Raw genomic sequence first — 57,671 nt, forward strand, 5'->3', positions numbered from 1 at the left:
TGATATTATCCCCTTTAGGTAGACAGTGTAAAAAAGACCATGTATACAGATGGATGTTACACTATTACTTGGAGGGGATTTTTTATGGTAAAAAAAGGTACAACATTTAATACATACTCAAATGAGATAAAGTTATCAGCTGTTCAAAGTTATTTAAATGGTGAAGGCAGCTACGATATGATAGCGGAGAAATATGAGATTAGAAGCTCTACACAACTTAAAAATTGGGTGAAAAAATATAAAGAATGTGGTGAAATTACAGATACTCGCGGGGAAAATAATAAAATGAAAGGTATACCGAACCCTTTAAAAGGCAAACGGATTCATTTTAAAACTGTTGAAGAAGAGCGTGATTACTATAAGGCTCAGGTTGAATATTTAAAAAAGCAGTATCCAAATCTGTAAATGGGGGCGTACTAAAATATAAAGAACGATATCATATCATTGAATTACTAAAGAGAAAATATCCCGTTATATGGCTTACTAAATTTGCGGGTGTACATCGCTCAAGTTACTATAAGTGGGTTCATACAAAAAGTATGAACAACATGCGACTAGAATCCGATAAACGATTAAAAAAGGTAATTCAATCTATTCACGTAAAGCACAAAGAATATGGATATCCACGTATGAAAATCGCTTTAGAAGAAGAGGGGTATTTTATAAATCGCAAAAAGGTATATCGATTAATGAGTGAGCTTAACATTCAGTCTATTATTCGGAAGAAGCGTCGCTTCTTTAAAGGGAATTATTCTAATACTTTTCCAAATGTTTTAAACCGTGAATTCAAAGATCGCCAACAAAATGAAGCGCTTGTTACAGACATTACCTACCTACGATTTCAAGAGGGCTTCCGCTATCTTTCTGTTGTACAAGATATTTATAATAACGAAGTTGTTTCTTGGAAAATTTCCAAGCGTAATGATAATGAACTTGTATTAGATACAATTGAAATGTTGGCACAAAAAAGAGATGTGCGTGGAACCATTCTCCATTCAGATCAGGGGTTCCAGTACACATCTCATGCCTACAACAAACGACTTTTAGATTTAGGGATCATTGGCAGCCACTCTCGCAAAGGAAACTGCCATGATAATGCCTGTATCGAGTCATTTTTCTCCCATTTTAAATCGGAGATGTTGTATTTGAATCATTTTAAAACAGAAGCGGATTTAATACAAGCAATCGAAGAATATATTTACTTTTATAACTATAAACGTTTCCAAAAACGACTCAACCATCGAGCTCCGATAGAATATCGAATCTCGATGGCTGCTTAGTCTTTTTAATACTGTCTACTTGACAGGGATAAGACCAGAAACTAGGCTCTTTCTTCATTTTCTCATTACAAGATTGTAAGAATCATGTAATGAAAATCGATAGGGGGAATGTCATATTTTCGGTACACTGTGTATATCGAAATGTACGAGAGCAGGTGAGAATCAAATGGATTTTTTGGAAGTATCGAAGCGAAGTATAAAGAGGAATATTCGTGATTATTTACTATATTTTATATCTTTAGTAGGTAGCATTGTTATTTATTTTACATTTGTCTCAATTAAACAAAATGAAAGTGTAACCGCACTTCTAAAAGAATCAGATAAGATCGAAACGACATTTACGTTTGCACAAATTTTGTTAATGATTTTTTTAACGATTTTTATCTTTTATTGTAACGGATTCTTTTTACGAAAGAAGAAAAAGGAAATTGTTTTATATAGTTTGTTGGGAATCCGAAATAAAGAAATCGCTCAGTTATTATTTTATGAAACGTTGTTACTTGGTATAGGTGCTAGTATTGTAGGAATTATAATTGGTGTTTTTGTTGCAAATATTTGCGCTGGGCTACTTGTGAAATTAATGGGAAGTGCTTTTACGTTTACATTTTCAGTATCATTTTTATCTATAGTAGAAGTTCTTGTAACATTAGGTGTTATTTTTGTTATTGCATCATGGAAGAGTAAAAAACTCATTTATCAACACCGTTTAGTTGAATTACTATATGGTGAAAATCAAGAAGAAGAGGCACCGACCTTTACAAATAAGAAAGCAAAACAAGCAATTGTATTCCTTGCAGCAGGTTATGTGGTGGCATTATTAACGCAGCTGTTTGGATTTAGTGCCGTTTTTATAACAGGACTTATCATTTTTGTATTGATCGTAAAAGGGACATTTTTATTATTTGAACAATATACAGTTCAATCTCTGCACAAAATAAAAGAAGATAAAGGAAAGTATTGGAACGGAACAAACATTTTATCGATTTCATCTTTGGTTTTCCGTATAAAAGGAAATGTAAAAATGCTTGCGCTTTTATCTCTCTTAAGTGCAGTGACGCTATGTACGATTGGAATGAGCTCTAGTATGTATTACGGCGCGAAGAAAACAGCAGCAACGATGAATCCGGTCAGTTATGAATATATAACAGATAGTAAGGATTTAAATGAGAAAGTAAAAACGACAATTCAAAAATCTCACTATGATATAAAAGGAGAAACGTCTGTATCATTACTTTCAGTGAAAGGGAGTATAGATGGATCATCAGTTTTGACAGGTTATCAAGTCGGTGATGGAAATATACAAGTTATAAAGGAATCGGATTATAATAGAGCGTCTGCCCAATTAAAAAATGACGCAGTTACACTTCGTTCTGAAAAAGATGCTGTTTTATTAGATCCGTATCAATCATATAACTTGGAAAATACATCTTTTAAAGGAAGAACAGCATCGATTAATAATGAAACAGTGACATTTGTTGATCATAGAGAAGAGACGGTTGTGAGTGCAAAATTAGCTCCAATTGGAATTGTTGTTAAGGATTCATTGTTCAAGAAAGTCCAGCAAGGAAAGGCAGTATCACGCGTAAATGGATTTATCGTGGATGGAAATGGGGATGCAAAGTTAACGGAAATGTTAATAAATATTATCCCAAAGGAAGCAAAACTCCAGTCATTTGAACAGGCCAGTCAATCTGAACTACAAGATGGAGCGGTACTGTTATTCGCAAGTGTATTTTTAGGAATCGTATTTATCTTAGCAACAGGTTGTATCCTATACTTTAAGCAAATAACAGAAGCAATGGCAGAGCGTCCTGCATATGACATGTTAAAGAAAATCGGATTAACAAAACAAGAAGCAACGCAATCTGTAAGAAAACAAGTCGGGGCTATGTTCTTTGCACCGTTACTATTAGCAATTTGTCACATGTTCTTTGCCTTTTTAGGTTTAATGGGTTTCAGAGGTATGTTTGAATATATGGTGCCAATTGCAGGAAGTATGCTGGCATATGGTGTCATTTACTTCTGCTACTACATGTTAACAGCTTGCTCTTATACAAACATTGTATGGAGTGATAGAAAATAAAAAGAAGCAAGCATTTTTAAATGCTTGCTTCTTTCGTTATTTCGTAGAAACTTCGCCTTCTGTTTGTGTTTGCGGAATTAAGTATCCGACAATACCTCCAATAATTGCTGGGACGATCCAACCAATTCCTAATTTGTAAAAAGGAATTGTGCTTGCGATCGATGTAATGGCATATGGCATCATTCCCACATTATCAAGTGCGTGAATACAGCTAATGATGAATGCAGCGATCATGGCACCGATGTAGACAGATGGTTTCCGCTTCGTATATTTATCAATAAATGATACAAAAATTAAGATGATTGTAACTGGATACAGAATGATTAACACAGGTAACGTAATTTTGATTAATAAGCTGAGTCCTAAGTTTGAAATGATAAAGCTAAAAATACAAACATATAATACAAGCTTTTTATAAGAAACGTTTGTTAATACATTTGTGAAATAGTTGGCAAACGCGCTAACTACGCCAATCGCTGTTGTTAAGCACGCAAATATAATGGCGATGCTTAGCAAAATATTACCGCTTGTCCCAAATAATTGGTACATAACAGTTGCTAATAGCTGTCCACCATTTTCAAATTGTCCTAAGTTTCCATTTGATGCTCCGATATAGCCAAGTAAGAAGTAAACGATTGTTAAAAAGAAAGCAGCAATGCTTCCACAAATAATTGTGTATTTTGCGATAGAAGTTTTTTCGGTTACACCGTTTTGACGAATCGCATTTACGACAATTGTCGACAAAACGAGAGCGCCAATCGCATCTAATGTTAAAAATCCTTCTAAAAACCCTTTGAAAAACGGAATCTCTTTATAGTCCCCGACAGGAGTCGCAAATGAGCCTGTTGGAGAAAGAATTGCTTTTGTTGCCATAACCGCAATAATTCCAAGTAAGATCGGTGTTAATATTTTTCCAATATGATCAACTAATTTGGATGGGTTTAATGATAAGAAGTAAACAACCGTAAAGAAAATAAAACTAAATAGTAACATGGAATACCATTGATCTTTAAAAAGTGGCGCGATTCCAATCTCATAAGAAACAGATCCAGTCCGTGGAATAACAAATAGTGGGCCGATGGAAAGATAGATAATGATAGCTAATACTGCTGCGAATTTGGGATGAACACGGCTCGCTAAGTTTTTAAAACTACCACCTGCAAGGGCGACAGCAACGATTGCTAATAATGATAAACCTACATCTGTAATGATAAATCCTGAAATAGAAACCCACATGTTTTCTCCTGAAGAAAGTCCAAGAAGAGGTGGGAAAATCATATTACCAGCGCCGAAAAATACTGCAAATAGCAATAAGCTAATGGAGAGAATTTGCGATGGCTTTAAAGTTGTACGCATATATGGAAAATCCTCCTATTGATATTTTTGTCGAAAATTCAAATAATTTGTCGAGTAACTGTTATAATTTTAATAGTCTGATGACTAGAAAGCAACAGGAAATTTTAAATAATTTTAAAAATAATGCGTTAAGTTGGATAATTATACGTTTATACTTTTCAAATCTATGGTGGCATACTACAAGTAAAGGTGTTTTGGATTGAGAAAGTAAAGAATCCTTTTCTTAAATCATGAGGTGAAGGTCTTACTGACTGTGGATAGCGAGATAAAAATGTGTGAAGTAGAGAAAGGTGAAATAGTATGGATTATGTAGAAATTTTTATTGAACTGCTCTTTGGATATGCTATGTTGTTTTTAGTCGTTAAAATCCTGGGGAAAACACAAATGAATCAAATTACACCATTTGATTTTATTTCAGCACTCGTTTTAGGAAATTTTTTAGGGAATGCTGTTTATAATAAAGAGGCTCATATAGGAAGGATGGTTTTTGTAGTTATTGTGTGGGGAGCTTTTATACTCATTACAGAAATTATCACCCAAAAATGGAGAAAAGCACGTTTATTTCTTGAAGGAAAACCAGCTATTTTAATTGCAAATGGAAAGCTAGATTGGAACGAAATGAAGAAAAACCGTTTAGATGTTGATCAGCTTCAGCATTTGCTTCGTGCAAAGGATATATTTTCTCTGCAAGATGTAGAATTTGCAATTTTAGAAAATGATGGGTCGATAAGCGTGATGAGAAAATATGATGTAGATATACCAACAAGAAAAGATTTGAAAATAAAGGGAAAGGAAAATGTATTGCCGGTTGTTCTTATTAGCGATGGGGAGTTTATTACATACAATTTAAAAAAGTTTGGATTACAGGAAGTATGGTTGCGTAAAGAGCTAAAGAAGCAGAGAACAGAATTGAAAGAAGTATGTTATGCGGAGTGGAGTAAAGGAGGGAGCCTTTTTATTCAAAAATATTAGTATGAAACGTGCACATACCGTTTCGGTATGTGCACGAAATAGTTAAAAGTATATTTTTCGATCGCGTTCTTCTTTTAAAATTTCAACAGCTTCTCGGAAGCGTTGGGAATGAACGATTTCACGCTCGCGTAAAAAGCGTAGACTATCATTTATATCAGGATCATCTGATAGATCAATTAACCACTGGTAAGTTGCTCTTGCTTTTTCTTCAGCAGCAATGTCTTCATATAAATCTGCAATTGGATCACCTTTTGCTTGTATGTATGTGGCTGTAAATGGAACACCGCCTGCATTGTGATAAAATAGTGCACTATCGTGATTGGCGTAATGAGCATCTAGTCCAGCTGCTTTCATTTGTTCAGGTGTTGCATCTTTTGTTAATTTATACACCATTGTGGCAATCATCTCAAGATGTGCAAATTCTTCTGTACCGATATCTGTTAATAAACCGACTACTTTATCAGGAATGGTGTAGCGCTGGTTTAAATAGCGGAGAGCCGCGGCCAATTCGCCATCTGCCCCACCATACTGCTCTATTAATAATTTAGCAAGTGCTGGATTACAAGTACTTACTTTCACAGGATACTGCAATTTTTTTTCATAGATCCACATATTTTATCTCCTTTATCCCGTTATTTGCGGGTAGTCATACTCCGACTTAAAAAAGTAAAGAAGTTAGGTGGGGGTTGATTATTAGCTAGGGATGCAGCCCCACTGATTCAAGTTTTACTTTATATTTGCCATGGCCAAGGACCTTTGCTCCATTCCCACGGAGCCTTAGAGTAACTATTTCCAAACTGCTGGAGTGGACCATATTTTTCTTCGATTTTTTGCTTTTGCAATCTTCTTTTATAGGAAAAATCATTAAATTGATTGATAGCTGCAACATCATCTGGATGAGTATCTAAATAAAGCGTGAGTTCGACTAATACAAAATCGAGTTCTTGCAATTCTTCTAGCCACTTATAATATTCATCTGGCAATGTTTGAGCCACGGATTTCCTCACCTTCCTTTCTTATAGGGGTTTTCATAAAAATCATAAAAAGCAGGCCATAAAGTGCCTTTTCTTAATGCTTCGTTAGGCGGAAATTGAGGCAAGTTTGGTGGTTGGAATCCCATAAATAAGTGAGGAGGAGTTGAATAGAATTTCTTTCCAATCGGCGGACAAGGATCATTTGGGCCATGGTAAGGTGTGTAGGATCTCATAAATTTGTCCATAACATAAGCCTCCTTTACAAGTGAAACATTCATCACTACGTATTGTATTCAGACATAATTGTCATTTATGACTCATATAGAAAAACTAGTAGGGTCAAGGAGGAAATATATGTGGAGACGATTACAAATAGCCTTGTATTAGAAGTAAGGAATTTAAAGGACACATTATACTTTTATGAAGGGATTTTAGGAATTAAGCCGAGCAAACATCGACCACAATTACATGTGCCTGGTGTTTGGTATGATGTTGGATCAACGAGAATTTGCTTCGTTTTAAATCGGGACAAATGTAAGGGTGTCAGTGGGGCATTATCTTCTTATATAAACTTAAATTTTTCATTTTGTGAGATAGAAAAAATACGAAAAAAATTAGAATTCTATCATGTATCATTTAAAGAATTAAAGGGCTATAAAACGGAGAAAAGGGGTATTGTTGTGCATGATCCTGACCAGTATAGAATTCTAATTGAGGCGAGAGAGTAGTTGAGACTATATAAGGGGGAGTTAATCGGATGAATAGCACATATCAAGAAAGCGCATTGTTTGAACATAAATTTTGGCTCAGGGTTCTTGGGGATCATGCCCAGTTTCTTTTAGATGCTTTAGCTCCAAGTGAAAAAGAAGATATTCAAAAAGCGATGTATTTTGTTCAAATATTTGATAGATTTCTCAATAATATTGATACAGTAAATTTGATTACATTTGCGAAAGATGCACATGAAGCCGCAGAGGGAATTAGAAAATTTAAGTTAAGTATTATAAGAAAGCAGCTAGAAGGAAAAATTAAAATTCATTTTACACCAACTTTTCTTAACCATATGGTGAACGAAGTGGAAGAGTATATAACGGTGTTAGAGTATTTAATGAAAGGGGAAGTGCCACCTATTTTCCATGAGTTACATTATCATCTTGTTTGGCTAACGGATGCAGCAGGGCATGCAGGTTCTATTTCAGGTGGACTAGATCTTGTCGAAAAACGACTGAAAGAGAAGTGTGAGGAATATGAAAAGCACTTTGAACAATTTTACTTGAAAGCTGTGGAAATGACGGGTTACTTACGAACGGAACTGCACTCTTTTCCAGCTCTGAAGAAATTTACAAAAGATGTTTCATTAGAACTAACACTATTTTCACGCTTTCTTCACGAACTAGAGGAATTAGAACTATCTGATCAAATATTAACCATCATCTCTGCAAGAATGGCAGATCATATGGCAAGGGAAGAATGTTATTATTTATTGAAATTAGCACAAGCTTCTGGATTAGAAATGCCAAAGTGTAATCCGCTTTAAGAGCGGATAAAAAGCCACAATCATGTGGCTTTTTGTTTGTTTATTTCTTCTTTTTTCTTTTCTTTTTGTCGTTCTATTTGTTCAATGCTAGCATTTAATGTTTCCATAATATTTATGATGTTGGTGCTAGAAGATATAGGTTCATTTTTTTCCTGGTGCTCAATTTTTTCTTCTATAAGATCAGCAAGAGCTTCTCTATATTCATCTGTATATTCTTCAGGTTTAAATGGATGTGTAAGATGGTGAATTAAATTCATTGCGGTAGTTAATTCTTGTTTTTGTATTGGATGTTCTTCGGTGCTAGGAAGATTCGGCGTATGCTTTATATTTCGAATTTCATTAGGGTAATGAATGGTTTGTAAAATAAGTCCATCTTGAAAACTACGGATAATAGCTAAATGTTGTTTTTTACGGATAGAAATATGAATGAGACCAAGCTTATTTGTTCGTTCTAGTGATTCTTTTAATAATAAATACGGTTTTTCGTTACCGGGAGTAGGGCCTATAAAATAGGAGCGTTCGAAGAGAATAGAATCTATCTCATCATTTTGAACAAAGGAAGAAATGCGAATGATCCGTGGTTCATATGCTTTTTGTAATTCGACTAATTCTTTGTCCTCAATAAGAATATATTTATGAGGGGCGTATTCATAAGCTTTTACAATTTCGTCATCATTCACTTCATTATCCGTACAATCAGGAGCAATCTTTTTATATTTAATAGGCGTTAGACATTCTCTATGAAGACTTAAAAACTTAATATCTTTTTCTTCTATAGCGCTATATAGCTTAATCCCAATGTTTAATAATCCGAGTGAAAGAGTGCCTTTCCATACTGTATGCATACTAATTTCCTCCTTTAATGAAAAGAAGATGAATAGGTATATTATGAGGTGTTGAGAAAACTTGTATACACTCTTTTATTTTTTATGTTTTAGGAGAAGCTAAACAGACGATTAGAAAGGAGGAATTATACATGCAATTAGCGACACATGAATTACGAGATTTAAGTGAACTAATAGCTGGATGCTTATAATACGATTAATACAATGTCTACATATATACAGCAAGCACAGGACCCAGAGTTAAAACAAATGTTGCAGGAACATCTGCCTCTTCATGTGCAAGATTATAATTTGAAGATAGAATTTATACAAAGTGAATTGGCTCCAAATATTTCAAAGTTTCAGCAGTCTATATTAAAGCCAATATTAGCTTCTTATACAGAGGCGCCTTCACAAAAGTATGTACCCGTTACACCAAGTGTCACTGGACAAGCGCCTACTGATCGAGCGATTGCAACTGGATATTTACTCAATCAAAAGTCTTCTGCATTAAACTATGCTGGCTCCCTATTAGAGTGTGGAAACCCGGCTTAAGAACTTTTTTAGAAAATGCCTTTTTAAATAGCAGCCGCCATGCTTATGATGTTTGGCAGTATATGGTGAAGAAAGGATATTATCAGCTATCGCCAGCACCGGTTTCTGAAATACAAGCGATAGCCAGTATGTATAAGCCACTTCAACAATAGAAAAGGATTGACAAGTTCTATCAAATATTTTAAGGTGATTTTATAAGATTGCGTATACAAAGGGGAGTAACTTGTCACAATAAAGTCGTCATTACAGGGAGAAACCCTCGGCTTTATTGGCAACAGTTTTGTTGTTAGTGAGACCTTTACCAGCAATGGTAAAGGCCCCTTATTGTCTTTTTTAGGACCTTTACTATATTTGGTAAAGGTCCTTTTTGTATGCAGAAAAAAGGAGAGATAAAAAGTGAAAAAGTTTATAAGTCGATTTCGATTGATGCTGCATTTTCGTCGATTTGGTCCATTCCTATATGACTTTTTTACGTCGAAAGAAGTCGCTATGCAAAAAAAAGTACTGTCTATTGTTTTTTTAATCGGATATGTTGTATTTCCGTTTGATCTTATCCCTGATTTTCTAATGTTTTTTGGGGTATTAGATGATGTTGCTGTTGTTCTATTCATTTTGCAGCGAATTGTGAAAATGGCACCGAAGCACTTACAAGAAAAATATAATTTAAATAAGGGATAGGAGTGAACAAATGGAGCAGTTTATTTTAGATGTAATTGATTATTTAAAGCAGTTTTCTTATTTCGGTGTCATTCTAGCATTAACATTCGAGTTTATCCCAGCAGAAATCGTTTTACCCCTTGTTGGCTATTGGGTATATGAGGGAGATATGAACTTTTGGCTTGCGGTATTAGCTGGGACAATCGGAGGGACAACGGGGCCATTGACTTTATATGCACTCGGTTATTATGGAGGGCGTCCATTATTATTGAAATATGGAAAATACTTTTTTATAAAAGAAGAACAGATTCAAAAAGCTGATGACTTCTTTGAAAAATATGGACCAGCAGTGGCGTTTCTTGGACGCTTTATTCCAGGGGTTCGTACACTTATTTCAGTTCCGTGTGGAATGGCGAAAATGAATATTTGGCAATTTAGCATATACACATTTGTGGCGATGTTACCGCTCACGGCGCTATATGTATATATCGGATTGAAGCTAGGGCCTCATTGGAAAAAGGCAGGTGCAATTGTCGAACAATATACGTTACCGATATTAGGAGTTGTTTGTTTAATTGTAGTAGGAATATTCATTTTCAAGTTTGTGAAAAAGAAAAATAAAGTGGAGTCGATGTGAAAACGCCTATAAAGGCGTTTTTGCGTTGGAAAAGATGATGTGGAACTTTACATGAAACTCACTGTACCTTTACAAAGATGTAATATATTTCATGGTTCATTTAAACGAGATTAATATGTGTTAGCTACAATAATCCTTGTACGAAAATCAAACATACGAGGAGGATTTACGTGAGCAGGAACATGTTTCAGAAAGTAAGAGGTCTTATAGGTTTATTAGCAGTTTTTATTTTAGCATTTGTATCATTTCCGTGGAACACTTCTGTACAAGCAGAAGAGCAGAAAGAAGAGAGAAAGCCGGAGGAGAAAAAACTTGTCTTTCCGGTTGTAAGTGACGTACATATTAAAAATAGTGGAACGGATGATACGTTTCGTTGGAAGAGAGCGATTGAACAGTTTAATACACTTGCACCAAAGCAAGATGCATTTGTTATCGTTGGTGATTTTACAGATTCAGGTTCGAATCAGCAATATGATCGTTTTATGCAAGTGTATAATCAATACGCCAATAAAGATGCAGTGAGAATGAATTCACTTGGAAATCATGATTACTGGAATGGTTTATCAGTAGAAGGTGCACAAAAACGTTTCTTAGAAAAGACAGGCATGGAATCTATTTATTATCATAAGGTAGTGAAAGGATACCACTTCCTTGTTATGTCACCAGAAGATGGGACGACACATGGATATTATTCTGATAAGCAAATTAATTGGTTGAAAGAAGAAATTGCAAAGGCAGAAGCTGATGATCCAGAAAAACCAATTTTCGTATTCTTACATCAGCACATTAAAGAAACTGTGTATGGTAGTCATGAGTGGGGAACGAAGGATAGTGCCAAAATTAATGAAGTATTAAAAGATTACCCACAAGCCATTACATTCTCTGGTCATTCGCATTATCCATTAGATGATCCAAGATCGATTCATCAAAAAGACTTTACATCTGTTGGAACATCTTCAGTAAGTTATATGGAAGTAGAGGGCGGGAAAGTGCAAGGGAATATTCCGCCAGGTGCAAGCGAATTAAGCCAAGGTTTATTAGTAGAAGTCGATGATAAAGAAGTAACAATTAACCGTCGTGATTTCCATACAAATTCTTGGACAGGTGAACCATGGAAGATTCAGTTGCCAGCTAAAAAAGAATCGTTTAAACATGTGGAAAACCGAGATAAAGAAAAACCATCTTTCGAGAAAAATACAAAGTTAAAGGTTTCAAATGTAACTGAGAGCTCAGTAACAGCGACTTTCCCACAAGCGAAAGATAATTTACTTGTTCATTCTTATCGCCTACAAGCACGAGATAAAGAAACAGGAGAAATCAAAAATAAGCTGTTAGCATTCTCAGAATTTTATCGTGATCCAGTGCCGAAAGAACTTACGTTTACATTAGCTGGGCTAGATAGTGGAAAAACATATACGCTAGAAGCAGTCGCTATTGACTCATTTGGTAACGAAAGCGAACAGCCATTACAAGCAGAAGTAACAACGAAAAAAGAAATTATTGATCCAAATGTAAAAGTACCAAAAGCGGATGTGTTTGATGTTAATTTCTTAGATGGTACGTTTAAAGACAATTCACCATTTGAAAGTAAAGGTGATGTAAAAGGAAATGTATCAATTGAATATGATAAAGCATTGAAAAAACATGTAATGAAATTAAATGGCGGGGCAAATACATTTGGTTATATTCCATTCTCTGCAGCACAAAAAGCAAAAGTAGTGGATACATTTACATTAGAAGCAGCATTTTCTATGAATGAAATTCGCGGTCAAGCTATTATGGAAAATACAGAGAGCGGCGGAATTGGATTCGAATCTACTGGAGATGGATATGTGGAGTTATGGGCTCATATTGGTGGTAGCTATAAACGTATAGGTACACAATTAGAAGCAAATAAAACATATCATCTAACAGGAACATATAACGGGAATGAATTAGCAATTTATGTAGATGGAAAAAAAGTAAATAGTCAGCCAGTGACAGGTAAAGTGTATCATCCGAATGTACCATTTGCGATTGGGGCAGATCCAACAAGTAACGGTAACGGTGGAGTTCCACTGAATGGACAAGTAGCACTTGCGAAATTATATAGTAAAGCACTTACTTCATCTGAAGTATTAGCGGCATATAACGAATTTTCAAATCGTACAAAATTAGAAGAGCTAAACGCTTTATATGAAGAAATCGGTAAAGCGAAAGAAACATTAGCAGGTTCATATGAATTTGGTGAAAAGCCAGGTCAATATTCGCAAGTTGCATTTACAGAATTACAAAAGAGCTATAACGGAGCAAAAGCAGCATTTGAAAATATGGCAACTACAGGAGAACAAACAGTTCAAACATACCATAGTTTAAAAACAGCGCATCAAGCATTTTTACAATCAAAAGTAACAGAGCAAGAAACACCAAAAGAAAAATTACAAAAAACAATTGATGAAGCAAAAGCTTTGTTAGCGAAAGTTCAAGCAGGAGAAGATGGGCCGGTTAAAGCATTAGAGAAAAAAATTAAAGTAGCAGAAGCTGTAGTAAAAGATAACAAAGTGAAAGATCAGTATGTAGAAACAATGAATCGTACATTAGAATATGCGATGCAACTTGTTGAAAAGAGTATCAATAAGTAAGGATAGGGAGAAGCTTGCCTTGGGCAAGCTTCTTTTTGTAGTAAGAATTCGTGTCGATATATTGAAATAATCGCCTATATATAGTGATTTCGCCGATATATTATTTCATGTTAAAATAAAAGTAGATGAAACATAAAGGGGCGAATTTTGTGGAAGAGAAAAAGCTAAAAAGAATTCTTGAATACGTATGGATTGCAGTTGTGCTCCTTGTTGGATATTATTTTTTGAAAGACAAAAGCATATGGATTCTATTTTTAATGACCTTTTTATTAGCGGGACTTGGCACGCTATTTATTAACTTTTTCTTTGATAGTCTAGCTGTATGGAGAAAGAAGAAGAAGGAAACCAAATAATAAAGGTGGCTGGACTTGGTCAATCTTGCATCGGTGTATTTCTCATTCTCCAAACGTTAACGGAGAAACAAACTCGAACGTAAAACAGCTCGCTAATATAGCGAGCTGTTTTTTCATGATTCTTTTTGTTCATCATTATTTTTTTCAGTCAGTAAGTGGCTATTGCGTCTAGAGTAAAAGAAATATACACATAGACCAATGATTAGCCAAACCGCAAAGCTTTTCCAAGTTGTTGCAGAAAGGTTAATCATTAAATAGAGACAACAACAAATTGCAACGATTGGTAATATAGGGACGAATGGAGCACGGAAGCCCCTTTTTAAATTTGGATGTGTTTTACGTAAGATAAGTACAGCGCAGCAAACAAATACAAAGGCTGTTAATGTACCGATGTTCACTAAGTTTGCAAGTAGATGTAAGTCTAGTAATCCTGCTAATAAAGCTGCTGCGATTCCCGTAATCCATGTGTTTAATAAAGGGATTTTTACCCTTTGATTGACGCGAGATAACGCTTTTGGAAGTAGACCGTCACGGCTCATTGCATAAGAAACGCGAACTTGTCCGTACATAACAACTAAAAGAACAGTCGTCATTCCTGTCATTGCTCCGACGGCTAATAAGCCAGCGACTGTATCTTCACCAACGAAATGAAGTGCAAAAGCAACTGGATCAGAAACATCTAGTTGTGTGTAAGGTACCATTCCTGTTAACACAAAGGATACAATCATATAGAGTGCCGTACAAATGAGAAGGGAACCGATGATTCCGATTGGTAAATCGCGCTGTGGTTTCTTCGTTTCCTCCGCGGCTGTTGCGATTGCATCAAACCCTAAGAAAGCAAAGAATACAGTTGCTGCACCTGTAATAATCCCATCATATCCAAATGGTAAAAATGGTGTCCAGTTTTCCGGTTTAACGTACTTTGCACCGGCTACGATAAAGGCGATAATAACTGCTAATTTAATTAATACCATAACATTATTAATGCGAGCACTTTCTCGTACACCAAAGCTAAGAAGAGCTGTAATTAAAAGTAAAATACATACAGCGGGTAAATCAATGATTCCGCCTTTTCCCATCCCAGGGGCTGAGGCGATGATGGCGGGCAGGTGAATATTAAATCCCGAAAGTAAGGATTGTAAATATCCAGACCATCCAACAGCTACTGCTGCAACGGCTAACAAGTACTCTAGCATTAAACACCAACCAACGATGAAGGCAACGACTTCTCCAACAGTCATATAGGCATAGGTGTAAACGCTTCCTGACATAGGGATCGAAGAAGCAAATTCTGCGTAACAAAAGGCAACACATGCACAGGTAAATGCGGCAATAAGAAAAGATAACATAATACCAGGACCAGAATGTTTGGCCGCAACAATACCTGTTAAGACGAAAATGCCTGTCCCAATGACAGCACCGATGCCTAAAAAGGTTAAATCTAATGCGGTTAATGTTTTTTGTAATTGTCGTGGTGATTCAGTCGTAAGTGGTTTCTTTCGTAATAAAGACTTCACTTGGACTCTCCTCTCATTCTTCAATTTTCACAACTGCCAAAATAGTATGAGCCCATTGTAAAAGAGTATGTAAGTGAATAGAGGTACAGTTGTGTGAGTATAAAACATATAGAATTGCTGTAGTAATTTTATTATAATTCAGAATATTTTGTCAAATAAAAATGTGACAAATAAAATCGTATATGTAAGGAAAAACTATCATCAGAAATAGATGTATTTTATAAAGTAGGAGAAGATATTATGCTGTTTTATTTTGAACTTGTCGTGATTTTACTTTGTACAAAGTTGGCTGGCGATATTAGTGTTCGGCTCGGCCAGCCATCGGTACTAGGTAAATTAATTGTTGGAATTATTATTGGTCCAGCTGTTTTTGGAATTATTAATAGTTCTGAACTGATTGATGAACTTAGTGAGATCGGTGTTTTATTACTTATGTTTATGGCAGGGTTAGAAACAGATTTAGAAGAATTAAATCGTAATTTAAAATCTTCATTCGCAGTAGCAATGGGAGGTATCATTTTTCCTTTTCTCGGCGGATATTTGGCAGGGCTCGCATTTGGAATGTTGCAATCACATGCCATCTTTCTAGGATTGTTACTCTGCGCAACATCGGTGAGTATTTCTGTTCAAACATTACGTGACTTAGGGAAAATGAATACAAGAGAAAGTACAACAATCTTAGGGGCTGCTGTGTTTGATGACGTTATTGTAGTCATTTTGTTAGCCTTTGTAATGAGCTTTTTAGGTACACAAGATGTAAGCATTACACTTGTTATCGCGAAGAAACTTATCTTTTTTGCAAGTATCGTTTTCATTGGCTGGAAAGTTGTACCGTGGATTATGAAAATGTTGGCACCACTCCGTGTGTCAGAGGCGTTAATTAGTGCAGCACTTATTATTTGTTTTTCATTTGCGTACTATAGTGAGCAGATGGGGATTGCGGGTATCATTGGTGCATTTGCTGCAGGGATTGCGATTTCACAAACAACATATAAACATGAGGTGGAACATAAAATAGAGCCGATTGCGTATGCGATTTTTGTGCCGGTCTTTTTTGTAAGTATCGGGATGGAGATTACGTTTCAAGGGATTGGGAATCAAATTTGGTTTATTGTTATCATGACAATCATTGCTATCCTTACGAAATTAGTCGGATCTGGATTAGGTGCAAGGTTAACAGGGTTTAATTTGAAATCCTCGATTAGTATTGGTGCTGGGATGGTATCGCGCGGAGAGGTAGCGCTTATCATTGCAGCAAATGGACTCACAGCGAATTTATTGGCGAAAGAAAATTTCACTGCGATTGTGATTGTTGTTATCCTTACGACGATTATTACGCCGCCGTTATTGAAGAAGTATTTTGTGTAAAGAGGAAGAGTTTATCCTTTGTGGGTAGACTCTTTTTTATATTCATAAAAAAGAGTGCTAGTGTAGCGTGGTGAAGTAATAATTGTGTTAAAATTTATGTGTAATCTAGTATTAGAAGGAGAAAAATGAATGAAGATTACATGGGAAAAAGTCATATGTATAGTTGTACTTCTTTTAATATGCTTACCATTTACATTAGGAAAAGAATCAAAAGTCAAAGATTTTCCTGTTTCTGTTTTCTCTTCTTATATTGCAGGAGATGATTCGAAAGGATATAGATATACTTCCTTTTTGCCTGATGCTGCAATTTGGATAAAGGGCTGGGAAAAGAAGTGGTCGGAAGGAGAAAGGACGGTCTATCAAAAAGGGGATCGAACCGTAAATGTTTTTCATCCTCCTGGTGAAGATGCCTTTTATCTTTATGACTCGCAGGATATGAAAAATAAAAGCAACCGGAAAGAATGGAGGTTGAATGGTGAAACCCTCAACGCTACTATCTAAAATAGAAAATCATATGAATCAATTTTCACCAGCTGAAAAAAAGGTTGCCGAGTATATCATGAATCATGCAGAGATCGTTCCTAATTTAACGACAAAAGAAGTTTCTAATCATGCAGGATCCAGTGAAGCGAGTGTCGTTCGTTTTTGTAAAACAATTGGAATTGGAAGTTTTAAAGCGTTTAAGTTGGCACTCGTTAGAGAATTAACAATTGCCGACTATAATATTAACGATTTTTCGGTGATGAATACAGAGGATGGACCGTTTGATTTATTTAATAAAGTTACATATGTAAATAAGGCCGCGATTGAAGCGAGCATTACTGCGATTGATAAAAAAGAGTTAGAAAAAGCAGCAGATGCCATTTTAGGGGCAAAAAAACTATTATTTTATGGAGTGGGTGGATCAGCAGCGCCAGCGATGGACGGAGCGTATAAGTTTACTCGTTTAGGCTTTACGGCGATGATGCTATCTGATTTCCACATGATGTTGCCTCTTGTAACGAATTTAGAAGAAGGGGATATTTTTGTCGCCATTTCCACTTCTGGCCGGACGAAAGATGTGCTAGAGATGGCGCAGTATGCCAAGCGGCAAGGGGCAACAGTTATCGCGATTACAACGCTCGATCAATCATCTCCATTATATAAAGAATCACACATCCGTCTTTGTATGCCAGATGTAGAACAAGATCATCGTATTGCGAGTATTGCTTCAAGAATGACGCAGCTTAATATCATCGATGCGTTGTATGTGATTACCTTTAATAGAATAGGAAACCAAGTATTGGATAAATTTACAACGACGAGACAAGAAGCAATTCGATTGCGAAAATTAAAGTAAGTAGAAAGAAGACACATTTTATGTGTCTTCTTTGGTAGATTTTAGTAATAGATTGGAGTAGAATTAAAATAACATTTTCTACCTAGTTATAGTCTATTTAGTAGAAAAAGGAGCGGATAACATGCATTTGAAGTATGGAAAACAAATGAATTATCTAGCTATTTTGTTTCTTTTATCATTTTAACCGAGAAGACCCCCTCCTCTAAACGAAGTGAAGGTGGGGGATGAATCGGTTTTTTCTTTTTAAAGAAAACGTCTCTTTTTTATAAAACATATGTTCGTTTTGGTGTATAATAATCTTATCAAATAAAAGGAGGTGAGAACAGGTGAAGAAAGCGTATTTTTCGAAACGGATCTACAAGATAGATTTACCCCATGGGGTGGTAGCTGCAGTTACACAAACAATTGAAACATGTAATCGGGCGAAACGATTTGCATTTCAAACGATGGTTCGAGAAAAACGTTGGAACCGTAAGATGCATACAGATAGTCTTCATCTCGTTCTCAAGCGGAAATATCAATTGAATGATTATTATGCAAACAGTGCGGCGCAAGAAGCAAAGGCGTTGTTTACAGGTTTAATGGCGTTACAAAAACGATATGAGAAACAAACGCAAGAGAAGTTTAAGAAGCTCAAGAAAAAGTTGAAACAAGAACGGACAAAACTAACAAATCTTCGCAAAATCAAACAAAGTTGTGTGAAAGGAACGCTGACGTTTCCGAAAAACACCCGCTTCGCGAAGCACAACAACCTCATCTCCTTATCTCGTAAAAAAGACACCTTAATTTGGCTAAATGAATATCTGTTTGAACATCAATACTTAGATGTGCAAATCAAAAGAATTCAGGCGAAAATTGGTTATCTCACCCACAGACAATCCCGTTTAACGCAAAAACTTTCATCCGATCAAACGAATATTTCAAGCGCAGTATTTGGAAGCAAAAAACTGTTTCGCTCGCAATTTACCATCCGCGAGTTTGTACGTAACCATGACAAATGGAAAACATCATTTTCTCGTGCTCGAAATAAACAACTAATCCTATCTGGTCGGAAAGATGCCAAACATGGCAATTTTGTATTTCAGTATGTGCCGGAGACAAAAGACTTATGGATGACGACAAGTTCTGGGAAAACACTTATGTTTCCAGCTGTTACGTTCCCATATGGACAAGAAGCCATTGAAGAAGTAATCACAACTCAATTACAGTGTAAGAATAAGAAAAAACATGGCAAACCGATTGCATGGTCTGTGGAAGACTATGGTTCCTATTATATTGTGAAATGTTTAGTCGATGTACCGGAAAATCCACACACGAATTACAGCACATCAGATGGTGTCATCGGTGTAGATTGTAATCTTGAGCATTTTGCTTGGGCAAATGTAACGAAGGATGGAAATTACAAAGGAAGTGGTTCCCTTCGTTTTTCTATCATGGGGAAATCTACAGGACAAATCACAAAAATCATCGAAGTGGAAGCAATTCGCTTGGTGGACTTAGCGGATCGGTATAACAAGCCGATTGTCATCGAGAAGTTAGATACAACCCAATCGAAAACAGGGAATCGATATGGAAATAAACATGTGAATCGGATGAAGAGTATGTTTGCATATGAGAAGATGACAAGTGCCATTCTGAATCGTGCAGATAAAAGAGGCGTGGCTGTCTTTCAAGTGAATCCCGCTTATACTTCAATCTCCGGAAAGATGAAATACATGCGAAAATTCGGTATCTCTATTCATCAATCCGCTGCTTTTACGATTGGGCGTCGTGGATTAGGATATAAAGAAAAAGTGCCTCGGGTTCTGAAATCTTATATTCCAAAGAAAGAAGCGCACCACTGGAGTCATTGGCATCAATTAAACAATCGATTGGATATTCGCACACATCAGTTCTATCAGCTATACGATGTAGATCAGCCGACAGAAGCTTTACAAATCGAGCGGTTACACTTATTTGAAAATGAAAAGAAAAAACTAGCAAAACTATTTGCATGATAAAAAAGAACACTTTGTCCCAGATTTTTACGCCTATTACCAGAGCAGATAATAAGTCTAGGAACTGGATGCATGACAAAGTGTTCTAGCCTCGATATAAGAAAAAGTAGTTGTACCTGTTTTGTTTTCCACGGGAGATAGGATAGGTTGTCTTAGGGACATTACCGAACTTCTATATCGTTGTATCTTCTTTGTTGAACGAGGGGAACTGTTTTTGTGAGTACAGAGACAGGAGAATCCCCCACCTCAAGCTCGTTTAGAGGTAGGTGGGGTAGTTCAATTTGCATGAATAGACACAAAGTTGTTATAAAAGGAAATTATATTTCATAAAATAGGATTTAAATATTGATTTTAAATTTCACTTATATATAATGAAGGTGTGAAATAAAATTTCAAAGAGGGTGAGAATATGCTAGAAAATTTATCAACAGAACACCGAAATGAAAATACGATGAACTTAGATGACATGAGCATAAAAGAAATTTTACAAACAATGAATCGAGAAGATCGTAAAGTCGCTGTAGCGGTCGAAAATGAAATCGAGCAAATTGAAAAAATTGTTCAAAGTGTTATTTCCTCTTTTCAAAATGGCGGACGATTAATTTATATTGGCGCTGGTACGAGCGGGCGTTTAGGAATTTTAGATGCTGTTGAATGTCCACCGACATTCGGAACAGATGAGACAAAGGTACAAGGATTTATCGCAGGTGGATTGAAAGCGTTTACGAAAGCCGTGGAAGGTGCTGAAGATCGAGAGGATCTTGCCGTAGCGGATTTAAAGGCTATTGGGTTAAATGATAAGGACACTGTCATTGGAATTGCTGCAAGTGGCAGAACACCTTATGTTATAGGTGGATTAAAGTATGCAAATGCTGCCGGAGCAAGTACAGCTAGCATTTCATGTAATAAGGGCGCTGAAATAAGTAAATTTGCAAAAATTAGCGTAGAAGTAGAAACAGGTGCAGAGGTGTTAACAGGTTCTACACGCTTAAAGGCTGGAACGGCGCAGAAATTAGTGCTGAATATGATTTCAACTGCTTCTATGATTGGCGTAGGAAAGGTTTATAAAAATTTAATGGTTGATGTGCAATCAACAAATGAAAAGTTAGTTGAGCGCTCTAAGCGAATTATTATGGAAGCGACAGGTGCAGAGTACAAAGAAGCAGAGACATATTACGAGAAAGCAAATCGTAATGTGAAAGCTGCAATTGTCATGATATTACTGCAGTGCGAATATGGGGAAGCACTTGAAAAATTAACAGATGCGAAAGGATTTGTGAAAAAGGCATTGTAAAAAAATAGGGAGGGGGATTTTGCAATGAAGAAAGAACAAAGGATGGCCAATGAAATTACGGAGCAACTTGGGGGTATAAAAAATATTCTTGGTATTGCTCATTGTATGACGCGTCTACGTTTAACACTTCATGATGACAGTAAAGTGAATATGGAACTTTTGAAAAAAGTAGACGGTGTCATGGGTGTGATTGAAGATGAAACATTGCAAGTTGTCGTTGGGCCAGGAACTGTGAATAAAGTAGCTGCGGAAATGGAAGTCTTAACGGGATTACGAATGGGTGAGGTTGCTGACCAACCTCTTGAAGAGCGTGGTCAAGATATGAAAGCAGCAATTAAGAAGAAAAATAATACGCCTGTTAAAAATCTATTGCGAAAAATCGGTAATATTTTCATTCCATTAATTCCGGGTCTTGTCGCATCGGGAATTATTAATGGTGTTGCCAACTTTGCGAAAAATGCAGGAGCAGATCCAAATGCCACTTGGCTGCAAATGCTACTTTTAATTGGTGGTGGTATTTTTACATTCCTTGGTATTCTGGTAGGCTTGAATACAGCGAAAGAGTTTGGAGGAACTCCAGTTCTCGGCGCGATTGCGGGTATTTTAATCTTCAACCCAGCTATGGCAAATGTGAAAATATTTGGTGAAGCAATGGTGCCGGGGCGCGGTGGGTTATTCGCTGTCATTTTTGCGGCTTGGCTTATGGTTGTTGTGGAAAGACAAGTGCGAAAAGCAGTACCAAATGCAGTAGATATTATTGTGACTCCGCTTATTACCGTATTGGTTGTAAGTTTAGTAACGATGTTAGCAATTCAGCCAGTGGCTGGTTTACTATCTGACGGAATTACAAATGGTATTAACGCTATTTTAAATGTTGGTGGAGCATTTGCAGGAGCAGTGCTTGCAGGAACATTTTTACCGCTTGTTATGGTAGGACTGCATCATGGTTTAACACCAATTCATATGGAGTTTATTAATCAAACACATGTAACTCCATTATTAACTGTTTTAGCAATGGCAGGAGCTGGACAAGTAGGCGCAGCTATTGCGATTTTTGTAAAAACAAAAAACAAACGTCTTCGCAATGTAATTAAAGGAGCACTACCGGTTGGATTCTTAGGAATTGGTGAGCCTTTACTATACGGTGTTACATTACCACTTGGTAAACCATTTATTACCGCTTGTTTAGGAGCAGCAGTAGGCGGTGCATTCCAAGCAGTTATGAAAACGGCTTCACTCGGAATCGGTGTATCAGGATTATCATTAATTCCGTTAATTGCCGATAATAAATATTTATTATATTTTCTTGGTCTTGTGATTGCTTATGTCTTCGGATTTATCTTTACGTATTTCTTCGGATTTAAAGAAGAAATGGCGGAGAATATATAAATACGGATTGAAAAACCAACATAAAACCATTCCTTTTAGGTGGTGGAGAGGATCCGCCGGTGGATAGAAGCGGTCAGTTCCTTTTTTAGCCCCATGCCATGTGAAAACAGAAGGAGAAAATGAGTGGAAGTCTCTTTTGGGTTTTCATAGCCGCAATTGATATGTTGGAAAATCAAATTGGATTTATATAGAGAGAAAGGGATTCCTTTCTCTTTTTTATAGAAGGAGAGATTACGATGATCGGAGTTTCTATATATCTTTCAAAAGATCAAATGGAGGAGCAGGAAAAATGGTTGGAGACGGTGAGGGAGTACGGATTTTCTTCTATTTTTACTTCTCTGCATATTCCAGAAGATGACCCTAGAACGTATAAAGAGTTAATACAAATACTTGGAAAGCAAGCAAAAAAATACGAAATGGAACTGATGGTGGATGTTTCTCCAAAGTCATTACATCATTTAGGACTTACGTATGAAAATGTGGAACAACTATTAGAGTGGGGAATTACTGGTTTACGTATGGACTATGGGATAGCTCCGAAACAAATTGCACATGTATCACATAAGATGAAGATTGCTTTAAATGCGAGTATAATTACTGAATTTTTCTGGAATGAGCTTCTTGAGGAAAATGTGAAAGTAGAACATGTAGAAGCATGGCATAATTTTTATCCACGTCCAGAAACAGGACTAGCCAAATCATTTTTGCAAAAACAAAATCAATTTTTGCATGAGTGCGGCATAAAAACAATGGCATTTATTCCAGGTGATGGTGAAAAAAGAGGACCTTTATATGAAGGACTTCCTACATTAGAAAAACATCGATATATGCGTCCGCTTGAGACATATTTGGAACTTATGCAAGATTGCTTCGTTGATAAAGTGTTGATTGGTGATATAAGTGCAGCGGTAGAAAGTATAAGTGAAATTTCTAGCGTGAAAGAAGGAATTATTCCGATTCGGTATAAGCCAGTTATAGAAGAGAAACAGGTGTTAGAAAAGATAGAGCGATTACACACGAATCGGCTCGATCCAGCACGTGATGTCATTCGTTCTGTGGAATCAAGAGAAGAATCCTCATTAGTCTTACAGCCTATGAATACAGTAGAAAGAAAAGTGGGATCGGTTACAATCGATAACGTACTGTATGGTAGATATGCTGGTGAGATGCAAATTACAATTAATAATTTACCTGAGAACGAAAAGGTGAACGTAATTGGGAGCGTGATTGAAGAGGATCTGCCATTATTGGCTTATGTAGGAGCGGGACAGAAGTTTCAACTTATATCTGAAAAATAATAAAAAAATCGTCGATAATATGATATCGACGATTTTTTTGTTAGTGACTACGTGCTAAATTTGTACTCGGTTGAACAATTGCTGTTTTAAAATGAGAAAATAAATAACAACCAGTAACGACAATGGCAGTTCCTAAAATTTGTACCCATGTTAGCTCTTCGCCTAAGAATAAAAACGCTAAAATAGCGGTGAAAATTGGATTGAAATTTAGGAAGATACCTGACGTGGTTGCCCCTAATTTTTGAACACCAATATTCCAAAATACCATACAAACTACAGTTGAAATTAAACCTGTGTATAGCAGTGAAGTAATAAATGAAGCATTGATATGGGAAACAGTAAAGCTTGGCATGTTAAATGGAAGTAATAGGATGACACCGAAAATTCCAGAATATAAAGTGGCCATCATTGGCGAGGTCGTTTTTGTTGCCCATTTACTACAAACAGAATAAATGCCCCAAATGCAAACGGCCGCAATCATCCATAAATCTCCGCTATTAAAATGTAATGAAAATAAAAGCGCGATATTTCCTTTTGAAAGAACGAGAAGAACGCCGAAAAAAGAAAGAATCATTGAAAGAATTTGAAGCCCATTTATTTTTTCTTTTAAGAATAAAGACGAAAATAATGCGATTGAAATTGCATTTAGTGTAGAAATGAGTCCAACGTTTGTTGCGGATGTGTGTTCTAATGCTAAAAACTGAAAAATGTTAAAGAGAACAACGCCGGTGATGCCCATAAGTAGTAAGGGCAGAATTGCGGCGCGCGGCGGGAGAAGCTTCTTCTCTTTAAACCAAACAATCGGTAATAAGCAAAGAACGGCAATGATCCATCTTAAACTTGTAAGCGTCATAGGAGACGCATGATCTACAAGTGATTTTCCAACGACAAAGTTTCCTCCCCATAGTAAGCTTGTTAGCAGTAGTAAAAAGACATAAAAATATGGCATAACTTGTGACTCCTTTTAGTAGTGTGTAAATAAAAACGACAAAACCCTTTCTTTTTAAAGAGGATCCGATTATGCATAGAAGCGGTGGATCCATGCCAATTAGAAAACAAAGAGAGAAAAAGAGAGCAGACCCTTTTTTGTTTTCAAAGCAGTGGCTGCTATGTGAAAATTTTTATATCGTATGAATTGTAAATAATTTTAGCATTTTTCTTTGTTATCTAATATATTCTTTTGTATAATGATGAAAATTCGATAAAATATTTTGTTTTAGGTTATAATTATGAAATTTTATTTGATTTAACTAGTGTTGTTATGCATTTTTTCGAAGAATCGTCGGTAAGAAAAAGGGGGATCTTTATGGAGTCATCTGTTATTAAAGTATTAGATGATTTGGACGTACAAATTTTAGATATTTTACAAAAGGAGTCACAAGTGAGTAATGCTGAACTTGCACGTCGTGTTAATTTATCACCGGCTGCGATGCATGCACGAATAAAAAGGCTAGAAGGGGAAGGTTTCATTAATAAACAAGTCGCGATTTTAAATCAAGAAAAGCTTGGATTTGATTTATTATCCTTTATTTTTATGAGTACAAATATTCATCAATCTGAAAAACTTGAAGTATTGGAACGAGAATTGGAGTCTATGCCTGAAGTATTGGAGTGTCATTGTTTAACAGGTGAATATGATTACTTGTTAAAGGTCGCAAATAGAGACCGGAAAGAACTTGAGCGTTTTATTAGAAAGTTAAATAAGCTTGGGATTACGCGAATACAGACGAGTTTAGCGCTAAGGGAGATTAAATCTTCTACGGTATTGCCGATACGGGATTTGGGAGAATAAGATTTAGAACCATTCTTTTTTGAGGGAAGAGAGGATCCGGCCGAGCATAGAAACGGTCAGAGCCTTTTTTAGCCCCATGCCATGTGAAAACAAAAGGAGAAAAAGAGAGAAGGTCTTCTTTTGTTTTCGAGGCAGTAACTAGCATACTTAGAAAGATTTTGCATACATGCAAATTGAAAAATTGAGCTAAAGCTATTCTTTTTTTGTGGGGAGAGAGGAGTTGTCTGGTGGTTTTTGTTTCTAGTTAAAAGTAAGAGTGAAATCAAGTTATAGTTTCAAAGTGACCTCCCGTTTTGGAGGTTTTTTGTTGTGCATTTTGTATCATAAGAAAAAAGCGAGAGATTGAAATGGGTATTATAAAAGAAATCGATCCTTATTTTTATATGAAAAATTCAGAATAATAATTGACGCGATTGCAGAGCGGGTGTATTATTATATAAAAATATGAATTAATATACATTTAAAGTTATAAATATTTAATATAAGGAGATCGGTCATGCAAATTTCTAACGCGATTACAAGTGATGTGAAAGATATATATAACTTAATAGAAATATATTCGAAAGAGGGAGTTGTACTGCCGCGTTCACTTTTGTCTCTTTACCAGTACTTACAGTGTTTGTATGTTGTGAAAGAGGGGGAGGAAATTTTGGGAGTTGCTGGTTTGCATGTGTTGGGGGAAGATCTAGCTGAAATACGTTCGTTAGTAGTTTCGCATACATATGCAGGAAAAGGGATAGGGCGTATGCTCGTCAACCATGTGATAGATGAGGCGGCAAAGATAAAAGTAAAAAGGGTCATCTCATTAACGTATGAAACAGCATTTTTCGAAAAATGTGGCTTCGATTTTGTAAATAAAGACTTATTGCCAGAGAAAGTATGGATTGATTGTAGACATTGCTCGAAATTTGATTGCTGTGATGAGGTTGCGATGATTCGATATGTGATTTGAATTTAAGAGCGTATGCAGCACATACTCAGTGCGAATGTATTGTCATCATTGAGTATGTGTGGTTTATGATCAGGCATATCTTTGAATTTAGCGAGTAGTATTTAATTTTTTATAAAGTAAAACTTTAATATATGTATGAACAAGATCAATTATAAAAAAAATTGTGATTGACATTTTATAAATCATCTATGTACAATATATATGAATGACATTCAGTCATTTTATTTCGTGGAAGGGTGTAGATAATGTCTAAAAAAGAAAAAATTGTATACGCTGCTATCGAATGTTTTAGGGAAAAAGGAATTGAAAAAACAAAGATTTCAGATATAGTGAAATCTGCTGGTATTGCGCAAGGAACCTTCTATTTATATTTTTCTTCAAAACTATCTGTAGTGCCTGCTATTGCAGAAGTTATGGTGGAGAAGATGATATGTGCAGTTGAAGAAAAAACAAAAGCTAGCTCTTCTTTCTTAGATACATTTTCGCAAATTGTAGATGCAATTTTTGAGTTTACAAAGGAACATCACGAAATACAAGCATTAATATATGTCGGTTTAGCATCAACAGAACATATAAAGAAGTGGGAGAGTGTATATCAGCCTCTTTATGTTTGGATAAAACGTTTTTTAGAAGAAGCGAAGGATGCGAATGTAATACGGAATTCTATTCATGTTGAAAGAACTTCAAAACTTTTTATTGGTTTAATTGAATCAGCAGCAGAACAAATTTATTTATATGATTATGCAAAAGAGGAGGAAGCTAATTTACAAAAAGCTGAAGTTTTGGATTTTTTAACACATGCATTGAATATAGGAAAATAACTATCCATTGGATGTAACATGATGGATAAATTTTTTAAGTGGAAAATGAATGACAATCAGTCATAAAGGGTGGTAATTTATGAAAAATAAAGCTTGGTTATATGTAATATTAACATGTATTTTTGAAGTGTTTTGGGTATTTGGTTTTAACACAGCTCACACTTGGTGGCATTGGGTAATCATTATAGGAATTATTGGTATTGATTTTTACCTGCTTTCTAAAGCGTGTGAACATCTTGCGACAGGAACAGTATACGCTGTTTTTGCTGGAGCGGGAACTGTGGGAACTTTCTTAATGGATGTTTTTCTTTTTGGCGGAAGTTTTAGTCTAGGGAAATTATTCTTCATCGTTATGGTTGTAGCTGGCGTTATTGGTTTGAAGTTAGCTGATAACAAAGAAGAAAAAGAAGAAGAAGTTATGAAAGGAGCTGCTTAATAATGGGGTGGATTTTTGTTTTGTGTGCTGCAATAAGTGAAATTGTTGGAGTAATCGGTCTTAAAATGTACAGTAAGGATAAATCAATAACAAATGGTGCGATTTATCTAGGTGGATTTGGTATTTCTTTCGCATTCTTATACACATCTTTCCTGTTTTTAGAAGTCAGTGTAGCTTATGCAGTTTGGATTGGTATAGGGACAGCGGGTGCCGTTTTGTTAAATATGTTCTTATTTGGAGAGTCTAAAAGTAAGGCACGTATCATTAGTGTGGCTCTTATTGTATGCGGAGTAACGGGATTAAAGGCTCTTTCTTAAAAATAGAAAGACTTATTACAAAGTATACCCGATAGTACAGGAGGAGCTGTATTGGAGTTAATTCGTTTAGTTCTTATTTATCCCGCATTAACGGGCAGTAATACTCCCACCTCAAAATTCAGCGAGAGCAAAGAAGTTAGGTGGGAGATAAACTGTCCGTAAAAGCCCGATTGGTCAGGGCTAATAATCAGTGGGGGATGAAGAAAAACCCCACTGATTAAAGTTTCACCTTATACAGATATATAATGGAATGAAGAATAGATATAAAAACTCATATATTATGATTTGATCTCCTAATAGAAAAAGAAGAATATTCTTCTATGTTCTATTGGGGGATTTTCCTATGGAGAAAATAAAGATGGGATAGTCTAGATTACATCTCTTTTTTACTTTGAAAACCGCTTTTTAAATTTTGATTTGGTTACTCGAAAAATACATTAGAAAATTTTTTTAACTTTCACCCTATTGTTGACAGTACAATAAAACTTCATATAGAATGAATGACAGTCATTCTATACATGTGTGAAAGGACTCGGATAATGAATAAAAAAGAGAAAATTGTTTATGCAGCTATTGAAGTGTTTCAGGAAAAAGGAGTTGAAAAAACAAAGATCTCTGACATTGTAAAATTGGCCGGTATTGCCCAAGGGACTTTCTATTTGTATTTTCCTTCTAAATTATCTGTTATGCCTGCAATAGCAGAAGTTATGGTTGAAAAGATGATACACGCAGTAAAAGAGAAGGTACAAAATAATGAACCTTTTTCAAAGAAAGTTATGCAAGTGATAGATGCTGTCTTTGACTTTATAGAGGAAAATCGTGAAATACAAGCATTAATGTATGCGGGTCTTGCATCTACTGAGCATATAAAAGAGTGGGAAGCTGTATATGAGCCTCTTTATATGTGGTTAAGTCAATTTTTAAGTGAAGCAAAAGATTTAGGGGCAATTCGTAATTCAATTCACGTTGAAAGAACGGCAAAGTTATGTATCGCTCTTGTTGAATCTGCGGCAGAGCAAGTTTATTTATATGATCATAAACAGGATGATCAGGTCGATCTTCAGAAAGCTGAAGTACTAGACTTTTTAACGCATGCATTGGACATTCGTGAATAAATAGTTAGGTGAATCCATTTATAGTAAAGAGATGGGTTCATTTTGTTCGAAAATGAATGAAAGTCAGTCACTGTATCTTATATCAATGGGAAGTAAGATCCGACCTTAAAATTCAGTGTAAGCAAAGAAGTTAATGAGGATGAAGAAAAAAACTTACTGATTAAAGTTTCACTTTATGAAAAATAAGGTAAGAGGTAAATACTACAAATAAATCTCATCATTCCATTCATATAAAGGATATAGCTTTCACCAATTTTGTCCCGCTATTTGTGGAGGATGTCACTAATTAAAAATCCCTTAGGTATTATTTTGAAGAAGAGTTTCACATCAATGATTTTTACAGGAAGAGGTGTTAATAAATGAAGAAATCAATCAAAGAACAAAAGATGGTACTAATCATTCTTTTAAGCAATATATTCATTGCGTTTCTCGGAATTGGCCTCATTATCCCGGTTATGCCGTCATTTATGAATATTATGGGGTTATCAGGAAAAACGATGGGTTATCTTGTTGCTGTATTCGCAGTAGCCCAACTACTGATGTCACCATTAACAGGACGCTGGGTTGATCGTTATGGTAGAAAGAAAATTATCATAATTGGCTTATTTCTTTTTGGTACTTCAGAACTTATATTTGGTTTGGGAACAAATGTATGGGTACTTTATATAGCAAGGGTGTTAGGGGGGATTAGTGCTGCCTTTATTATGCCTGGTGTTACGGCATATGTTGCAGATATTACATCTATTCAGGAACGACCAAAAGCGATGGGATATCTTTCTGCTGCCATCAGTACAGGTTTTATTATTGGACCTGGAATCGGTGGTTTTATTGCAGAATATGGTATACGCGTACCCTTCTTTTTTGCGGCAGCCATCGCCTTTATCGCATGCGCTTCTTCCATATTTATTCTGAAAGAGCCGTTAACAGCGGAACAACTAGCAGAAATTTCGGCTAATACGAAGCAAACAAACTTTATTAGCGATTTAAAAAAATCATTAAACCCGCGTTACTTTATCGCATTTGTTATTGTATTTGTACTTGCTTTTGGTTTATCGGCATATGAAACTGTTTTTAGTCTATTTTCTGATCATAAGTTTGGTTTCACACCAAAAGATATTGCCGCTATTATTACAATAAGCTCAATCTTTGGTGTTGTTGTTCAGGTATTTCTATTTGGAAAGTTAGTAGATATATTTGGAGAAAAAGTCTTGATTCAGCTCTGTTTAATTACAGGTGTAATATTGGCGGTAGTCTCAACCTTAATCTATAATTTTTGGGTAGTATTGGCTGTAACTTGTTTTATCTTTCTCGCATTCGATTTACTTCGTCCGGCATTAACAACATTTTTATCAAAAGCAGCTGGAAAAGAGCAAGGATTTGTTGCTGGAATGAACTCAACCTATACGAGCTTAGGGAATATCGTCGGACCGGCTATGGGAGGAATATTATTTGATGTTAATATTCACTATCCGTATCTTTTCTCTGCTTTCATTATGGCTATTGGTCTTGGTATTACATTCATGTGGAAAGAAAAACAAATGGTAGAAAGTTTAGCGGAAAAAACAAGTTAAAATCTTTATCGTACTACGATAAAAAACAAAGGAGATCATATCTCCTTTGTTTTTTTTATAGTTCGCTAGCTGATTCTGCTGGGTGAATCCATAACTTCGAAAAGTCTGTCCAACCAAAAGAGTCAATCGTTACGTTCTTTAAAGAAGATGGATATGTTTTTTTCTTAAAAACATGATAATTAAATAGAATAATATACTCTGTTTGAAGGAATTCTTCTATTTCATACATTAGTTTGTAGCGTTTTTCTGTATTTTCTTCCAATAAAAATGTATCTAGTAAACAATCGAGTTGTTTTTGATAGTGGGGCTGCATAAAACGATTGATAAAGCAGCTGTTATTTTTAAATACATTAAGAAAAGCGATTTCTATATCTGAAGAGAAAACTTCTCCCATCAAAATAATATCAGCGTTCTGATCAATAGAGCGATTAGAGTAGTCTGAGACTGGGAAAGGATGCAATTCTACTTGTATACTTAAGTTTTGGCAACGTTCTTTTAGCCAAAGAGCATCATCGGCACTATCTTTAAAGGAGAAGAAATAAATATGTATCGTTTCACCTTGATAGGAACTCTTTTGTAAGTAATTTTTCGCTTTCTGTAAAGACCTGGATTGTTTTTCCGCTATCCTACTTCTTTCTGGAAAGAAGCTACATGCTGGAATAGTGCGTGTTCCTTTTAAATTATGAATGATGGATTCAACATCATATAGTTCTCTCCAAGCTTTTCGAAAATAAATATCATGATGTGGACCGGGTTTTGTAAAGTTAAATGCAGCATATATACAGCCAGTTTCTTCTATTTGTACATCATGTTCTTTTTTATTTTTATTATTTGGAATTTCACAATGTTTATGTATTTGTGCATGTTCTGGAATACGCCAAAACTCGATACGATCAACTAAAGCGCGTTCTTTAAAATAATCAGGAAATGCTTCTAATATCACTTGATCTTCATCATAACAATGTAATGTAAAAGCTCCTGTACCGATATAATGGTGATTTTGTATTTCAACATCATGGGGTAAAATGGCTAATTGCATCGAACTTACATAACGTAGAAAAAACAAGTTTGGCTTTCGGAGGTGAAAGTTTATTTGTAATGGTGATGGTGTTTCAATTTGTACAATTTCTTTTGTGAGCCATGCATAAGGAGATTGTACGTGTTGTAATCTTTCAAACGAAAATTGAACATCTTTGGAAGATAAAGTTGTTCCATGATGAAATTGGATTCCTTTTCGTAAGTAAAAAGTCCAAGTTAATTGATCTTTACTAACTTCCCATGTATGAGCGAGATGAGGCTCAATTTCTTCTGCGCTATAGTTATAAATTACTAATGTATCAAAAATTTGACTAATAAGATGACTCTCAGTTGTGATAGCTGCAAATGCTGGGTCGAGTGGTAATATTTTTCGAGAGCAAGGTATTTTTAACACATCGTACATATCGTTTACAGGTTGGTATCCAAAATGCTGTTGTAGTTTGTCTTCTAAGTTTTTTCGTAGAGAAGAAGGAAAAGGTTGTTTTAAAAGAAGGAAGACTTCTTTTAATTTATCTTGTTGTAAAAGGGATTCAGCATAAGGAATAATGACTTCTGAAATGGTATGGAGAAAGAGAATCTCACTTTTATTTCCACGTCCTCGTCCAGGTGTCCACGTAATTAAGTTTTCTTCACTCATTTTTCTAAGTAAAATTTTCACGTTTTTTGTAGTGCAATATAACATATCGGCTAATTCTTGCAAGCTATTTTGCATGTACTGTTTTTCCGGATCATGCAATCATAGTTGAATATAATAGTCCATCACTTTCATGTTTAAACGACTCCTTCCCAATAAAAGGGGGAATTCTTTAGAATATTCTAACCTTTTTCTTCCACTTTTTCAAAGTAAAATGAATACCTATAAGGAGGCGGAAAGAAATGGGATTTTGGAGTATGCATCGCAATATAAAAATTAGAATTATAACATCATTTTTAACACGCACTGTATCAACGATGATTTTCCCGTTTATGGCGATTTATTTTTCAGTAAAGCTAGGCAGTGTCCTTGCAGGTGTTTTATTACTAATAAATGTAATGGCAGCGCTAGTCATTGGGCTTTATGGTGGTTATATTGGAGATCGATTAGGACGAAAAAAGGTCATGATTATAGGGCAAGTGGTACAAGTTGTTTCAATTGCTTGTATGGGAATTGCGAATTCAGATTATGTAGATTCACCTTGGTTAACTTTCATTTTTATGTTAACGAATAGTCTTGGTTCAGGACTTATGAACCCGGCAACAGAGGCAATGCTAATTGATGTGAGTACACCTGAGAATCGAAAGGTTATGTATAGTATCAATTATTGGGCAATCAACTTTTCTATTGCGATTGGAGCAATCTTTGGGGGATTATTATTTGAACATTACCGTTTTCAACTATTTGTATTATTAACAGTAGTAGCACTGCTGACGCTATATTTAATTGCTGTATATATGGAGGAGGTATATGTCGCTCGGCCAATTATAAAAAAGCAGCATGTGCTAAAAGAAATGGTAGAAAGCTACAAAGTCGTGATGACAGACCGGGCATTTTTGATATTCTGTTTGGCAAGTATATGTACGTTATCGTTAGAATTTCAGCTTAATAATTATTTAGGCGTGCGCTTGCAAGAGGAATTTGAGACGGTGCAGTTTGCATTTGGAAATCATGGTACTTTTGATGTAACAGGTATCCGCATGTTAAGTTGGATTTCTGCGGAAAATACGATTTTGATTGTTTTATTTTCAGCTCTTGTTATTAAAATGACGAAGCGTTTTAATGATTTGAAACTATTATATGTGGGCTTGTTTATCTATACAATTGGATTTACAATACTTGGATCAAGCAATAGCTTGTGGATTTTATTGATAGCTGGTCTTTTTCAAACAGTTGGAGAGATGATGTATGTACCTGTTCGGCAATCGATTATGGCGGATATGATTCCGGATGACGCGCGGAGCTCTTATATGGCTATCAATGGTATGGTCTTCCAGGTAGCAAAACTGAATGGGGCATTAGGGATTATGCTTGGTTCATTCATTGCATCGTGGGGAATGAGTATTGTTTATTTTTTGATTGGTGTAAGCAGTATTGTATTGTTTATGAAAGCAATCAGAAGGAATGAATATCGTGAAGAAAGCATAACTCATCTTGGATAGAATTATACAAAAAGCGGATCATTTTTAGGATGATTCGCTTTTTATATAGCATTACGTTTCTAAAAAACATCTTCTTCAGCTAATGTATTGTTAGCGCGAGGATTCATTAAAAGATTTTTCAGTTCACCTACTTCAGAGAGAGCGACAAGGATATAGCCACTAATTAATACAATGAGTCCAATGACCCTTAATGTTTGCAAGCTAATTTCTCTTTTGTTTTCCTCGGAGTGATTTGGGGGCGTTGAAGTGTGCTTGTTGTTCATAGGCAGGCTCCCATCTTTTATATATGTGATCAAATATTTTTATACGATCAGGAAAATTCTAGTCATTTTCACTATATGAGAAATGCCTAAAAAAGTGATTAGAAATTAACAGAAGGGTGCTGGATAAGCATAAAAAGACCGCTATTTGCGGTCTTTTGTACTTATAAAGAAGCAATTCTTTTTTTTGCTTTTGGTACAATAATAAATTTGATGAAAAGCAAACTGATTAAGGCGATTGAAAAAGCAGGTAAAAGCTGCTGGATCCTGATTATCAGGATAACTGCAAATACCACTAGTTGAACGATTGCTAATGAAAATACAAGGGTAAGAAATTGATGTATTCGTGTGTCGTGTGAAATCGGATATAATGCTACAATATTATTTCCCGAAAAATATTTCCATAAGGCACGCAATTGCATAGAGGTCATATATAAGAGACAACAAGTAATAGCGCCCTTTGCAAATACATTCGGTACGAAATATAAAATGAAAGAACCAATGACAGTTAATCGAATATATATACCAAAATAATCATTTGCACGTAAGAATGATAAAGTGTTCAAATATAAAAAAGTAGCTTGTTTTTTATGTAAGATAGGTTCTAGCCAACTTGTTAGCCATATTCTTTGTTTGACTTGTTTTTTCAGCTGCGGAACATCGGTGAAAAAGTTGGCACATTGGTAAAAGCGCATGTCCATTTTTTCTTCTTGTTCAATGATATATTCCCAGCCGATTCGTTTTGTTGGTTGTTTTACTGTATAAAGAAGTATAAAGGCTGGAAGTAAGAGAACAGCACCTAATAGAAGGACTGATACGGATTGAAAAAGCATGTAAAGAATCAGTGCATTGCAAGCGAATCGAATCATAAACCAGATGTGGCCGCTATCGTGATCGCGCCATATCCAATTGATATATAGGTTCCAACCTTTTAGTAACATTAAAATGAAAAAGATCGTACATAAAAATGGAACGGTTGTCTGTAATGTTTGCATTGCCAGTGGTGTAATGATTAGAAACGTGAATAGCAATGGAAATAGCTGCATGACATAGTTATAGAGAAGAGATTTTTTGAAATAAGATGTTAATTTCTCTTCAAGTGCCAGTAAATAGATAGCATCGGGCTTTTGGATAAACGTGCGGATTTTACATCTCGTTATCATGATTGTAAGCACAGTTATAATGATTAATAATGCGATTCCTTTAGAAGGATAGGTTTTTAAAAACTTGGCGTAATAATACGCACCGATACATGAGATAAAGATGAAGCTATATAATAAACCACTAATCATCCGGAAAAAATACATCATGCTGTTTTGAAGATGTTTTTGAAAACGATCGTTCCACAGTGTTTCAATTGACATGTTTTTCACCTCTATCATCTATTATAAAGGTTTCTTTCGTGCATCAAAATAAAAAACGAACAAATTGCTTTAAGCAACTTGTTCGTTTTTATTTTTTTTATTTCGTTTCTGATCACGATTCATTAATGGGTAAAAGGCAAAGCCAATTACGAATAAGCCAATTCCAAGAAGGAATGTTTTTATATCTGAGGAGCCAGTTTTAATAACCCATAGTGCATAGCAAAGCGCAATGACTGCGACGATACCATCCATAATTCGTGAACCCATTTCATTTTTATATGTTTCACCAGTTACGACCAGTTTTAATTGGAAGATCGGTGAAACGAGATAAGGGATTAAGTAAGCTAAAGTTGAGACGGTAATAACGAATGTATAAGCTTCAGCAATTGTCCCTGATAATGTTGAGAATAGGAAGACTTGCGACATAATATTTGTCAGTCTTAATGAATAAATCGGACTTCCTTTTTTGTTTGTTTTTGCAAAGAAGGAAGGGAAGAAGCCTTCTTTTGCTGCTTGATACGGCACTTCTGAGCTTAATAAAATCCAGCCTAAGATCGAGCCGAATAGGGAAGTAAGAGCAAGGAGCGCCATTAGTTTTCCGCCGCCATGACCCATTGCAGCATTTAATGCGTCAGCTAATGGACGTTCAGACGCTTGTAGTTTATCCATATGAAGAACACCCATTGTTAAAATGGTAATTCCTAAATAAATGGCAACAGTTATTAATAAGCCAGCAACAGTTGCATGTTTTACCGTTTTTGGAGATTTCGCACGGTTTGACAAAAGAACAGCTGATTCAATACCGATAAATGCCCAAAGTGTTGTAAGTGCAGCTAAATTTACTTGTGAAAGCAGTCCGTGTGACACGCCTTCTTTATCAATCACTGGTGTGTACCATTGTCCAAATTTTGAAGCTTGAAATGCAAACAAAGTAACAACGATGAAGAGAAGGAATCCTGTTACCTTCGTTGTTGTCGCTAAAAAGTTTAATTTCCCAGCTCCGTTTACACCGTTTGTTAAAATCATATGTGTTCCCCATAATAAGAAAGAACAGATGGAGAATGTAATGAGCTTTCCAACTTCCACATCGAAAGTACCAATTGAAAATAAGAGACGTGTATCTTTCATAATCGGGAAGAAGAGTGATAAATAACCTGCAAAAGATGTAATAATAGCAACATTACTTGCCCAGTTTGCGACCCAGTAGCCCCAAACCATGCTGAATCCAGCCATTTTTTTCTTTTTTGGTGATGAAAATAAGGCATATGCGTGACTTTGTGGTCCTGTTGTTAAATCAGGACGACGAATTGCTAAATTACCGAAAACAAGAGCTAGCATTAAAACACCGAACCCTGTTGTTAACCAAGCTAAAGTAACACCGAGAGGGCTTGCTGTTTGTGCTAATGTACTTGGCACCATGAAAATACCAGCGCCAACCATATTGCCGACAACAAATGCTGTCAGTACCCAAAAGCCCCATTTTTTCTGTTGCATAAAAAATACCTCCAAAGTTAGTATAACCAAGTCAAGCGAGGAGATATGTATGTCTTCCAAAAAGGAAGTAAGGTAAGCTTCATACAAAACAAAAAAAGCACGTGTCATTGTCGCTACGTGCTTTCTATCTTATAGGAAACCCACGACATACCTCTCGATAGCTCTCCACAAACAAATTGTTTGTGACAGTTCTGCACTTATTAAGTAGCAGACCCAGCAAGAATGCATGGTGGACATTTCTTACTTCGGCAACCATTCCTTTCCCATTCGTTCATCGATGCCACTACATCTCCCGAAATGATACTCTTAATGACTGCAACCTCTACCTCACCGAGATACGAATGAGGATTTATGTATTAAATTTACGTATTTAAGGGTAACAAATGAATTTTTATACGTCAATGGATATAGTAATAGTCAGACTATGGAGAAGACTTTGTTATTATTAGAAGAGGGAGCTTTTTCGAAATAGGTTCTTTTGAAAAAGCTTGTCGATAGTTGTGTTAAATTTATGAAGTGTAATGTTTAAATATTATTTTATAAAGAAGAACGGAGGTTTGATATGACGTTAATTTGTTTGGAGGGTGCAAGTGGTATTGGTAAAACGGCAACGTGTAGAAATATTGCGGAATTGTACAATGCTTATGTGATTCCAGAAGTGAATTTCTTATTTCAGCGCCCTAATCCTGAACTGGAAAATTGGTATCTCGAAAGGCAAGTTGAAAGATGGCAAATCGCACAAGAAAAACTAAAATCGTATGATGTAGTTCTATTTGATGGAGATATTTTTCAGCCCATTTGGTATAACTGGATTTATCAGGGGGAATTCCCACAAACTTTACCGTTTTTGAAAGAGTTTTATGTAAATCAAATGAAACGAAAACATATAGGATTTCCGGATGTCTACATTCATCTTTCTACAAGCGAAACAGAATTAAGAAAAAGGAAAGAAAATGATACTACCCGAAGACGAAGTAACTTCGAAAAACATCTAAGTCTTATAGAACCACAAAAGCAGTATTTTCAATATATGCATACTGTTTCTCCTAATGTAGTCCATTTTGTAGATGCAGTTAGTATTGAAGAGAATATAAAAAGTATTTTTGAGATTGTGTCTAATTTGAATAAAGAAAAGCATAATAATGATTCTGTAACTGTATTTGAGAATGTAATGGATTGGTTAATGAACAGTGATCCTAAAGCATGTGAGATAAGTGAATAGGGGAATGAAAGAATATATATCACTTGATTTTCTAACATATATATCCACTCGCTTTCTCTTTTTGTTCTCACCTGGCATGGGACCCAAAAAGACACTGACCGCCTCTACCTATGGCCGGACGCTCTCTTCCCACCTAAAAAGAATGGTTTTTTCCCGGTTTTTCAATTTGTATTTATCCCGCATTAACGGGCAGTAAGACCCCCACCTCAAGATTCAGAGGGAAACGAGGAAGATAGGTGGGAGATCAACTGCCCGTAAAAGCCCGATTGGTGAGGGCTGATTAAAGTTTCACTTTATATAAAAAGAAGCTAATCTACAGCCGTAGATTAGCTTCTAAAATGTTACATTAAGTTTAATACAGTTACTTTTTCACGTGTCATAGACTCAAGGCTCTTACGAATACCTTGTGCTCCCATACCAGAACCTTTTACGCCGATGAATGGGAAGTGGTCAGGGCCACGCTCTGTACGTCCGTTAATTTGAACAGAACCAGTTTCGATTTTGTTTGCAATTGCAAATGCTTTATTAATGTCTTTTGTGAAGACACTTGCTTGTAAGCCGAAATCTGATTTGTTCGCAATTTCAATTGCCTGCTCATCAGAAGAAACGCGGATGATTGGAAGGATTGGACCGAATGGCTCTTCCCAAGCAACTTTCATATCCTCTGTTACATTGTCAATTAATGTTGGGTAAATTAAGTTACGCTCGCGCTTGTTACCGATAACGATTGTTGCGCCTTTTTCTACCGCATCGTCAACTAAACCTTGAACGAAATCAGCAGATTTATCATCGATTAATGGCACGATTGTGCTGTCTTGTTCTGGAGAACCAACAGTTAATGCAGCTACATGATCTTTTAATAAGCTAACAAGTTCGTCTGCTACATTTTCATGTACAAGTACGCGCTTGATTGCAGTACAACGTTGACCAGAGTAAGAGAATGCACCGCTTACGATATGTTTTGCAGCTTCTTGTAAATCAGCATCTTCACGTACGATGCCAGGGTCTTTGCCGCCAAGTTCTAATACAAGTGGAATCATCGCAGCTTTTTTCGCTAAGTGTTTACCCGTATTTGTACCACCTGTGAACGATACCATATTGATGCCAGGATGTTCTACTAAGTAGTCACCAATTACAGAACCGCGTCCAGTTGCTACGTTTACAAGTCCTTTTGGAAGACCAGCTTTATGAAGTGCTTCTACCATTTTAATACCGCTAATTGCACCTTGTGTTGCTGGTTTAAAGATAACAGCGTTACCCATAATAAGAGCTGGTGCAAGTTTTGCAGCAGATAAGTTTACTGGATAGTTAAATGGTGCGATGGCTAATACAACACCAAGTGGTGCACGTTGAACGATTGCAAGTTTAGATTTAGATCCGCCAGGGAAGCTATCACCCATCATGCTTTCGCCATGCATATGTAATGCTTCGTCTACAGTGTAGCGAATAAGATCTGCTGTACGAACAACTTCTTTTTTCGCATCTTTATAACCTTTACCGACTTCTTTCATTACGATATCGGCAATTTCATCTTGCATATTTACAAGCTCATCAGCCCATTTATATAAATATTTTGCACGATCTTGAAGAGATGCTTCAGCCCAGTCCTTTTGAGCTTCTTTTGCTGATGCAATTGCTTCGTCAACTTCCTCGCGAGTAATCGCTTGTACTTGTCCAATTACTTCATGTAAATATGGTGACGGAATATCAATTGTTTGCCCAGAAGAGCTTTCTCTCCATTCACCGTTTAAATAAAATTTGTACGTATTGCTAGTTATCGTTGTCATGATTCGTCCTCCTAAAATAGCAACTTGTAAGAGTGAGTATATGGTGATTGTAGGGGGTTTGAGAATATTTTTCAAACAAAATGTTTATGAAAACGATTTCTTGTATGATTTTAATTTTGTATGCCCTTTCTGAAAGGGGTTTACTTTATTTTTAAGTGAAACATAGGGTTTATAAATAGTATTAATAGATAATTTTTTCGAGTATGGGAAAGGGAGTATGTATTTTATATTTCTTGTGATAAAAGTTTGTTTTATAAAATAATAAAAAAAACAATTGACAGAAAAGTTCATAAAGTTATAAAATTAAAAATGGAAAATAAATGAAGGAGGTGTGCGTGATGATTGTAATTGTAAATATGACTGGCTTAGCTAGATTACATGGTGGAAAACGTTCATATCATTACGCAACCCGTACGGAAAGATAGTGCTTTTTTGTCTTTAAAAAAGCGTACGTTGCGTATTTCGTAACGTACGCTTTTATGCGTTTTTGCGCATATCGTCAAGCGGCGGTATGCGCTTTTTTGTCTCTATTTTTGGTTGTTTCCATACTTTGTATGGTTCCGATAAAGAAAAATATGGAGGGTGAGAAGATATGGTGAAACAGTATAGCTGGCGAGGTGTAAAATGGGGGGCTTTTGATAGCGGATAACAGAAATAGACTGAAACAAGATCGAGAAGGGAGAGATTTTATTGTTTTCAGTATTACAAAAGTTAACATGGTTTTTTAAAGAGCATTGGAAGAGGTACAGTATCGCAATTGGCGCGCTTTTAATTGTAAATGTAGTAGAGATAATTCCTCCAAAAGTAATTGGCTTAACAATTGATCATATAAAAATAGGATCTTTAACAAGCGAAGTAATTATGAAATATATTTGGATTTTAGTCGTGACGACGATAGTTGGATATATACTCACGTATGTATGGCAACATCAATTATTTGGTGGTTCATTTGTTCTTGAAAAAACGATGCGGTCAAAATTTATGGGGCACTTGCTGAAGATGACACCGACCTTTTATCACAAAAATCGTACGGGTGATTTAATGGCAAGGGCGACCAATGATTTAAAGGCGATTTCTATGACTGCTGGTTTTGGGATTTTGACACTCGTGGATTCTAGCTTATATATGCTAACGATTGTTTTTATGATGGGCTTTTCAATTAGTTGGGAGCTTACAATTGCGGCACTTCTTCCTTTGCCGATTATGGCATATGCAATGAACATATATGGGAAGAAGCTACATGAACGCTTTACAATTGCGCAAGACGCATTTGGAGATATGAATGATAAAGTGCTTGAATCGATTGCAGGCGTGCGTGTGATTCGTGCATATGTACAGGAAAAGGCGGATGAAGACAGGTTTCATAGGTTAGGAACAGATGTATATGAAAAAAATATGAAAGTAGCAAGAATTGATGCGCTGTTCCAGCCGACTGTGAAGATGCTAGTTGGTCTTAGCTATTTGATTGGTCTTGTATATGGAGCATTTTTAGTATTCCAATCAAAGGTGACGCTTGGTGAACTTGTGTCCTTTAACGTTTACCTTGGAATGATGATTTGGCCGATGTTTGCGATTGGTGAATTAATCAATGTGATGCAGCGCGGAAATGCTTCGTTAGACCGCGTTAATGAAACGTTAGCGTATGAGCCTGATGTGAAGAACGTGAAAAAGCCGAAGCGTGTACACGAACCAGAGTATATCGACTTTGATAAAGTTTCCTTTTCATATCCAGCTTCACCAGATATGAATTTGAAACATGTTTCTTTTTCATTGAAACAAGGAGAAACACTTGGCATTGTTGGGAAAACAGGGAGTGGTAAAACGACTCTTGTTCGTCAGCTTCTTCGTCAGTATCCACTTGGTGAAGGGGATATTACAGTATCGGATGTGATGCTAGGTGAAATTTCGACCGAGAACGTACGAGGCTGGATTGGGTATGTACCACAAGAGCATATTCTATTTTCAAAAACAGCACGCGAAAATATTTTATTTGGAAACAGAGAAGCAAGTGAAGAGGAACTTGAAAAGGCGATTGAAATTGCAGCATTCAAAAAAGATTTAGAGTTCCTTCCAGAAGGGTTAGAGACACTTGTTGGAGAGAAAGGCGTTTCTTTATCTGGTGGGCAAAAACAGCGGATTTCGATTGCACGAGCCGTTATTCAAAATCCAGAAATTTTAATTTTAGATGATTCATTATCAGCTGTAGATGCCAGGACGGAAGCGGCAATTATTGAAAATATACGAAGAGAAAGAAGCGGAAAAACAACCATTATCACAACGCACCGTCTGTCAGCTGTGCAGCATGCGGATTGGATCCTCGTTATGGATAATGGTGAAATCATTGAAGAAGGAACGCATAATAGGCTCGTGTTGAACGACGGTTGGTATGCGGAGCAGTTTGAAAGACAGCAGGGCGAAAAGGCCGGGGGTGAGGTGAAAATATGAATGTAGGAAAGAGGTTATTTCAGTATGCTATGAAAGTAAAGGGGCCCATTTTTACGGCACTAGCAATGTTATTTATTTTCGTTATTGCAGAGCTGGCAGGTCCATTTGTAGCAAAGATAATGATTGATGATCATATTGTCGGAATTGAGAAACCGTGGCATGAAACAGTGCAAGGTGAGGATGCCGTACTTTATAACGGAAATTGGTATAAACGGAGTGACCGTTTTGAACAAGGGGAACAAAAAGGAAAAGAAGTTCGTATTATACAGGTCGGTTTCACTTATTATTTTGTACCGAATAAAGTTGCAGCAGAGGGAACACGTTCTGTAAAGGGAGATATGATTACAATTCAAAGCGGAAAAGCGGCGCAAGTGTATAAAGCGAAAATGTTAACAGGTAAAGAAGTATATTCGTTTTATGAACCTGAGATAAAACGATTACTCTTACTTGGCGGAGGATATTTTGCATTATTGTTAGTTGTATCTTTATTTGCATATGGTAAGCAGTTCTTCTTACAGAAAGCATCGAATAAAATCATTCAAATTATGCGTGAGGATGTCTTTTCCCATATTCAAACATTACCAATTCGTTATTTCGATCACTTGCCAGCAGGAAAAATTGTATCGCGTGTAACGAATGATACGGAGGCAATTCGGGAGTTATATGTAACAGTTTTAGCGACATTTGTTTCTAGTTTTATTTATATTATCGGAATTTTTATTGCGTTATTTTTACTGGATATTCAATTGGCACTTTTATGCCTAATCATCATACCAATTTTAATTGTTTGGGCTGTTGTGTATAGAAAATATGCTTCTGTATACAATCATAAGATGCGTTCTCGATTATCAGATATTAATGGAACAGTGAATGAGTCCATCCAAGGAATGCCTATCATTCAGGCATTTCGTCAAGAACGTACAACGAAGAAAGAATTTGAAGAATTAAATGAAGATTACTTCAAGTACCAAAACAAAATTTTAAATTTAAATGCAGCGACATCCCATAACTTAGTAGGTGTCTTGCGCAACATTGCCTTTACGGGAGTTATTTGGTATTTTGGCGGCGCTTCTTTGAGTGCTACGGGAATGATCTCTTTAGGGGTGCTGTATGCATTTGTCGATTATTTAACAAGACTTTTTTCACCCATTACAAATATGGTGAATCAGCTTGCAAACTTAGAACAAGCGCGCGTTGCATCGGAACGTGTATTTGAACTGTTAGATGAAAAGGGAGAAATAGTTGAAGAGGAACGTATCCCACGTCTAAATGGAAATGTTCGATTTGATGATGTTTCATTTTCTTATAATGGGAAAGATGAAGTATTAAAAAATATTTCTTTCGAGGCGAAAAAAGGAGAGACGGTTGCCCTCGTTGGTCATACTGGATCGGGGAAAAGTTCCATTATGAATGTACTTTTCCAATTTTATGAGTTTCAAAAAGGAAAATTGACAATCGATGGGCATGACGTGAAAGATATACCCAAGCAAGCACTCCGTGAACATATGGGAATTGTATTGCAAGATCCATTTCTATTTAGTGGTACAGTTGCATCGAATGTAAGCTTAGAACATCCGAGGATTTCAAAGGCTAAGATTGTAAAAGCACTGCACGATGTAGGGGCGGAGCGATTTGCTAACAATATAGAAGAGGAAATTACCGAAAAAGGAAGCACGCTTTCAACAGGAGAGCGTCAACTTATCTCTTTCGCACGTGCGTTAGCATTCGATCCTGCTATTTTAGTGTTAGATGAAGCAACTTCAAGTATTGATACAGAGACAGAAGCGATGATTCAAAAAGCGTTAGAAGTTGTGAAGAAAGGAAGAACAACCTTTATCATTGCACATCGCCTTTCAACAATTAAGAGCGCAGATCAAATTATTGTGCTTGACCGAGGAACGATTCTGGAAAAGGGATCTCACGCCGAATTAATGGCGAAAAAGGGTCGTTATTACGACATGTACAAAACACAAATGGAAGGAAGCCAAAGTGCATAACTTTCACGAAATGTTCAGAAAACTTTAAAGCAATGTTTACAAATGCTCCCGTCTCTTTCCTTATCCATGTGATATGTTGGAGGAAAGGAGGAGATAGGGATGGAAGAGTTATCAGTAACATTTAACATTGCTTTCTTTTTATTATTGTGCGGGATGATTGGATATTGTGTATTAGAGTCTTGAGAGAGCTTGCTGGTTTAGCAAGCTCTTTTTTTAGTGGGGATAGCTGCCTCTTGTTTTTGTCGTTATGTGTCGGAGCGTCGATATCTTTTGTCGAATCGCTGATATATTTCAATTTGCGCCGATATATTGTGAGAAACGGTCGATATATTTGAAAAATCGCTGATAAAATTTCATTTACTAATTCTCTAGCAACTCAATTCCGGATATGAAGGACAAAAGAATCCTCCTGACCGCATCTATGCATGGTGGGGGTCCTCTCTCCCACCCAAAAAGAAAAGTTTTTTTGTTTTACCTTTTTCTTTATAAATGCTATATTTAAACATGTTACTTATTTTTTGTATGTATCGATTTTGTATCATTCTGTTTGATTATGAAGAAAAAGGATACACTAATGACGAACATTTTCATTGAAAAATTGTTCAAGATTGCATACAATCAATATAGTTTTTAAATTCCTATCAGAATACTTGGAGGATTAACATGATGAAGAAATTATTTTCAGTGTTTGCAGTAGCTACTCTCGCAGTTGGAATTGTAGCGGGCTGTGGCAACGGAGAGAAAAAAGATACAGCTACTAGTCAAGATGCATTACAACAAATTAAAAAGAACGGTGAAATTGTTGTTGGTACGGAAGGTACATACCCACCGTTTACATTCCACGATGGAAGTGGGAAATTAACTGGATTTGACGTTGAGTTAACAGAAGAAGTTGCAAAACGTCTAGGTGTGAAGCCAGTATTTAAAGAAACGCAATGGGACAGCTTACTTGCTGGACTAGATGCAAAACGTTTTGATATGGTTGCGAATGAAGTTGGAATTCGTGAAGATCGTCAAAAGAAATATGACTTCTCTAAACCATATATTTCTTCTTCAGCAGCGCTTGTCGTTCGAAAAGACAAAGATAAGCCAGCATCATTTACAGATATTAAAGGTTTGAAAGCAGCGCAGTCCTTAACAAGTAATTACGCGGAAATTGCAAAGAAAAATGGCGCGGAAATCCAGGGGGTAGAAGGATTTAGCCAAGCGGTAGAATTACTTAACTCAGGACGTGTTGATTTCACAATCAATGACAAGTTATCAGTTTTAAACTATTTAGAAACGAAAAAAGATGCAAACATTAAAATTGCAGCAACAGAAAAAGAAGCATCACAAAGTGGGTTCTTATTCCGTAAAGGTAGCGATACATTAGTACAAGAAGTAGATAAAGCGTTAGAAGAGATGAAAAAAGATGGTACGTATGACAAAATAACGAAAAAATGGTTCGGTGAAAATGTATCTAAGTAGTGCAGTCGTTACAGATCGATTATCTACATGGATAGATATTATGCAAGCATCCTTCATGCCTATGCTGGAGGGTGCTCTTTTCACGACGATTCCATTAACGCTTATCACATTTGTGATTGGTATTATATTGGCGACCTTGACGGCTTTAGCTCGTATTTCAAATAGTCGTTTGCTGCAATGGATCGCTCGTATCTATGTATCTATTATTCGCGGAACACCACTTCTTGTACAATTGTTTATTATTTTCTATGGACTTCCAACTTTAAAAATTGAGATTGATCCATATCCAGCAGCTGTTATTGGATTTTCATTAAATGTTGGTGCGTATGCATCTGAAATTATTCGTGCATCCATTTTATCTATTCCAAAAGGGCAATGGGAAGCAGCGTATACAATTGGGATGACATACCCGCAAGCATTAAAACGTATTATTTTACCACAAGCAACACGTGTATCGATTCCGCCGCTTTCCAATACTTTTATTAGCTTAGTGAAGGATACTTCATTAGCATCGTTAATTTTAGTAACAGAGATGTTCCGAAAAGCACAGGAAATCGCATCGATGAACTATGAGTTTTTAATTGTTTATTTTGAAGCAGGCCTTATTTATTGGGTAATTTGTTTCTTACTATCTATCGTGCAACAAATATTAGAAAAACGTTCAGAGCGTTATACTTTAAAATAATCCTTTCATAAAAGGAGTTTTTGTTTTTATGATTTCAATTCAACATTTACAGAAAAGTTTCGGAGATAATACCGTACTAAAACATATAGACTTATCAGTTGAAAAAGGCGAGGTAGTCGTAATTATTGGGCCATCTGGTTCAGGTAAGACAACATTTTTACGTTGCCTAAATGTATTAGAGACGCCAAATGCGGGTGTTGTTCGTATTGGTAATAAGGAACTGGACTTCTCAAAGAAAATAACGAAGAGCGATATTGTAAATCTTCGTACGCAAACGGGTATGGTGTTCCAGCATCATAATTTATTTCCTCACTTAACAGCGATTCAAAATGTAATGGAAGGGCTTGTTACAGTGAAAAAAATGGGGAAAGAAGATGCGAAGAAAAAAGCGACGTATTTCCTTGAGAAGGTTGGACTTGGTGACAAAATGGATTTATATCCATTCCAGCTGTCAGGCGGACAACAGCAGCGCGTAGGGATCGCCCGTGCGCTAGCTATGGAACCAGAGGTTTTATTATTTGATGAACCAACGTCAGCGTTAGATCCAGAACTTGTGCAAGAGGTCCTAAAAGTCATGAAGGAACTTGCAAAAGAAGGAATGACAATGGTGATTGTAACGCACGAGATGCGCTTTGCTCATCAAATTGCGAACCGTGTGATCTTTATGGATGGCGGCGTTGTTGTAGAACAAGGAACGCCAGAAGAGGTATTTACTACTCCGAAAGAAGAACGCACAAAGAAATTCCTGCAAATGCTTCAGTAAATAGAAAGGTCTCAGGGCGAATGCTCTGAGACCTTTTTTGCCATATATATTTATTTTTGGAATCCACCAAGGCTTTGTTCAGCCATTGCTACTAAACGTTTTGTGATTTCGCCACCAACAGAACCGTTTGCACGAGCTGTAGAGTCTGCTCCTAATTGTACACCAAATTCTTGAGCGATTTCGTATTTCATTTGATCGATTGCAGCTGATGCACCTGGTACTACTAATGGATTTGAAGAATTTTGGTTTGCCATAGGAATATATCCTCCTTAGAGTATAAAAGTTTTTTGGTTGGATTAGCTGGAGTTGAACCAGATGATCGCCCCGTTTGGCGCCAATCCATCGGTTGTGGTGAATGTACTCATAGTATGGATGTTACCTAGAAAGATATGCGAAATAATAATTTGTAAATTTTGTAAATATATAAACCGCCGTTATGGATAATTAAAGATGATCTGCACTCTTTTTCTCTATTGGTTTTCACGTGGCATGGGGCAGGAAAAGAATCTGATCGCTTCCATGCATGACCGGATACTCTCTAAAAAGAAAGGTTTTTCAATTTGTATTTATATACATCTATTTCAATCTTTCCACACATGAATCATGGTTATGAAAACAAAAGCAGATTTCCACTCGCTTTCTCTTTTTGTTTTCACATGGCATGGGGCGAAAAAAGGAACTGCCCGCTTCTATGCATGGCCGGATGCCCTTTCCCACCTAAAAAGAAGGTTTTTTAATTTGTATTTTTCTAAAAGAAGGTCACACTAATCATAAATAGGAAACCTCTATGATTGGAGGAGTTGTAATGGCGATATGTCCACTTTGTAATGCATTGGAGTCTCAAACATATTCTTGCCGGGTTTGTACGAATGTACTCCAAGATTATGGAAAAGTTGTCGATTATATAGATGACTATAGTGCGTACATGGATCAAGATTTGTTAACAGCAGTAGACGGTTTAACGAGGGAGAATTCGGAGAAATATTGTGTTCATGTTTTTTATTGTGGGACATGCGGAACACAAACTGAATTAACAGTGAAATTGATATAATGAAAAAACTTCCACCTATTATCGGGTGGAAGTTTCATCCTTTGGTAATCGTCTTTTCGAACGAGAAAGACAGCTTTCTGTTAAATATATGGCATACTCGTAAAATAACTGTTTCGTCAATTCATCATATTCTTGTAATTTTTCGGACTGAAAGACAGTTCTTCCAGGTTTAGAATTGGCTTCAAATAACCAAACCTTCCCATCTTTATCTAAACCTAAATCAAAACCAATTTCTCCAATATTTCCTTTCATGCACTGATCTAAAGTAGAACTTAATTGTATGGCTACATCTGTTAATTTATTCGTAATTCGAATACGCTCCGTTGCATCAGGGAAAATATCTTGGAGTAGTTTTACTTCTCCGCCGCTATTTATATGAGTTGTCATACTGCCTTTTCCAGCGATTTTCGCAACGATGGCACTAACTCTCCAATTACCAAAACGATTTTTATTTGTATGAATTCGAAAATCTACCGGTTGCCCACCTATACGTAATAAAACAATTCCTTGCTGGACGATAAATTCTTTTAAATCCTGCCCTTGCATAACGTGATTAATCAATGTTTCTAAAGAGTAATACTTTCGTAATTTATTTTGTTGCCCTTCACGGTAACGACAATAATAACAGCTTTCTGTAGTAGAATAAAAAATTTGATAAATGTTTCGTCCAAAACTACCATGCACAGATTTCATATAAACGTGTTTGTATGATGATAAGAAATGTTCTACTTGTTCGAAGTGCTGAAATGTTTCTGTTTGAGGTAACAGAGAAGCAACTGTTTTTTCATTTATAAGAAGTTCATGTATATTCCATTTGTTGAAAAATCCTGGATTGAACCATGGAATGGCGTACTTTGTTTGTAATTGTTTTTTTGCCCGAATGATAGGTTTATAACTTTCTGCTTGCCGATTAGGTAATCGATCGTAAATAACGTTTGGAAAAGGAACTTTACATTGCACCCAGCTTTCCTCTTTGAAAAAGTAGCCATCAATCGTTTCTTCATCCCAGTTTATATGTTGTGCACCAAATAAGAAAACGAATGGATGTAAAGGGTCGGGCGGGATTAGTAAATCCTTGAAACTGTTAGAGCGATTGCCGACGGGATGGGAAGCGGATTCCGTAAAACCTGTTGTGAAAATACCGATTAGTGGCCCAAGTATAAGGGTTTGATTTTGAATGAAAGCATGCATGGCGGTTGAAGATGGAAGCAAGAGTTCTTTCGCAATCTGTTCGCCTATTATAATTTCGTGAGCATAAGTATAATGAATTTCAATATTTTCACATGCCGTATGTCGCGATCCAAAGGAAAGAAATGTAAGGGGAGAAGTACTAGAAAATATATAAGGCAATGTTAGCGACCTTGGATGATCGGTAGAAATTTGTAATGTGTAAATATGATCTTTCAATATAGTCGTCACTCCTTTTTCAGTTACGGTGTAAATGGGTTAAACCGTAATGGACCATGGGTAGCTTCTTTGGCCCATGAATAATCATGCTGTTTTCTCATTAGCATGTATAATCTCAAGTGCTCTATTTTATCCATTATGTAGAAAGAGAAGAGAGAAATACTCCATTATTTTTTGTTTCTATTGTGAAGTTGCGCGATAGTGGCTTCAATACATTGCAAATATGCTTCCATATCATTATACTGTTGTCCGTATAACGATATTCTATTTTTGGATGATCAATGTTTTAGCAGGCAGGTTGAAAAACGTACAGAAAACCTTTTCTTTTTTAGGTGAGAGAGTTCGGCCATAGATAGGAGCGGTCTGTGCTCTCATGCCAAGTGAAAACAAAGAGAGAGCACAAGTGAAGTCCTCTTTTTGTTAGTCGTAGCTGTGAATGAAGCATTAAGACTGTTGGTAATATAAACTGTGGAAAATCGTAAAAGATAGGTGATGGTTTGTTTTATCCCGCTACTTTAGGGCAGTAATACTCCCACCTCAAAGTTCGGCGAAGCAAAGAAGTTAGGTGGGAGATAAACTGCCCGTAACGGCCCGATTGGTGAGGGCTAATAATCAGTGGGGGATGAAGAAAACCCCCACTGATTAAAGTTTCACTTTATCTTGTCCTTGTAACAAGTTGTAGTAAGATATGTGTATACTTGGAGAAATGGAAGGTTGGTAGTGTAATGAATATGTGGTTAAATATGTTAACGACAACAGGATTAGGAGCAATAATTGGTGGATATACGAACCATTTGGCAATAAAAATGTTATTTCGTCCGCATCGCCCGATTTATATTGGGAAGTTTCGTGTGCCATTTACACCAGGGTTAATTCCGAAACGTCGTGATGAACTTGCTGTTCAATTAGGAAAAATGGTTGTAGATCATTTGTTAACGCCTGAAGGAATCGGAAAGAAATTAACAGATGAAAAATTTCAGCAAGAGCTTATTCAGTGGGCACAAGTAGAAATAGATAAAATTTTGGTGAATGAGCAATCGCTGCGAGAGGTTTTAGAAAAATGGAGTTTGGAGCATGTGGAAGGGGAAACAATCAAAAAAATTGAAAGTATGATTGTGGAAAAAATTGATGCGTTTTTATCACAATATGATACATATACGTGGGAACAAGCTTTGCCTCATTCTGTTCATGAAAAAGTGGAGCAAATGATTCCGAATGTAGCGTCATTTATTTTGGAAAGAGGGATAAGCTTTTTTGAAAGCGAAGAGGGAAAAGAGCGGCTTGCCAAAATGATTGATGATTTCTTTGCTTCGCGAGGTACATTATTAAATTTAGTAGGTATGTTTTTAGGGAATGTAAGTTTAGTGGATCGTCTGCAGCCAGAAGTGATTAAGTTTTTAGGACAAGAAGGAACGAAGCAGCTTTTAAGTGATGTCCTGCAAAAAGAGTGGGAGAAATTAAAGGGAAGAGAAGTGAAGGAACTGGAGTCCTTTATCGAGAAAGAAACGGTTGTAAAATCAATCTTATCAACAATTAAAATAGAGGAAACCGTAAGAGGTTTTTTCAATCAATCTGTTCAAAAAGTGTGTGAGCCAGTTCGGGAACGGGTTGTACAAACAATGATTCCGAATGTAGTGAAAAAAGGTTTAGCATGGGGTAGGCACAATACCGAACAAATCTTGAAAAATTTACGTCTTGCTGAAATTGTACAACAAGAAGTAGCTACATTCTCAACAGAAAGATTAGAAGATCTTGTGTTATCCATTACGAAAAGCGAGCTGAAGATGATTACTTATTTAGGAGCGTTATTAGGAGGGACCATTGGATTGGTTCAAGGTGTGTTGTTGCTTTTTCTCGCGTAATGAAAAACCTTTCTTTTTTAGAGGAGAGAGAGGATCTAGCCATGCATAGAAGCGGTCAGTGCCTTTTTTCGTCCCATGCCAAGTAAAAACAAAAGGACGAAGCGAGTGGAGGTCTTCTTTTGGTTTATATAGCCGTGGTTAAAGTTTCACTTTATAAATAAGCTCTGTTCAAGAATATTGTTGCTTTTCTTGTTAAACTAACGTGGCAGATTAGGGTGATAGGAACAAGCGATAAAATAGGGGAAATGGGGGCTTTCTAAAGTGAAGAGGTTTGGTTATTTAGAAATCTCAAATGATACATTAAAAAAATTAATTAAGAGTAAAGAATTAAGAATTTACAGGGATAAGGAAGAAGCCTTTATCGAACAGAGGGAGGAAATAACCCAATTTGTAATTTTAATTAATGAGAATGGAATATTGTTTCGGGTAGAGAATGCTCCTTTTAACGATGAGGATGATATACACTGGGAAATTGATCGTCTGTCAATAACTGTTGATTTAAATACACAGCAAGAAGAGCTAATTTTTATTAGTAAGTGCCTTAATCCCCAATTGCGTTTATATCGAGAAAATTATGAAGTAGGTTCAAGAATTCAAAATGAAATAGATAATATTGAAGCTGATTCTGCACTGTATATAGGAGCTCAAGATAAATCCATTTTTATTTGTTGTTATAACGCGGCATCACTAGAAATAACATATATTGATGCAATACCGGATGGCTACAGAGAAATTGACATAAAGAAATTTTTATCTAGCTAATGGATAGCATTATTTGAACAAAGAATCACTAAAAGGATCAAAGCCGGTTTTTTTCTTTTGATGAAATATTAATATTATCGTTTAACAAAGTCATAAATAAAGTGAAATTTCTTCACATATAGTGCATAGTTTGTTATTGTAAAAGGGTGCGTATCAAAAGGTACTCAAAGAGCGCGGACATTAGACCGAGCTCGCTAAAGGAGGAAAAATACAATGACAAAAAATATTCATGATGTTGCATATGAATTACAAAACGCAATCGCAGAAAATACAGATTTCCAAGCTTTAAAAGCTAGCTATGCAGAAGTACAAGGAGATGCAGCGTCAAAACAATTATTTGACCAGTTCCGTACAATGCAAATGGGCTTACAACAAAAAATGATGCAAGGTCAAGAAATTACAGAAGAAGATAACCAAAAAGCACAAGAAGTTGTAGCGCTTATTCAACAAGATCCAAAAATCGTAAAGTTAATGGAAGCAGAGCAACGCTTAAACGTTGTAATCGGCGATATTAACAAAATTATTATGAAGCCACTTGAAGAATTATATAGTGCTTATCAAGCTTAATGTAAAAGGCGTTTCCTACGATAGATGGGAAGCGTCTTTTTTATGTATGCTTGTGGTGAAATTTGGGTTTTTTGTTATTCGTTTCGTCAACACGCAAATAAATTTCGGTGAAGTGTTTTGACATGGTGAGTATAATTTAATAAAAGGAATTAATTACATCTAGTAGAATAAAAAGGAAATCGAGTGAAAATAAAATGTATACGCTGTAAAAGGGTTATTACTTTCATAATAGATGAAATGGATCAAAGTTATTTTTTGTTACTCATAATTGAACAGGTGCATCAGAAGGAAACAAGAAGGTGAAGATATAACGATAACATACAAAGGGGGGAGTTATATGGAGGAAATAGAAAAAGGTTTTTTAGTAATTCAAGAACTAAAGAAGAAAAGAGCTTATTTATTAAATATGACACCGCCTATATATACATGGGATAAAAAATATCAAAGTTTGTTTGAGGAAATTCATCAAGAATTATTGCATACAGTAAGTGAGAAAATTCATGAGTATCAAGGAAAAACAGTAAATAAAACAACAGAAGGTACATGAACGAGGGCATGTTTTTTTGCGCTTGTTTTGTTGTGTGTTCGCAGAAACGCAAGTATTCTTCGGAGAAACGTTTGTAAATCTTAATTATAATTTAGATATTAACGATTCTATAACCTGTAGGATTATTATGAGTTTGTGATAAGGAAAGAGGTTGCAATGAATGGAAATACCTTTAGATTTACATCGCTTTAAGTTAGAGATAGCATCGAAGAAATTACTTCGTATGATTATAGAGAATACTATTTTTTGTCAGGAATCAGTACCGGTAGTTGATTTTTATATGAATGAATCAACGATTTTGATTAATAATATAAAGGTTTTCACTAATGAGATTGAAATTTATAAGAAAAACAATGAGTTTTATTTAACTGATCGTTTCAATCATACGAAAGTTATATTGTATTAATGTTAGCAGGCTGTTTATTTGAATGTGAAAGATAGACCATGTATAATCTCTTAAATGTATGGTAGCCTGCTTTTACATTAGCTATATTGTTTATGTAACTCTACTTCTCCTTTGAGGTAGAGTTTATCTATGTGGTTTGATAAATGTATACGGAATGAAAACTAACTAGCAGGCGAATAGGTCCAAAATCATATTGATGGAAAGGAGGTTAGCAGCATGCTAGCAAAGGTATTGAAATACAAGTTGCAATCTTTCGTAATACTACTTTCTTTTATAGCTAGTAGTTACTGCATCAATTTAATAATTGAATATCCTGAAATTGGCATAAAGGTGAAGTATGATGGACAGCAATATGTTATAAGTGATATTGTGCGATATAGTTGGGCGGGAAAACGAGATTTTAAAATAGGGGATGTAATAGAAAAAATAGATGGTAAATCACCGGATGAACATTTTACAGTGCAATCGTATCAGTCAATTGAGCAAGCGAAACAAATATTATTAAAACGGGACGGAGCAATCATAGAACATAACATCCAATATAATCCGTATAGTAAGCAATTATTTTATCATCTTTTAATTCCAGCTGGATTTTATATAATCTGTCTTTTCATGACATTATATCTTTTTGTATCTGTTCCTGAGATGAATGATAGTACAAAAAGTTTATTATATTTTTTAATTGCGCTTGGAATAAGCTTTATTAGTATTATGGCGGCACAAAGGAAGGATATTTTTTCTTTTGTTATGGCATCAATTTCATTGGTGAGTTCATTTAAATTTTTCATTAGGTTTATGAAGTTTTATTTTAAAACAAATCAAACACAATTTTTAACGATGAAGAAACGAAAAGTGGTAGATATCATATCTATGCTACTTATTATAGCAAGTATTGTTGTGTACATGGAATATAATGAATTTGCTACTACATTTACAATCACTTTAAGTAGTATTTTATTTTTGTTTATAGGTTACCTTTTGTTAAGGATTTACTTGAAAAGTAAAAATAGTAATGATTTTAAATTTGTAAAAATTATTATTATAAGCTTTGTAGTATCCGTTATTCCATTTGTCTGTTTATATTTAATTCCGAATATATTTCAGGGAAAGGGATTTATAAGTAGCGAAACAACAGGTGTTTTTTTCATATTTATTCCGGTTTGTCTCTTTTATTTAGTGATTGCGGGGAAATTATTTGATTTTAAATTCATTATTCAGCGTATTCCCTATTATATTGCTTTATCAGTAGGGGTTAATATGTTCTGTGCGGTGTTAGGTATTGTAATTTTTGAAAATAGTGATGAAAATGTAGCGGACTGGGTGAAATTTAGAATTCTTGCTACCATTACTTGTATTTGCTTTTTATTTATAAAAGATTATTTAGATCTGAAGTTAAGAAAGAGTTTATATCATCATCAAAAAGATTATCAATTTAGTTTACATCGGTTTTTACATCAAGCGAAACATGAATATAAATTGTCAAATTTGATTTATAGTATACAAAGGGAATTTTCTGATGTGTTAAAAATGGAAGAGACATGTTGTGTGGAAATAAATAAACAAGATAAATCCATTCAGGTTCTTGAGAGTAAATACGTTCCCCGACAAACACTGGAAAAAGTATTAGATTTTCAATTGGAAACATATAAGGTCGGTTCTATTATAAAATTAGAGGATCATTTTGGATTCGTTCTTTCTACTTCGGCAGAGAAGATGATCATCTTATTATGCAATCATAATGGAAAAGATACTTTAAATGTTGATGAAATGGTTTGGATTGAAACGCTATGCAATTATACGGATTTATTATTAGAATGTTCAAACCAAATTGAAGATTTATTAAAACAGTTACAAGATGTAAAAGATATAGAGCAGCCACCAATGTGGTTATCAAAACTTCTGTTTAAGCTATCAGAAAAAGAGAGAGCGAACTTAGCAAGCGATATACACGATGGTGTCTTGCAAGACCAAATACGCTTGTCAAGAAAATTTGAGTCTTATCATAAACGTATTCAAGATGAAGAGATGAAAAATGTACTTGATGAAATACAGGACGAATTATTAGACCATATTTATACAATTCGTGAAACATGCAATAACTTAAGGCCACCATTTTTATATGAATTAGGGTTACAGAAAGCATTGTTGAATTTATTTAAGAAGATAAATCTAAAGGCAACTTTTTTCTTTTACTATGACATTCCTGAACATATCATTGTTCCTAGTGTAGAACATGAACAAGCGATTTATCGGATTGTCCAGGAACTGTTAAATAATGCCTTGAAGCATTCAAAAGCTTCAAATGTAACAATAAAATTATTTCAAAAAGACCACCATTTATATTTAACTTACGTGGATAATGGTATAGGCGTAGAGTTAGATCAATTTAATTATTCGTATAACACGCTAGGTTTATCAGGAATCGTAACGAGAATTCAAAGTTTAGGTGGAGAAATTACAATGGAATCAAAACTGAATAATGGTTTAAATATAGTTATCAAGTTTTAGGAAGTGTGAAGTGTAGTGAAAGGGTGAAATGTATGATTTCAGTACTGATAGTAGATGATCATGTTGCAGTGGGTTTGGGGACAAAGGCGTTAATTGAACAATATGATGACATAAAAGTGGATGTATTACATGATAGTACAGAAGTAGAGGAAGTGCTCCAAAGTAAAAAGTACGATGTTTATTTAATTGACTTACAGATGCCTAATATAAATGGTTTAGATCTTTCAAAGCAAATACTAAAAATTCACCCAGAGGCATCTATCCTTATTTTTACTGGATATGATGTGTTCTCACATTATAATTTACTGATAGATAGTGGAGTCTTAGGCGTATTAAGTAAGACTTATTCTGAAGAGCAAATTATAGATGCGATTCGGCATGCGGTGAAAAAGGAAGTTGTTTTACCGTATCAACTTATTCAACAGTTAAGAGTAAAAGAAAGTGTTTCGAATATAAAAAATCAAGGTGGAGAAGTGGCAAATACAATATCTTTAAATGAAGATGAAAAGAAGATTTTATTAGAGGTTAGTAAGGGAAAAACGAATAAGGAGCTTGCTGAAATCTTGAACTTAAGTCAACGGTCTGTAGAGTATAAGCTAACAGATATATTTCACAAATTAAAAGTTTCTTCTCGTATGGAAGCAGTGCAGAAAGCGAAAGAATTGTGGCTTATTCCTTCTCTTAATTTATAGTTTATATGAATAAAAAAGATGTTCCTTTCTAAATAAAGTAGAAGGGAACATCTTTTTTTATTTGTAACTTAAGTAAGGAGAATTGTTGTTTTGCGTTGCAACGCAAAACATTTTGCGTGAGGGTACTCTGTTTTTTCGTTTCGTTATTTGAAAATA

Annotated in this window: 53 protein-coding genes, 1 pseudogene and 1 riboswitch; of the genes and pseudogenes, 40 read left to right on the forward strand and 14 right to left on the reverse strand. The window is 35.7% G+C overall.

What is annotated here, in order from left to right; translation table 11 throughout:
* Window positions 1-84 precede the first annotated feature (84 nt).
* From KFD70_RS06350 to KFD70_RS06360, 3 genes are all read left to right on the forward strand, one after another.
* Entirely contained in the window at window positions 85-405 is a 321-nt protein-coding gene (locus tag KFD70_RS06350) for a helix-turn-helix domain-containing protein (protein WP_336454663.1), read from the forward strand.
* Between the two features lie 38 nt (window positions 406-443).
* Window positions 444-1,280 (forward strand): IS3 family transposase, encoded by an 837-nt coding sequence (locus tag KFD70_RS06355; protein ID WP_431613077.1) that lies wholly within the window; start codon window positions 444-446, stop codon window positions 1,278-1,280.
* Between the two features lie 166 nt (window positions 1,281-1,446).
* The gene (locus KFD70_RS06360; RefSeq protein WP_336450706.1) at window positions 1,447-3,363 is read left to right on the forward strand and encodes an FtsX-like permease family protein; all 1,917 of its coding nucleotides are present in this window, start codon (window positions 1,447-1,449) and stop codon (window positions 3,361-3,363) included.
* A 36-nt stretch (window positions 3,364-3,399) separates the two neighbouring features.
* Here the strand turns inward: KFD70_RS06360 and brnQ2 are convergent, their stop codons facing one another.
* Entirely contained in the window at window positions 3,400-4,719 is a 1,320-nt protein-coding gene (gene brnQ2, locus KFD70_RS06365; RefSeq protein ID WP_336450707.1) for a branched-chain amino acid transport system II carrier protein BrnQ2, read from the reverse strand.
* 300 nt (window positions 4,720-5,019) lie between these two features.
* On the opposite strand from brnQ2, the gene KFD70_RS06370 reads away from it, so the two are divergent.
* Entirely contained in the window at window positions 5,020-5,691 is a 672-nt protein-coding gene (locus KFD70_RS06370) for a DUF421 domain-containing protein (protein WP_336450708.1), read from the forward strand.
* 42 nt (window positions 5,692-5,733) lie between these two features.
* On the opposite strand, the gene cotJC is transcribed toward KFD70_RS06370, so the two are convergent.
* The 3 genes from cotJC to KFD70_RS06385 form a co-directional block, all read right to left on the reverse strand.
* A complete protein-coding gene (cotJC, locus tag KFD70_RS06375; protein ID WP_017153162.1) occupies window positions 5,734-6,303 on the reverse strand; it encodes a spore coat protein CotJC in 570 nt (189 codons plus the stop codon).
* A gap of 119 nt (window positions 6,304-6,422) precedes the next feature.
* Complete coding sequence (locus KFD70_RS06380; protein ID WP_336450709.1) at window positions 6,423-6,686, reverse strand: spore coat protein CotJB; 264 nt, start codon at window positions 6,684-6,686, stop codon at window positions 6,423-6,425.
* 8 nt (window positions 6,687-6,694) lie between these two features.
* Window positions 6,695-6,910, reverse strand: a complete 216-nt coding sequence (locus tag KFD70_RS06385; RefSeq protein WP_336450710.1) for a spore coat associated protein CotJA — start codon at window positions 6,908-6,910, stop codon at window positions 6,695-6,697.
* A 111-nt stretch (window positions 6,911-7,021) separates the two neighbouring features.
* On the opposite strand from KFD70_RS06385, the gene KFD70_RS06390 reads away from it, so the two are divergent.
* Together KFD70_RS06390 and KFD70_RS06395 are read left to right on the forward strand one after the other, a co-directional pair.
* Complete coding sequence (locus tag KFD70_RS06390; RefSeq protein ID WP_431613023.1) at window positions 7,022-7,393, forward strand: VOC family protein; 372 nt, start codon at window positions 7,022-7,024, stop codon at window positions 7,391-7,393.
* Window positions 7,394-7,422: 29 nt separating this feature from the next.
* Window positions 7,423-8,202 (forward strand): DUF2935 domain-containing protein, encoded by a 780-nt coding sequence (locus KFD70_RS06395; protein WP_336450712.1) that lies wholly within the window; start codon window positions 7,423-7,425, stop codon window positions 8,200-8,202.
* Between the two features lie 20 nt (window positions 8,203-8,222).
* Here the strand turns inward: KFD70_RS06395 and ku are convergent, their stop codons facing one another.
* The gene (gene ku / locus KFD70_RS06400) at window positions 8,223-9,047 is read right to left on the reverse strand and encodes a non-homologous end joining protein Ku (RefSeq protein ID WP_336450713.1); all 825 of its coding nucleotides are present in this window, start codon (window positions 9,045-9,047) and stop codon (window positions 8,223-8,225) included.
* Window positions 9,048-9,178: 131 nt separating this feature from the next.
* Here ku and KFD70_RS06405 point away from each other — a divergent pair.
* The 5 genes and pseudogenes from KFD70_RS06405 to KFD70_RS06425 all read left to right on the forward strand — a co-directional run bounded on the left by KFD70_RS06405 (window position 9,179) and on the right by KFD70_RS06425 (window position 13,849).
* Window positions 9,179-9,733: pseudogene (locus KFD70_RS06405) on the forward strand (spore coat protein).
* Window positions 9,734-9,977: 244 nt separating this feature from the next.
* Complete coding sequence (locus tag KFD70_RS06410; RefSeq protein ID WP_336450714.1) at window positions 9,978-10,259, forward strand: YkvA family protein; 282 nt, start codon at window positions 9,978-9,980, stop codon at window positions 10,257-10,259.
* A 10-nt stretch (window positions 10,260-10,269) separates the two neighbouring features.
* Window positions 10,270-10,875, forward strand: coding sequence for a DedA family protein (locus KFD70_RS06415; protein ID WP_336450715.1), 606 nt, complete (start codon window positions 10,270-10,272; stop codon window positions 10,873-10,875).
* A 182-nt stretch (window positions 10,876-11,057) separates the two neighbouring features.
* Entirely contained in the window at window positions 11,058-13,496 is a 2,439-nt protein-coding gene (locus KFD70_RS06420; RefSeq protein WP_336451010.1) for a LamG-like jellyroll fold domain-containing protein, read from the forward strand.
* Window positions 13,497-13,645: 149 nt separating this feature from the next.
* On the forward strand, window positions 13,646-13,849 hold the full coding sequence (locus KFD70_RS06425) for a hypothetical protein (protein WP_336450716.1): 204 nt from the start codon (window positions 13,646-13,648) through the stop codon (window positions 13,847-13,849).
* Window positions 13,850-13,962: 113 nt separating this feature from the next.
* Here KFD70_RS06425 and bcaP read toward each other — a convergent pair whose 3' ends face one another.
* Window positions 13,963-15,366 (reverse strand): branched-chain amino acid transporter BcaP, encoded by a 1,404-nt coding sequence (gene bcaP / locus KFD70_RS06430; RefSeq protein WP_336450717.1) that lies wholly within the window; start codon window positions 15,364-15,366, stop codon window positions 13,963-13,965.
* 240 nt (window positions 15,367-15,606) lie between these two features.
* On the opposite strand from bcaP, the gene KFD70_RS06435 reads away from it, so the two are divergent.
* The 7 genes from KFD70_RS06435 (at window position 15,607) to KFD70_RS06465 (ending at window position 24,051) form a co-directional block, all read left to right on the forward strand.
* The gene (locus KFD70_RS06435) at window positions 15,607-16,734 is read left to right on the forward strand and encodes a cation:proton antiporter (protein ID WP_336450718.1); all 1,128 of its coding nucleotides are present in this window, start codon (window positions 15,607-15,609) and stop codon (window positions 16,732-16,734) included.
* Between the two features lie 129 nt (window positions 16,735-16,863).
* Complete coding sequence (locus tag KFD70_RS06440; RefSeq protein ID WP_336450719.1) at window positions 16,864-17,235, forward strand: outer surface protein; 372 nt, start codon at window positions 16,864-16,866, stop codon at window positions 17,233-17,235.
* On the forward strand, window positions 17,210-18,073 hold the full coding sequence (locus tag KFD70_RS06445; protein WP_336450720.1) for a MurR/RpiR family transcriptional regulator: 864 nt from the start codon (window positions 17,210-17,212) through the stop codon (window positions 18,071-18,073). Before KFD70_RS06440 ends, KFD70_RS06445 begins: the two co-directional genes overlap by 26 nt.
* A gap of 326 nt (window positions 18,074-18,399) precedes the next feature.
* Window positions 18,400-20,070: an IS200/IS605 family accessory protein TnpB-related protein gene (locus tag KFD70_RS06450; protein ID WP_431613026.1), complete on the forward strand. Its 1,671-nt coding sequence runs from the start codon at window positions 18,400-18,402 to the stop codon at window positions 20,068-20,070.
* A 409-nt stretch (window positions 20,071-20,479) separates the two neighbouring features.
* Window positions 20,480-21,364 carry an N-acetylmuramic acid 6-phosphate etherase gene (gene murQ / locus KFD70_RS06455; protein ID WP_336450722.1) on the forward strand — a complete coding sequence of 295 codons (885 nt, stop codon included), beginning with the start codon at window positions 20,480-20,482 and terminating at the stop codon, window positions 21,362-21,364.
* Window positions 21,365-21,388: 24 nt separating this feature from the next.
* On the forward strand, window positions 21,389-22,753 hold the full coding sequence (locus tag KFD70_RS06460) for a PTS transporter subunit EIIC (protein ID WP_336450723.1): 1,365 nt from the start codon (window positions 21,389-21,391) through the stop codon (window positions 22,751-22,753).
* Between the two features lie 236 nt (window positions 22,754-22,989).
* A complete protein-coding gene (locus KFD70_RS06465) occupies window positions 22,990-24,051 on the forward strand; it encodes a DUF871 domain-containing protein (protein ID WP_336450724.1) in 1,062 nt (353 codons plus the stop codon).
* Window positions 24,052-24,091: 40 nt separating this feature from the next.
* Here KFD70_RS06465 and KFD70_RS06470 read toward each other — a convergent pair whose 3' ends face one another.
* Window positions 24,092-25,000, reverse strand: a complete 909-nt coding sequence (locus tag KFD70_RS06470) for a DMT family transporter (RefSeq protein ID WP_336450725.1) — start codon at window positions 24,998-25,000, stop codon at window positions 24,092-24,094.
* 357 nt (window positions 25,001-25,357) lie between these two features.
* Here KFD70_RS06470 and KFD70_RS06475 point away from each other — a divergent pair, with 357 nt between their 5' ends.
* From KFD70_RS06475 to KFD70_RS06505, 7 genes are all read left to right on the forward strand, one after another.
* On the forward strand, window positions 25,358-25,843 hold the full coding sequence (locus KFD70_RS06475; RefSeq protein ID WP_336450726.1) for an Lrp/AsnC family transcriptional regulator: 486 nt from the start codon (window positions 25,358-25,360) through the stop codon (window positions 25,841-25,843).
* Between the two features lie 496 nt (window positions 25,844-26,339).
* Complete coding sequence (locus tag KFD70_RS06480; protein WP_336450727.1) at window positions 26,340-26,795, forward strand: N-acetyltransferase; 456 nt, start codon at window positions 26,340-26,342, stop codon at window positions 26,793-26,795.
* A gap of 242 nt (window positions 26,796-27,037) precedes the next feature.
* On the forward strand, window positions 27,038-27,616 hold the full coding sequence (locus KFD70_RS06485) for a TetR/AcrR family transcriptional regulator (RefSeq protein ID WP_431613078.1): 579 nt from the start codon (window positions 27,038-27,040) through the stop codon (window positions 27,614-27,616).
* Between the two features lie 79 nt (window positions 27,617-27,695).
* Entirely contained in the window at window positions 27,696-28,052 is a 357-nt protein-coding gene (locus tag KFD70_RS06490) for a DMT family transporter (RefSeq protein WP_241817106.1), read from the forward strand.
* Window positions 28,053-28,054: 2 nt separating this feature from the next.
* Entirely contained in the window at window positions 28,055-28,369 is a 315-nt protein-coding gene (locus tag KFD70_RS06495; protein ID WP_336450729.1) for a DMT family transporter, read from the forward strand.
* Between the two features lie 536 nt (window positions 28,370-28,905).
* The gene (locus KFD70_RS06500; protein WP_336451012.1) at window positions 28,906-29,484 is read left to right on the forward strand and encodes a TetR/AcrR family transcriptional regulator; all 579 of its coding nucleotides are present in this window, start codon (window positions 28,906-28,908) and stop codon (window positions 29,482-29,484) included.
* Window positions 29,485-29,843: 359 nt separating this feature from the next.
* Window positions 29,844-31,055, forward strand: a complete 1,212-nt coding sequence (locus KFD70_RS06505) for an MFS transporter (protein ID WP_336450730.1) — start codon at window positions 29,844-29,846, stop codon at window positions 31,053-31,055.
* Window positions 31,056-31,110: 55 nt separating this feature from the next.
* Here KFD70_RS06505 and KFD70_RS06510 read toward each other — a convergent pair whose 3' ends face one another.
* Window positions 31,111-32,805: an SgrR family transcriptional regulator gene (locus KFD70_RS06510; protein ID WP_336450731.1), complete on the reverse strand. Its 1,695-nt coding sequence runs from the start codon at window positions 32,803-32,805 to the stop codon at window positions 31,111-31,113.
* A gap of 164 nt (window positions 32,806-32,969) precedes the next feature.
* On the opposite strand from KFD70_RS06510, the gene KFD70_RS06515 reads away from it, so the two are divergent.
* Window positions 32,970-34,229: an MDR family MFS transporter gene (locus tag KFD70_RS06515; RefSeq protein ID WP_431613028.1), complete on the forward strand. Its 1,260-nt coding sequence runs from the start codon at window positions 32,970-32,972 to the stop codon at window positions 34,227-34,229.
* Window positions 34,230-34,288: 59 nt separating this feature from the next.
* Here the strand turns inward: KFD70_RS06515 and KFD70_RS06520 are convergent, their stop codons facing one another.
* The 3 genes from KFD70_RS06520 to KFD70_RS06530 form a co-directional block, all read right to left on the reverse strand.
* Window positions 34,289-34,492, reverse strand: coding sequence for a hypothetical protein (locus KFD70_RS06520; RefSeq protein ID WP_174101943.1), 204 nt, complete (start codon window positions 34,490-34,492; stop codon window positions 34,289-34,291).
* Between the two features lie 161 nt (window positions 34,493-34,653).
* Window positions 34,654-35,853, reverse strand: a complete 1,200-nt coding sequence (locus tag KFD70_RS06525; RefSeq protein WP_431613029.1) for an ABC transporter permease — start codon at window positions 35,851-35,853, stop codon at window positions 34,654-34,656.
* A 69-nt stretch (window positions 35,854-35,922) separates the two neighbouring features.
* Window positions 35,923-37,347 (reverse strand): amino acid permease, encoded by a 1,425-nt coding sequence (locus tag KFD70_RS06530; protein ID WP_336450734.1) that lies wholly within the window; start codon window positions 37,345-37,347, stop codon window positions 35,923-35,925.
* Between the two features lie 150 nt (window positions 37,348-37,497).
* Window positions 37,498-37,680: riboswitch (Lysine riboswitch) on the reverse strand.
* Window positions 37,681-37,909: 229 nt separating this feature from the next.
* Here KFD70_RS06530 and KFD70_RS06535 point away from each other — a divergent pair.
* The gene (locus KFD70_RS06535; protein ID WP_336450735.1) at window positions 37,910-38,569 is read left to right on the forward strand and encodes an AAA family ATPase; all 660 of its coding nucleotides are present in this window, start codon (window positions 37,910-37,912) and stop codon (window positions 38,567-38,569) included.
* 341 nt (window positions 38,570-38,910) lie between these two features.
* Here KFD70_RS06535 and gapN read toward each other — a convergent pair whose 3' ends face one another.
* Window positions 38,911-40,356 carry an NADP-dependent glyceraldehyde-3-phosphate dehydrogenase gene (gene gapN, locus KFD70_RS06540; RefSeq protein WP_336450736.1) on the reverse strand — a complete coding sequence of 482 codons (1,446 nt, stop codon included), beginning with the start codon at window positions 40,354-40,356 and terminating at the stop codon, window positions 38,911-38,913.
* A 690-nt stretch (window positions 40,357-41,046) separates the two neighbouring features.
* On the opposite strand from gapN, the gene KFD70_RS06545 reads away from it, so the two are divergent.
* The 5 genes from KFD70_RS06545 to KFD70_RS06565 all read left to right on the forward strand — a co-directional run bounded on the left by KFD70_RS06545 (window position 41,047) and on the right by KFD70_RS06565 (window position 47,713).
* The gene (locus KFD70_RS06545; RefSeq protein WP_336450737.1) at window positions 41,047-42,801 is read left to right on the forward strand and encodes an ABC transporter ATP-binding protein; all 1,755 of its coding nucleotides are present in this window, start codon (window positions 41,047-41,049) and stop codon (window positions 42,799-42,801) included.
* Complete coding sequence (locus KFD70_RS06550) at window positions 42,798-44,798, forward strand: ABC transporter ATP-binding protein (protein WP_431613031.1); 2,001 nt, start codon at window positions 42,798-42,800, stop codon at window positions 44,796-44,798. Before KFD70_RS06545 ends, KFD70_RS06550 begins: the two co-directional genes overlap by 4 nt.
* A gap of 666 nt (window positions 44,799-45,464) precedes the next feature.
* Complete coding sequence (locus KFD70_RS06555; RefSeq protein WP_336451013.1) at window positions 45,465-46,265, forward strand: amino acid ABC transporter substrate-binding protein; 801 nt, start codon at window positions 45,465-45,467, stop codon at window positions 46,263-46,265.
* Window positions 46,252-46,950 (forward strand): amino acid ABC transporter permease, encoded by a 699-nt coding sequence (locus KFD70_RS06560; protein ID WP_336450739.1) that lies wholly within the window; start codon window positions 46,252-46,254, stop codon window positions 46,948-46,950. Before KFD70_RS06555 ends, KFD70_RS06560 begins: the two co-directional genes overlap by 14 nt.
* Before the next feature lie 28 nt (window positions 46,951-46,978).
* Window positions 46,979-47,713, forward strand: coding sequence for an amino acid ABC transporter ATP-binding protein (locus KFD70_RS06565; protein ID WP_336450740.1), 735 nt, complete (start codon window positions 46,979-46,981; stop codon window positions 47,711-47,713).
* A 50-nt stretch (window positions 47,714-47,763) separates the two neighbouring features.
* On the opposite strand, the gene sasP is transcribed toward KFD70_RS06565, so the two are convergent.
* Complete coding sequence (gene sasP, locus KFD70_RS06570) at window positions 47,764-47,967, reverse strand: small acid-soluble spore protein, SasP family (RefSeq protein WP_174101963.1); 204 nt, start codon at window positions 47,965-47,967, stop codon at window positions 47,764-47,766.
* A gap of 551 nt (window positions 47,968-48,518) precedes the next feature.
* Between sasP and KFD70_RS06575 the strand changes: the two genes are divergently transcribed.
* Window positions 48,519-48,764, forward strand: coding sequence for a hypothetical protein (locus KFD70_RS06575; RefSeq protein ID WP_336450741.1), 246 nt, complete (start codon window positions 48,519-48,521; stop codon window positions 48,762-48,764).
* A gap of 18 nt (window positions 48,765-48,782) precedes the next feature.
* Here the strand turns inward: KFD70_RS06575 and KFD70_RS06580 are convergent, their stop codons facing one another.
* Window positions 48,783-50,171, reverse strand: coding sequence for a YheC/YheD family endospore coat-associated protein (locus tag KFD70_RS06580; protein ID WP_336450742.1), 1,389 nt, complete (start codon window positions 50,169-50,171; stop codon window positions 48,783-48,785).
* Between the two features lie 725 nt (window positions 50,172-50,896).
* Here KFD70_RS06580 and KFD70_RS06585 point away from each other — a divergent pair.
* From KFD70_RS06585 to KFD70_RS06615, 7 genes are all read left to right on the forward strand, one after another.
* Entirely contained in the window at window positions 50,897-52,033 is a 1,137-nt protein-coding gene (locus tag KFD70_RS06585; RefSeq protein ID WP_336450743.1) for a DUF445 domain-containing protein, read from the forward strand.
* Between the two features lie 261 nt (window positions 52,034-52,294).
* The gene (locus KFD70_RS06590; protein WP_336450744.1) at window positions 52,295-52,795 is read left to right on the forward strand and encodes a hypothetical protein; all 501 of its coding nucleotides are present in this window, start codon (window positions 52,295-52,297) and stop codon (window positions 52,793-52,795) included.
* Window positions 52,796-53,008: 213 nt separating this feature from the next.
* The gene (locus KFD70_RS06595) at window positions 53,009-53,362 is read left to right on the forward strand and encodes a YlbF/YmcA family competence regulator (protein WP_336450745.1); all 354 of its coding nucleotides are present in this window, start codon (window positions 53,009-53,011) and stop codon (window positions 53,360-53,362) included.
* A 337-nt stretch (window positions 53,363-53,699) separates the two neighbouring features.
* Complete coding sequence (locus tag KFD70_RS06600; RefSeq protein ID WP_336450746.1) at window positions 53,700-53,909, forward strand: carbonic anhydrase; 210 nt, start codon at window positions 53,700-53,702, stop codon at window positions 53,907-53,909.
* 160 nt (window positions 53,910-54,069) lie between these two features.
* The gene (locus KFD70_RS06605) at window positions 54,070-54,315 is read left to right on the forward strand and encodes a hypothetical protein (RefSeq protein ID WP_336450747.1); all 246 of its coding nucleotides are present in this window, start codon (window positions 54,070-54,072) and stop codon (window positions 54,313-54,315) included.
* A gap of 216 nt (window positions 54,316-54,531) precedes the next feature.
* Window positions 54,532-56,823: an ATP-binding protein gene (locus KFD70_RS06610; protein WP_336450748.1), complete on the forward strand. Its 2,292-nt coding sequence runs from the start codon at window positions 54,532-54,534 to the stop codon at window positions 56,821-56,823.
* Window positions 56,824-56,855: 32 nt separating this feature from the next.
* Window positions 56,856-57,515 (forward strand): response regulator, encoded by a 660-nt coding sequence (locus KFD70_RS06615; RefSeq protein WP_336450749.1) that lies wholly within the window; start codon window positions 56,856-56,858, stop codon window positions 57,513-57,515.
* Window positions 57,516-57,671: the final 156 nt, after the last annotated feature.

This window comes from Bacillus pfraonensis (genome assembly GCF_050768835.1).
Taxonomy (GTDB): Bacteria; Bacillota; Bacilli; order Bacillales; family Bacillaceae_G; genus Bacillus_A; species Bacillus_A pfraonensis.

What these genes read in the sequence shown, in the direction of transcription:
- KFD70_RS06560 (WP_336450739.1), top strand. Translation starts at nt 46,252, where the DNA reads ATGTATCTAAGTAGTGCAGTCGTTACAGATCGATTATCTACATGGATA.
- KFD70_RS06385 (WP_336450710.1), bottom strand. Translation starts at nt 6,910, where the DNA reads ATGGACAAATTTATGAGATCCTACACACCTTACCATGGCCCAAATGAT.
- KFD70_RS06495 (WP_336450729.1), top strand. Translation starts at nt 28,055, where the DNA reads ATGGGGTGGATTTTTGTTTTGTGTGCTGCAATAAGTGAAATTGTTGGA.
- KFD70_RS06605 (WP_336450747.1), top strand. Translation starts at nt 54,070, where the DNA reads ATGGAAATACCTTTAGATTTACATCGCTTTAAGTTAGAGATAGCATCG.
- cotJC (WP_017153162.1), bottom strand. Translation starts at nt 6,303, where the DNA reads ATGTGGATCTATGAAAAAAAATTGCAGTATCCTGTGAAAGTAAGTACT.
- KFD70_RS06550 (WP_431613031.1), top strand. Translation starts at nt 42,798, where the DNA reads ATGAATGTAGGAAAGAGGTTATTTCAGTATGCTATGAAAGTAAAGGGG.
- KFD70_RS06515 (WP_431613028.1), top strand. Translation starts at nt 32,970, where the DNA reads ATGGGATTTTGGAGTATGCATCGCAATATAAAAATTAGAATTATAACA.
- KFD70_RS06480 (WP_336450727.1), top strand. Translation starts at nt 26,340, where the DNA reads ATGCAAATTTCTAACGCGATTACAAGTGATGTGAAAGATATATATAAC.
- KFD70_RS06350 (WP_336454663.1), top strand. Translation starts at nt 85, where the DNA reads ATGGTAAAAAAAGGTACAACATTTAATACATACTCAAATGAGATAAAG.
- KFD70_RS06525 (WP_431613029.1), bottom strand. Translation starts at nt 35,853, where the DNA reads ATGTCAATTGAAACACTGTGGAACGATCGTTTTCAAAAACATCTTCAA.
- KFD70_RS06530 (WP_336450734.1), bottom strand. Translation starts at nt 37,347, where the DNA reads ATGCAACAGAAAAAATGGGGCTTTTGGGTACTGACAGCATTTGTTGTC.
- KFD70_RS06600 (WP_336450746.1), top strand. Translation starts at nt 53,700, where the DNA reads ATGGAGGAAATAGAAAAAGGTTTTTTAGTAATTCAAGAACTAAAGAAG.
- sasP (WP_174101963.1), bottom strand. Translation starts at nt 47,967, where the DNA reads ATGGCAAACCAAAATTCTTCAAATCCATTAGTAGTACCAGGTGCATCA.
- KFD70_RS06565 (WP_336450740.1), top strand. Translation starts at nt 46,979, where the DNA reads ATGATTTCAATTCAACATTTACAGAAAAGTTTCGGAGATAATACCGTA.
- KFD70_RS06370 (WP_336450708.1), top strand. Translation starts at nt 5,020, where the DNA reads ATGGATTATGTAGAAATTTTTATTGAACTGCTCTTTGGATATGCTATG.
- KFD70_RS06470 (WP_336450725.1), bottom strand. Translation starts at nt 25,000, where the DNA reads ATGCCATATTTTTATGTCTTTTTACTACTGCTAACAAGCTTACTATGG.
- murQ (WP_336450722.1), top strand. Translation starts at nt 20,480, where the DNA reads ATGCTAGAAAATTTATCAACAGAACACCGAAATGAAAATACGATGAAC.
- KFD70_RS06420 (WP_336451010.1), top strand. Translation starts at nt 11,058, where the DNA reads ATGTTTCAGAAAGTAAGAGGTCTTATAGGTTTATTAGCAGTTTTTATT.
- KFD70_RS06465 (WP_336450724.1), top strand. Translation starts at nt 22,990, where the DNA reads ATGATCGGAGTTTCTATATATCTTTCAAAAGATCAAATGGAGGAGCAG.
- KFD70_RS06585 (WP_336450743.1), top strand. Translation starts at nt 50,897, where the DNA reads ATGAATATGTGGTTAAATATGTTAACGACAACAGGATTAGGAGCAATA.
- KFD70_RS06520 (WP_174101943.1), bottom strand. Translation starts at nt 34,492, where the DNA reads ATGAACAACAAGCACACTTCAACGCCCCCAAATCACTCCGAGGAAAAC.
- KFD70_RS06615 (WP_336450749.1), top strand. Translation starts at nt 56,856, where the DNA reads ATGATTTCAGTACTGATAGTAGATGATCATGTTGCAGTGGGTTTGGGG.
- KFD70_RS06505 (WP_336450730.1), top strand. Translation starts at nt 29,844, where the DNA reads ATGAAGAAATCAATCAAAGAACAAAAGATGGTACTAATCATTCTTTTA.
- KFD70_RS06435 (WP_336450718.1), top strand. Translation starts at nt 15,607, where the DNA reads ATGCTGTTTTATTTTGAACTTGTCGTGATTTTACTTTGTACAAAGTTG.
- KFD70_RS06595 (WP_336450745.1), top strand. Translation starts at nt 53,009, where the DNA reads ATGACAAAAAATATTCATGATGTTGCATATGAATTACAAAACGCAATC.
- KFD70_RS06490 (WP_241817106.1), top strand. Translation starts at nt 27,696, where the DNA reads ATGAAAAATAAAGCTTGGTTATATGTAATATTAACATGTATTTTTGAA.
- gapN (WP_336450736.1), bottom strand. Translation starts at nt 40,356, where the DNA reads ATGACAACGATAACTAGCAATACGTACAAATTTTATTTAAACGGTGAA.
- KFD70_RS06575 (WP_336450741.1), top strand. Translation starts at nt 48,519, where the DNA reads ATGGCGATATGTCCACTTTGTAATGCATTGGAGTCTCAAACATATTCT.
- KFD70_RS06415 (WP_336450715.1), top strand. Translation starts at nt 10,270, where the DNA reads ATGGAGCAGTTTATTTTAGATGTAATTGATTATTTAAAGCAGTTTTCT.
- ku (WP_336450713.1), bottom strand. Translation starts at nt 9,047, where the DNA reads ATGCATACAGTATGGAAAGGCACTCTTTCACTCGGATTATTAAACATT.
- KFD70_RS06460 (WP_336450723.1), top strand. Translation starts at nt 21,389, where the DNA reads ATGAAGAAAGAACAAAGGATGGCCAATGAAATTACGGAGCAACTTGGG.
- KFD70_RS06610 (WP_336450748.1), top strand. Translation starts at nt 54,532, where the DNA reads ATGCTAGCAAAGGTATTGAAATACAAGTTGCAATCTTTCGTAATACTA.
- KFD70_RS06475 (WP_336450726.1), top strand. Translation starts at nt 25,358, where the DNA reads ATGGAGTCATCTGTTATTAAAGTATTAGATGATTTGGACGTACAAATT.
- brnQ2 (WP_336450707.1), bottom strand. Translation starts at nt 4,719, where the DNA reads ATGCGTACAACTTTAAAGCCATCGCAAATTCTCTCCATTAGCTTATTG.
- KFD70_RS06535 (WP_336450735.1), top strand. Translation starts at nt 37,910, where the DNA reads ATGACGTTAATTTGTTTGGAGGGTGCAAGTGGTATTGGTAAAACGGCA.
- KFD70_RS06440 (WP_336450719.1), top strand. Translation starts at nt 16,864, where the DNA reads ATGAAGATTACATGGGAAAAAGTCATATGTATAGTTGTACTTCTTTTA.
- KFD70_RS06360 (WP_336450706.1), top strand. Translation starts at nt 1,447, where the DNA reads ATGGATTTTTTGGAAGTATCGAAGCGAAGTATAAAGAGGAATATTCGT.
- KFD70_RS06395 (WP_336450712.1), top strand. Translation starts at nt 7,423, where the DNA reads ATGAATAGCACATATCAAGAAAGCGCATTGTTTGAACATAAATTTTGG.
- KFD70_RS06555 (WP_336451013.1), top strand. Translation starts at nt 45,465, where the DNA reads ATGAAGAAATTATTTTCAGTGTTTGCAGTAGCTACTCTCGCAGTTGGA.
- KFD70_RS06510 (WP_336450731.1), bottom strand. Translation starts at nt 32,805, where the DNA reads ATGCAAAATAGCTTGCAAGAATTAGCCGATATGTTATATTGCACTACA.